Genomic DNA, 57,671 nt, shown 5'->3' on the forward strand with positions numbered 1-57,671 from the left:
ACGTTCGTGGAGTGTTCGCCGCATCCGGTGCTGACGATGGCCCTGCCCGACGACGTGGTCGCCGTGGGCTCGCTCAAACGCGACGAGGGCGGACTACAGCGGATGCTGCTGTCGTTGGGCGAGGCCGCCGTCAGCGGCATCACTCCCGACTGGGACGCGGTCATTCCCGGTGGGCGACGCGTCGACCTGCCCACCTACGCGTTCCAACGCACGCACTACTGGCCCGACCCCGAAGTCCCGGCCGAACCGCTCTCCGACCCGGTGGACGACGAGTTCTGGCGGGCCGTCACGACCCAGGACGTCGACGGTCTCGCCGACGCCCTCGACCTCGACCCCGCAGCACCGCTCAGCGACGTCGTGCCCGCACTGGCGGACCTGCGCCGCCGGGGCCGCGAGGCCGCCACCACCGCGAACTGGCGGTACCGGGTCGAATGGCGTCCGGTCGCCTCCGACCCGGCGCGCATCACCGGAACCTGGCTCCTGCTCGTACCGTCCTCATCGGACACCGGGCCGCATTCGCCGGAGCCCGCGTCGACCGGACCGTGGACGCGGGTGTCCGACGCACTCACCGCACGCGGTGCGACCGTCGTGACCGAGGAGTGCGACCCGGCGACGGCCGACCGGCAGGAGCTTTCCGCGCTGCTGGGCCGGTATCCGGAGGTCACCGGCGTGCTCAGCGCACTGGCCGCCGCTCCCGGCACCCACCCGGACCATCCGTCCGCGGTCGCCGGCCACACGGCCACGCTCGCACTCGTACAGGCGCAGGGCGACGCCGGACTGACCGCGCCGCTGTGGTGTCTCACCCGCGACGCCGTCACCACGGGTGGAGCCGGGGCGGTGGAGAATCCCGCGCCCGACCAGGCACTCGTGTGGGGACTCGGCCGGGTCGTCGCCCAGGAGTACCCCGAGCGTTGGGGCGGCCTCGTCGACCTGCCGTCCGACCCGGACGACCGGGACGCGGGTCTGCTCGCCACCGCGCTCGCGGGAGGGACGGGAGAAGACCAGCTCGCCCTGCGCGGCGGCAGACTGTTTGCTCGCCGGATCGTGCGGTCCGCGGCGGGGGACGACGGCGACTGGCGGCCGCACGGCACCGTCCTCGTCACCGGGGGCACCGGTGGTCTCGGCGCTCACACGGCGCGGTGGCTGGCCGCCGCCGGAGCCGAGCATCTCGTGCTGCTGAGCAGGCGCGGGCCCGACGCTCCCGGCGCGGCCGACCTGGCCGACGAGCTCGCCGCAGCGGGTGTCAGGGCCGACATCACGGCGTGCGACGTCACCGACCGGACCGACCTGGCCCGCGTCCTCGACGGGCTGCCGCTCACCGCCGTCGTGCACACCGCCGCCGTCCTGGACGACGGCGTGCTCGAGGCCATTACCCCCGAACGCATCGGGCGGGTCCTCGCCGTCAAACGGGACGCCACCCGGCACCTGCACGAGCTGACCCTGGACCGCGACCTCGACGCGTTCGTGCTGTTCTCGTCGATGTCCGGCACGTTCGGCGCCTCCGGACAGGGCAACTACGCGCCCGGCAACGCCTACCTCGACGCCTTCGCCGAGTACCGCCGAGCGCTCGGCCTTCCCGCGACCTCGCTGGCGTGGGGGCCGTGGGGCGGCGACGGCATGGCCGACGGTGCGGTCGGCGAGGTCGCGGAGCGGCACGGACTGCCCGCGATGGATCCCGACCTGGCCGTGCGGGCGATGGCCCGGGCCGTCGGCACCGACACCTGTGTCGCGCTGGCCGACATCGACTGGGAGCGGTTCTTCGTGGCCATGACCGCCACCCGCACGTCGCACGTCCTGCGCGAGGTGCCGGAGGTGCGGCGCCTTCTCGAGGCCGCGACGCCCGGCGCGTCCGGTCCCGCCCCTGTCGGGTCGACGTCGTCACGGGACGAGCTGGTGCATCTCGTGCGGTCCACGGTTGCGGCCGTACTGGGCTACCCGGGTCCGGACGCGGTGGAGCCCGACCGGTCGTTCCACGATCTGGGGTTCGATTCGGTGACGGCGGTGGAACTGCGGAACCGGCTGGCCGCGGTCACCGACCTGAAGTTGCCGGTGACGCTCGTGTTCGACCACCCGACGCCGGACGCGCTCGCGGCGCACCTCGCCGACCGTCTCGTACCCGAGCAGCGCGTCACCACCGTGAGCTCCGGACCTTCGCGCGCCACGGACGACGATCCGGTCGTCATCGTGGGCATGGCCTGCCGCTTCCCGGGCGGGGTCGCGACACCGGAGCGGTTCCGGGAGCTGCTCGACGGTGGCGTCGACGCCATCGGCCCCTTTCCGTCGGACCGCGGCTGGGATCTCGACGCCGTCTACGATGCCGCGGGATCCGACGCGGTCCGTACCTTCCTCGGCGGGTTCCTCGACGACGTGGCCGACTTCGACCCCGCGTTCTTCGGCATCTCACCGCGCGAGGCGCTGGCGATGGACCCGCAGCAGCGTCTGCTGCTCCAGACTTCCTGGGAGGCGATCGAGCGCGCAGGCATCGACCCCCGTGGGTTGCGCGGCAGCGCCGTCGGTGTGTTCGCGGGCACCAACGGGCAGGATTACACGTCCCTGTTGATGAGCCGTCCCGCCGACCTGGAGGGGCAGGTCGCCACCGGCAACACGGCCAGCGTGCTGTCCGGCCGGGTGTCCTACACCTTCGGCTTCGAGGGCCCCGCCGTCACCGTCGACACCGCATGCTCGTCGTCGCTGGTCGCATTGCATCTGGCGGCCCAGGCGCTGCGCGGTGGCGAGTGCGACCTGGCGCTCGCCGGCGGGGTGAGCGCCATGGCCACACCGGGCCTGTTCACCGAGTTCGCGCTGCAGGGCGGCCTCGCGGAGGACGGCCGCTGCAAGGCGTTCGGTGACGGCGCCGACGGCACCGGCTTCGCCGAGGGAGCAGGGCTGTTGCTGGTCGAACGCCTCTCCGACGCCCGCCGTCGTGGCCACCCGGTGCTGGCCGTCGTGCGCGGCAGTGCGGTCAACCAGGACGGTGCGTCCAACGGGCTGACGGCGCCCAACGGACCCTCGCAGCAGCGCGTCATCCGCGCCGCGCTCACCGACGCCCGGCTCGCACCGTCGGACGTGGCCTTCGTCGAGGCACACGGCACGGGCACCGCGCTGGGCGACCCGATCGAGGCGCAGGCCGTACTGGCGTCGTACGGCCAGGACCGGAGCGAACCACTGTGGCTCGGCTCGGTGAAGTCCAACATCGGTCACACGCAGGCCGCCGCGGGCGTCGCCGGCGTGATCAAAGCCGTGCTCGCGCTGCGGGGCGACCGCATTCCGCCCACGCTGCACGCCACGGAACCGAGCACGCACGTCGACTGGTCCGACGGCGACGTGCGCGTCGCCTCCGAACCCGTGCCCTGGCCGGACGGGCCGCGCCGCGCGGGAGTCTCGTCCTTCGGTATCAGCGGCACCAACGCCCACGTCATCCTCGAAGCGGGCGACGACGCACCCGCGCCCGTCGACGCGGCCAGGACCGTTCCCGCGGCCGTGCTCGTGCCGGTCTCCGCGCGCAGCTCCACGGCCTTGCGGCAGCAGGCGGCACAGTTGGCGGGCCTCGACGCCGAGCCGCTGAACCTGGCCTGGTCTCTGGCCCGCACCCGGTCGGCGTTCGAACACCGGGCCGCGGTCGTCGGCCGTACCGCGGAGGACGTCGCCGCGGGCCTTGCCGAGGTGGCGGCGGGCTCGCCCGCCGCGTCGACCGGCACGGCCGCACCCGTGGGCCGGACCGTGTTCGTCTTTCCCGGTCAAGGTGCGCAATGGTGCGGCATGGCCCGGCAACTGGCGGCCGAGTCACCGGTGTTCGCCGGGAAACTCGCCGAGTGCACCGCTGCGCTGGCGCCCCACGTCGAGTGGTCCCTCGTCGACGCCCTCACCGACGGCGAACTGCTCGAGCGCGTCGATGTCGTGCAGCCCGTGCTGTGGGCGGTGATGGTGTCACTGGCCGAACTGTGGCGGCACTGGGGCATCAGGCCGGACGCGGTGGTCGGCCACTCGCAGGGTGAGATCGCGGCCGCCGTGGTGGCCGGAGCGCTGTCGGTCGAGGACGGGGCGCGGATCGTGGCGTTGCGGTCGCGCGTGCTGTGCGACCTGGCGGGCAGCGGCGCGATGGCGTCGATCGCGCTACCGGAGGACACGGTGCGCGAGCGCATCGCCGACCACGGCGACCGCGTGGCGGTGGCGGCCGTCAACGGACCGGACGCCGTGGTCGTGTCCGGTGAGCCCGAGTCGGTCGACGCGCTGGTCGCGGAATGGACAGCCGACGGCGTCCGGGCGAAGATGCTGCCCGTCGACTACGCCTCCCACTCGGCGCAGGTCGACCGGCTGCGTGACGAACTCCTCGGTGTCCTCGCTCCGGTGACCCCCCGCGCGGGCGCCGTGCCGTTGTACTCCACGGCCACCGGCCGGATCGAGGACGGAACCACCCTCGACGCCGGGTACTGGGTGGCCAACCTGCGCTCGACCGTCGACTTCGCGGGAGCCACGACCAGGCTCGTGGGCGACGGGTTCGACGTGTTCGTCGAATGCTCGCCGCACCCGTCCCTGACCATGGCGGTGCAGGAGCAGGCCGACGCCGTGCGATCCGACGTCATCGCCGTCGGATCACTGCGCCGTGACGACGGCGGTCTCGACCAACTGCTCTCGTCGCTCGGTGAGCTCACCGTGCGCGGCGTGACGCCGGACTGGGACCGGGTCCTGGACGGCGGGCGGCGTATCGACCTGCCCACCTACCCGTTCCAGCAGCAACGGTATTGGCCGGACGTCGTCGCGGGCCCCGACGTCGCGTCGCAGCCCGGTTCGAGCACCGATGCGGAGTTCTGGACCGCTGTGGACTCCGGTGCGCTCACGGACGTGCTCGCGCTCGACCCCGGCACGTCGTTGCGCGACGCGCTGCCGGCACTGTCGGCATGGCGACGCGACCGGGACCGCGCGGCCGTCTGCGACTCCTGGCGGATGCGTGAGGCGTGGCAGCCGCTGGCACCGCGCCCGGCGACGTTGTCCGGAACCTGGCTCGTCCTGGTCCCGGACACTCCCGTCGAGGACGCGGCGTCGGACGGAGCACGGGGGGACGACTGGGCCGCGGCCGTCGTGGACTGTCTGCGCGGCCACGGTGCGACGCCGGTCGTGGTCGCCTGCGAGGCCGCAGGCGGTCGGTTCGCCGTCGCCGAGGCCGTGCGTGGGACCGGTGTCACCGCACCCACGGGGATCGTCTCGCTGCTCGCGCCGGCGCACCGCGGCGACGTCGCGGGCCCCGTCTCCGCAACCCTCACGGCCGTACAGGCGCTCGGGGACGCGGACGTCGTGGCCCCACTCTGGACACTCACAACGGGTGCGGTCGCCGTGGGCCGTACCGACACGGTCGAACCCGAACAACACGCCGTGTGGGGCTTCGGCCGCGCCGTCGCGCTCGAGGACCCCCAGCGCTGGGGTGGTCTCGTCGACGTGCCCGAGGCGCCCGAAGACAGGACCGGCGTGCACCTCGCCCGTGTCCTCGCGGGCGGACACGGTGAGGATCAGGTCGCCGTGCGCGGCTCCGGCGTGTTCGGACGCCGCCTCGAACGGGTCGACCCCGGCCCCGCCGCCGCGCCCGCCACGGGCCCCGCAGGCTGGTGCGGCGACGGCACCGTCGTGATCACCGGGGGGACCGGCGGCCTCGGCGCGGTCCTGGCCCGCCATCTGGTCTCCCACGGCGTCACCGACCTGCTGCTGCTGAGCCGCACCGGGGCCGAGGCCGCGCCCGGGCTGCTCGCCGAACTGCGGGAGTCCGGCGCGAACGTGGAATCGGTGGCCTGTGACGTCGCCGATCGTGACCGGCTGGCCGCCGTGCTCGACGGCAGGCGCGTCACCGCCGTCGTCCATGCCGCAGGTGTACTCGACGACGGTGTGGTCGACGCGGTCACCCCGGCCGGGCTCGACCGGGTGCTGCGTGCGAAGGCCCTGGGCGCGCTCAACCTCCACGAACTGACCCGCGGCACCGAACTCGCCGCGTTCGTCCTGTTCTCGTCGGCCGCCGGTGCGTTCGGCAGTGCCGGCCAGAGCACCTACGCCGCGGCCAACGCCCACCTCGACGCCCTCGCCGCACACCGCGTCTCGCTCGGACTGCCCGCCACGTCGATCGCCTGGGGAGCGTGGGGCGCCACCGGCCTGGCCGCGGACGGCGATCTCCGCGAGAACCGCCTGCGCGGCAGCGGGTTCCGACCCATGAAGCCGAACGATGCCCTCGCCGTGCTCGACCGGGTGGTCACCGCAGGCGGACCGGTCGAGGTCGTCGCCGACGTGGACTGGGCTGTGCTGCTGCCCGGTCTTCACGCCCTGCGGAGCACGCAGCTGTTCTCCCGGCTGCCCGAGGCCGCGTCCGCGCCGGAACCCGCAGCCGAGGAACACACGAACGGACTCACCGCGGTGCCCGCCGCCGACAGGGCGCGCGTCGCGGTGGACCTCGTGTGCACCCACGCGGCGGCTGTGCTGCGGCATCCGGACACCGAGGCGATCGAGCCCGGGAGCTCCTTCCGCGATCTCGGCTTCGACTCCCTGACCGCGGTCGAGTTCCGCAACACGCTCGCCGCGGCCACGGGAGTCCGGCTGCCCGCGACGGCCGTGTTCGATCACCCGACGCCGCTCGCCCTCGCCGACCGGTTGCTGGCCGAGGTCGCCGGAACCGGCGACGACACGGAAGCGCCCGTACCGGCGACGACCGCTGCGCGCACCACCGAGCCGATCGCCATCGTCGGTCTCGGCCTGCGGCTGCCCGGTGGGGCCGACGACCCCGAATCGCTGTGGCGGATGCTCGTCGACGGTGACGACGCGATCGGTGCCGTGCCCGCCGACCGTGGCTGGAGCCTGGATGCGCTCTACGACCCGGACCCCGACAAGCCCGGCTCCACTTACGTCCGTGAAGGCGGGTTCCTCCGCGCCGCGGGCGAGTTCGACGCCGCGTTCTTCGGGATCTCCCCGCGCGAGGCCGCGGCGATGGACCCGCAGCAGCGGCTGCTGCTGGAGACCTCCTGGGAGGCCGTCGAGCGTGCCGGGATCGACCCGCACAGCCTGCGCGGCAGCGCCACCGGGGTGTTCGCGGGCATCAACTACCAGGACTACGGGGCCGTCGCGGCGGGCCAGGAGGGCGCCGAGGGGCACCTGCTCACCGGCGGTGCCGGAAGTGTGTTGTCCGGCCGGGTGTCCTACGCACTCGGCCTCGAAGGCCCCGCCGTCACCGTGGACACCGCGTGCTCGGCCTCGCTGGTTGCACTGCACCTGGCGGCGCAAGCGCTACGAGGCGGCGAGTGCGACCTGGCGCTGGCGGGTGGCGCCACCGTGATGGCCACGCCGGGCATGTTCATCGGGTTCGCCCGCCAGCGAGGACTGGCCGTCGACGGCCGCTGCAAGGCGTTCGACGCGTCCGCCGACGGCACCGGCTGGGGTGAGGGCGCCGGGGTGGTCCTCGTCGAGCGGCTGTCCGACGCCGAGCGTCACGGCCACCCTGTCCTCGCGGTGCTGCGGGGGTCGGCGATGAACCAGGACGGGGCGTCCAACGGGCTTTCCGCGCCGAACGGTCCCGCGCAGCAGCGGGTGATCCGCTCCGCGCTCGCGGGAGCCGAGCTGCGTCCGTCCGAAGTAGACGTCGTCGAGGCGCATGGAACCGGGACGTCGCTGGGCGACCCGATCGAGGCGCAGGCCGTGCTGGCGACCTACGGCCGGGACAGGCAGAAGCCGCTGCTGCTCGGGTCGGTGAAGTCGAACATCGGCCACACCCAGGCGGCGGCGGGCGTCGCGGGTGTGATCAAGACGGTCCTCGCGCTGCGTCACGGGCGCGTCCCCAGGACGTTGCACGTCACCGAACCCACTACGCACGTCGACTGGGCCGCGGGGGACGTCCGCATCGCCACGGAAACGGTGGAGTGGCCGGAAACCGGACGGCCCCGACGCGCGGGCGTGTCCGCCTTCGGCATCAGCGGCACCAACGCGCACGTCGTGCTGGAACAGGCCCCCGCCACCGTCGAGACGCCCGAGCCCGTGCAGGCGACCGTGCCGTGGACCGTGTCGGGTGCCACGCCCGAGGCCCTGCGGGCACAGGCCGCCCGGCTCGCGGAGTACGTTGGTGAGCACGAGCCGCATCCGGTCGACGTCGCCCTCACCCTCGGCGCCGCCCGCGCGCACCTCGAGCACCGCGGCGCCGTCGTCGGCCGCGACGCCGACGAGCTGCGCGCCGGGCTGGACGCGTTGGCCCGGGGACGGGGCGCCACCGGGACGGCGCGTCCCGGCGTGGGCGGCACCGCGTTCCTGTTCCCCGGCCAGGGTTCGCAGCGGCCGGGCGCCGGACGTGATCTGTACGAGGCGTATCCCGTCTTCGCCGACGCGTTCGACGAGGTCTGCGCCCGAGTCGACACGCGGCTCGACCGGCCGCTGCGCGAGGTCGCGTTCGCCGACGAGGGAACGCCCGAGGCCGCGCTGCTCGATCGCACCGACTTCACCCAGGCCGCGCTGTTCGCCGTCGGGGTCGCGCTGTTCCGGCTGGTCGAGTCCTGGGGAGTGCGCGCGGACGCACTGCTCGGGCATTCCGTCGGCGAACTCGCCGCGGCGCACGTCGCCGGTGTTCTGGACCTCGACGACGCCTGTGCGCTCGTCGTGGCCCGCGGCGCACTGATGCGTGACCTCGAACCCGGCGGGGCGATGGTCGCGGTGGAGGCGGCCGAGGACGAGGTCCTGCTCGAACCGGGCGTGGAGATCGCCGCGGTCAACGGACCACGGTCGGTCGTGCTCTCCGGTGACGAGGCTGCGGTGCTGCGTGTCGCCGACGGGTTCTCCAGGACGCGGCGGCTGCCGGTCGGCGTGGCCTTCCACTCGGCGCGCGTGGAACCGATGCTCGACGACTTCCGCGCGGTCGCCGAGGGATTGTCGTTCCGTGCACCCGCGATCCCCGTCGTGTCCAATGTGACCGGCGCGGTCGCCGGTGACGACATCGCGACCGCCGACCACTGGGTCCGGCAGGCCCGCGCCGCGGTACGGTTCGCCGACGGCGTGGCGACGCTGAGCGCACGAGGTGTCGACCGGTTCGCCGAACTCGGCACCGGTGGTGTGCTGTCCGCGCTCACCGCGGGCTGTCTGCCCACCGAGTCCGCCGCGGCCGTGGTGCCGCTGCTGCGCGCCGACCGGCCGGAGCCGAACGCGGTGATCACCGGGGTGGCCGCGCTGCACTCGCACGGTGCGGACGTCGACTGGGACGCCTTCTTCGCCGGCACCGGCGCCAGGCGGGTCGAGCTGCCCACCTACGCGTTCCAGCGTGAGCACCACTGGGCCGCCGCTGCGGCTCCGGAACCCGCGGCGCAGCCGGCCGACGGCGCGTTCTGGGCCGAGATGGGCGGCGCCGACCCCGACCACCTGGCGGAGGAACTGGGGGTCGATCCCGAGCACCTGCGCGAGGTCCTGCCCGCCCTGACCGCCCTGCACCGTGACCGAGCAGACAGGAGCGCGGCCGAAGGGTGGCGGTACCGGGTCGCCTGGCACGACCGCGACGTGCCCGCGACGCCGCTCGGCGGACGGATCCTCGTCGCGATCCCTCCGACACGCGACGGGTGGATCGACGCCGTCACGACCGGTCTCGCGGCCGACGGTGCCGAGATCGACGAGCTCGAGGTCGACCCCTTCGGCGCACGCGGCCCACTGGCGGCGCGGCTGCTCGCGCACCCGCCGGTCGACGTCGTCGTGTCGCTGCTGGCGGCGGACGCCCGCGTCCGGGAGGGGCTCACCGGCTGCTTCGCGGGCACGTTGCTGCTGGCACAGGCGCTCGCCGACGCCGGGGTGGCCGCGCCGTTGTGGTGCCTGACCCGCGGCGGCACAGTCGAGCAGGCGCAGGTGTGGGGGCTCGGGCGCGTGCTGGGTCTGGAACGCCCCGAGGCCTGGGGCGGGCTCGTCGACACCACGGCCATCGACAACCGGGCCATCGATACCGCGGACGCCGACACCACGGACGCCACCGACGTGGCCGAGGCCACCGCGACCCTGCGCGGGGTCCTCGCCGCGGCCGACGAGGACCAGGTGCGCATGACGACCGGCGGGCGGGTACTGGTGCGCCGCGTGGAGCACGCGCCCGCGCCGCACGGTGGCGACTGGACCACCCGGGGTACCGCCCTGGTCACCGGAGGCACCGGCGCTCTCGGCGCCCGCGTCGCCGAAGCGTTGATCGCCCGCGGCGCCGAACGGGTCGTGCTCACCGGCAGGCGCGGGCGCGACGCGCCGGGCGCCGCCGAGCTGGTCGACACGCTGTCCGCGTCGGGGGCCGAGGTCGAGGTCGTGGCCTGTGACGCCGCAGATCGGGACCGCCTCGCCGAGGTGCTGGCCGGTGAGCCCGAGCTGCGCACCGTGGTCCATGCCGCGGGCGTCGGGCAGTTCCAGCCCACCGGAACCCTCACCTCCGGCGACGCCGCGGGAGTACTGCACGGCAAGGTTGCGGGCGCGGAGAACCTGCGCGACCTGCTGGCCGGGCGTGATCTCGACGCCGTCGTGCTGTTCTCCTCGATCTCGGCGACCTGGGGAAGCGCAGGTCAGGCCGCCTATGCCGCGGCCAACGCCCACCTCGACGCGCTCGCCGAACGTGCCAGGGCGGAAGGTCTGCCCGCCACGTCGGTCGCGTGGGGACCGTGGGCCGACGGCGGCATGGCGGGCGGGGACGCCACGGCCGTGCTCGACCACCAGGGCGTGCGTGCGATGGCGCCCGACGTCGCTGTCCACGCCCTGTTCACCGCGCTCGCCGCGGATGAGGCCACGATCGCGGTCGCCGACGTCGACTGGGCCCGGTTCGCCCCCGCGTTCACGGCGGCACGGCCCCGCCCGTTGCTGGACGAGTTGCCCGAGGCGCGTGCCGCGATCGAGCCGCCCACCGCCGCGGACGGCGGTGCCGACCTTCGGGCTCGTCTCGCCGGGCTCGACGAGGCGGGCGCCCGCGCCGAGGTGACCGCTCTGATCCGTGCCGAAGCAGCGGCGGTTCTCGGGCATCAGGGACCCGACGCCGTGGCGGCCGACCGGGCCTTCCGCGACGTCGGCTTCGACTCCCTGACCGCCGTCGAGCTGCGCAACCGCGTGGCCTCGGCGACCGGCGTCGGCCTCTCGGCGGCGGTGGTCTTCGACTACCCGACGCCCGACGACCTCGCCGCCTACCTGCTCGAGAACGTCCTCGGAACCCCGGAGAACACCGTGGACGAGCTGCTCACGGGGCTGGCCGACGTCGAGGAACGCGACCTGGGCGACGACGAGCGCGTCCGGCTGACCACGCGGCTGCGCCGCGCGCTCGCCGCGCTGGAGGCCGAACCCGCGGACGGGGCGGCCCCCGACCTGGCCGATGCCACCGACAGCGACCTGTTCGACATGGTCGACAAGGACTTGGGGCTGCTGTGACCGAACCCGCGACGACCGAACCGGACAAGCTGCGCGACTACCTGAAGAAGGTCATCGCCGAGCTGCATCGCACCCGTGCGCGGGTGAGGGAACTGGAGGAGGACCGGACCGACCGGGTGGCCGTGGTCGGCATGGGCTGTCGGTACCCCGGCGGCGTGGACACGCCGGAACAGCTGTGGGACCTGGTCCGCTCGGGCACCGACGCCGTCGGCGGTTTCCCCACCGACCGCGGCTGGGACCTCGAGGCGATGCGTGCGGCGGACGGCGTGACCGGCGAAGGTGGATTCCTCCACCACGTCGGCGAGTTCGACGCGGGCTTCTTCGGCATCTCCCCGCGTGAGGCGCTGGCGATGGATCCGCAGCAGCGGCTGCTGCTGGAGGTGTCGTGGGAGGCGCTGGAACGGTCGGGTATCGACCCGACGACGTTGCGCGGCAGCTCGACCGGCACCTTCGTCGGTGCGAGTGGGCAGGACTACAGCCCGCTGGTCGCCGCGTCCGGGGAACCCGTGGAAGGTCACCTCGCAACCGGCAACGCGGGCTCGGTCGTCTCGGGCCGCGTCGCCTACGCGCTCGGCCTGGAGGGGCCCGCGGTCACCGTCGACACGGCGTGTTCGTCGTCGCTCGTCGCGCTGCATCTTGCCGTCCGGTCGCTGCGCACGGGCGAGTGCGGACTCGCGCTCGCGGGCGGGGCGACCGTCATGGCCACGCCCGGTGCGTTCCTGGAGTTCTCGAAGCAGGGCGGCCTCGCACCGGACGGCCGGTGCCGGGCGTTCTCCGAAGACGCCGACGGCACCGGCTGGGCGGAGGGTGCCGGCGTCCTCGTACTGGAGCGGCTCTCCGACGCCGTGGCCCTCGGTCACCCGGTGCTCGCGGTTCTCGGGGGCACCGCGGTCAACTCCGACGGCGCATCCAACGGGCTCACCGCCCCCAACGGTCCCGCCCAGCGGCGCGTGATCCAGCAGGCGCTGGCCGACGCGGGGCTCGAACCCTCCGATGTGGACGCCGTGGAGGCGCACGGCACCGGAACCCGGCTGGGAGACCCGATCGAGGCCCAGGCGATTCTGGAGAGCTACGGCCGGGTTCGAGGCGGCCGTGGCCCGCTGCGGCTGGGATCGCTGAAATCCAACATCGGCCACAGCCAGGCCGCGTCCGGCGTGGGAGGTGTGATCAAGACCGTGCTCGCGCTGCAGCACGAGCTGCTGCCGCCGACGCTGCACGCCGAGCGGCCGACGTCGCACGTCGACTGGTCCAGTGGTGATGTCGCACTCCTGACCGAGCCGCAACCGTGGGAGCCGGGGGAGCGGGTGCGCCGGGCGGGGGTGTCCTCGTTCGGCATCAGCGGGACGAACGCACACGTGATCGTCGAGGAGCCACGACCGTCGCCGGACGCCGACGTCGACGACGTGCCCGAGGGAGGTCGCGACCGCGGTCTGCCCGACGGTGCCGTGCCGTGGGTGGTCTCCGCGCAGACCCCGGAAGCCCTGCGTGCACAGGTGTCCCGCCTCGCGGCCCGGCTGCGGGACGGCGACGCCGGTGACGCCGACGTCGCGTTCTCGCTCGCCACGACACGTGCGCTGTTGCGGCACCGCGCGGTCGTCGTGGGCCGCGGCGCGCTGGAGGCCTGGGACGGCCGGGAACTCCGCGCCGTCGCGGGCCGCACCGCGTTCCTCTGCAGCGGTCAGGGTGCGCAGCGTGCCGGGATGGGGGTCGCTCTGGCCGCCGCGATTCCCGCCTTCGCCGCGGTGTGGCACGACGTGCTGGGCCGCTTCCCCGACGACGTACGGCAGGTGCTGGCCGAGGGAGGCCCGGTCGAGCGGACGCGGTACGCCCAGCCCGGGTTGTTCGCCGTCGCGGTGTCCGTCGCGCGCACGTTGCAGGGCTGGGGTGTGGACCCGGACGTGCTGGTCGGGCACTCGGTCGGCGAGATCGCCGCGGCACACCTCGCGGGAGTGCTGACGCTGGACGACGCGTGCTCGCTCGTCGTGGCCAGGGGTGCGCTGATGGACGCGCTTCCCGAGACCGGCACGATGCTCGCCGTCACTGCGTCGGAGGCCGAGGTCGACGGCCTGCTCGGCGACGACGTGTCGCTGGCCGCCGTCAACGGTGCGGACTCGGTGGTGCTGTCCGGCGACGCGACTGCCGTGCGGGCGGCGGCGGAGGGGTTCCGTGCCAAGGAGCTCGTCGTCAGCCACGCGTTCCACTCCGCGCTCGTCGACCCGGTACTCGACGATTTCCGTGCGATCGTGGCTTCCGTCGACCTCCGCAGGCCCGTCACGACCCTGGTGTCCACCGTGACGGGCGGTCCCGTGACGACCGAGGTCACCGATCCCGAGTACTGGGTCCGCAACGTGCGGGACACGGTGCGGTACGCCGATGCCGCGCGCCGGCTGCCGGAACTGGGAGTCGGCCGCGCCGTCGAGGTCGGTCCGGACGCCGTGCTGACGGCCCTGACCCGCACCGGCGAGTTGCCGTGTTTCCCGGCGTTGCGGGCCGGCGCGGACGAGGCGAGCACGCTGGCGGCGGCGCTCGGTTCGCTGTACGCGTCCGGCGCGGAGGTCGACTGGCAGGCCGCACTCCCGGGGGCGCGGCGGGTTCCCCTGCCCACGTACGCGTTCCAGCGGCTACGGTACTGGCCGCGACCGGCCGTCGCGCAGGACGAACCGGCGACGAGTGAGGGCCGGGACTCGGACCTGTGGGCCGCCGTTCGTACCGGCGATACCGGCGCGGTCGCCGACCTCCTCGGCGCCGACGCCGATGCCGTCGCCGCGGTACTTCCCGCGCTCTCGTCGTGGCGTGCGGGGCGCGAGCACCGCGCGCGCCTCGAGGACGTGCGGTACCGAGCTGTGTGGTCCCCCTTCGAGCCGGGTACGGCGGCCGAGCCCGTCGAGGGCCTGGTGTTGGCACCGGAGGGCGGCGAGGACCACCCGTGGGTCGACGCCGCGGCCCGGCGGCTCGGCAGGCGGATCGTCACGTCCGTTGCGCCGGAGGAAACCCGTCCGGTGCTGTCGTTCCTGCCGATCGGCGACGATCCGATCGGTGCGACGCTGCGCTTCGTCGCCACCCATCCGGAGTGTCGCGTGTGGACGGCCACCGTCGGGGCGGACCCGGAACTCGCGGCCATCGGCCGCACCGCGGCGGTCGAACACCCCCGGACGTGGGCAGGTGCCGTCCGGCTTCCGGAGGAGCCCGACGACCTCACGGTCGACCGGCTCGCGCGGGTCGTCACCGGCGACCACGGGCAGGACCAGGTTCTCGTCGCGCGCGGCGGCGTCGAGGCCCGGCGCCTCGTCCGCGCGCCGCTGCCGGACACCGTGACTCCGTGGACTCCCCGGGGCCGGGTACTGGTCACCGAGGACGCCTCCCCACGGGGACGGGCCGTGGTCCGCTGGCTCACCGATCAGGGCGCCACGCCCGTCCTACTCGGTCCCGGTCCCGTGGCCGATGCGCTCGCCGCAGCCGAACGGGACGGGGAGATCACCGCCGTCGTCCACATCGTCGACGAGGGTGCCCTCGCCCCGCTCACCGAACTCGATCCGGACCCCGCTCCGGTCGCCACGGCGCGTGAACTCGACCGGGTGCTGGGGGAGCGGAGCCTCGACGCGTTCGTGCTGTTCTCGTCCGCAGCCACCACGTGGGGAGCCGTCGGGCAGGGCGCACACGGGCTGACGTGCACGGGCCTGGAGGAGCTCGCACGCGGACGGCGAGAGCGCGGGCTCGCCGGCACCGCGATCGCCTGGGGCCCGTGGCCGTCGGTCGACGCGGAGTCGGACGCCACCCTGCTGGAACGGGGCCTGCGTCCGATGACGGCCGACACCGCCGTGTCGGCGATGGCGGCCGCCGTCGCGGCGGGGGAGGACGGCGTCGTCGTCGCCGACGTGGACTGGCCGCGGTTGGTGGAACGCTGGGCCGCGCTGCGACCGCCGTCGTTCTTCCGCGAGCTGCACGACCCCGGGTCCGCAGTGGACACCGGGGACGGGGATGCGGCACGGGCCTTCCGTGACCGGCTCGGCGCGGTCACAGCGGCGCAGCGGCCCGCGCTGGTGCTCGACCTGGTGCGTGTGCACGCCGCCGCCGTTCTGGGCCACGCCGGACCAGGCGACGTCGACCCCGACGTGCCGTTCCTCGAAGCCGGGTTCGACTCGCTCACCGCGATGGACCTGCGCGGACGGCTGCGTGATGTGACCGGTCTCGACCTGCCCGCCACGCTGCTGTTCAACCATCCGACACCTGCGGACCTCGCGGACCGGCTGAGTTCCGAGTTCGCCGGTGCAGCGCCCATCGAAGGCTCCGGTCCGGGCGTGCTCGCCGAGCTCTACGTGTCGGCCGTCGCCGACGGCAGGCTCGACGACTTCCTCCCCCTGGTCAACGACATCGCGGGTTTCCGTCCCGTCACGGCCGACCCCGCTGCGCTCGCCCCGCAGGCTCCGGTACAGCTGAGCAGCGGCGACACGCGCCCGACCCTGGTGTGCGTGGCGGGCATGTCGCCGATCTCCGGTCCGCACGAGTTCGCGAGGATGGCGCGCGCGATGCGCGACGTGCGTGACGTCGTCGCCCTCCCACTGCCCGGCTTCGTGGCCGGCGAGCTGGTCCCCGCGGAGTCGGCGACGATCCTGGAGTTCCTCGCGTCGACCGTCGCCGAGCACGTCGAGGGAGACGTCGTCCTCGTGGGTCATTCGGCGGGAGCGATGGCCGCGCACGCGCTGGCGCAACACCTGGAGCACCGGGGACGTCCGGCGGCCGGACTGGTCCTGCTCGACCTGTACGCGTGGGAGGACTCCGCGCCGATGATCGAATGGCGCGGAGAACTGGTCGCAGGCGTGCTCGACCGGCAGGAGACCTACGTCCCGGTGGACGACACCCGGCTGACCGCGTCGTCGGCGTACTACGAACGGTTCCTGGACTGGAAGCCGGCGCCGCTGGACACACCCACACTGCTGGTGCGGGCGTCCGAACCACTGGGGGACTGGCCCGACGACACCTGGCGCACGTCCTGGCCGTTCGAGCACACCTGTGTGGACGTCCCCGGCAACCACTTCACCATGGTCGGCGACCACGCCGCACACGTCGCGGACGCTGTGGAGCGCTGGATCGCCGACCACGTCGAGAAGGAGTTTCGATGAACGACGCGCACGCGGTGGTCCTCGGCGGAGGACTGGCGGGAACGTTCGCGGCGGCGGCGCTGGCACCGCACGTCGGCGGGGTCACCGTCGTCGAGCGTGACGCGCTTCCCGACGGTCCGCGGCCTCGTCGTGGGGTGCCGCAGGCGCAGCACCTCCATGTGCTCATGTCCGGTGGGGCCAGGGCGATGGACACCCTCCTGCCCGGTACCACCGACCGGCTGTGCGCACGCGGCGCGCACCGGCACGGCGTGCCGGAGGACGTCGTCACGTTGTCCGCGGACGGGTGGCAACACCGGTTTCCCGCCACCGAGTACATGCTCACCTGCAGCCGCGACCTCATCGACTGGACCGTGCGAGAGGCCGTGCTGGCGTTGCCCGAGGTCTCGGTCCGGTACGGGCAGGTCGACGGGCTCGTCGGCACCGCGCAGCGAATCGGCGGTGTCGTGGTGGACGGCGAGACGGTGACGGCGGACCTCGTCGTGGACTGCACCGGCCGAGGCTCACGCGTCCGGCAGTGGCTCGACCTGCTCGGTGCGGCCGTGCCGGAGGAGGAGGTCGTCGATTCCGGCCTGGCCTACAGCACGCGGGTCTTCGCCGCGCCGCGCGGCGCCGAGACGGGTTTTCCCGTCGTCAACCTGTTCGCCGACTACCGCAGCGGGGAACCGGGCCGGTCGGCGAGTCTCGTTCCCGTTGAGCACGGTCGTTGGATCATCAGCCTCACCGGAACCCGTGGTGCCACCCCGCCCGTCGATGCGCAGTGTTTCGCCGAGTACGCGGAGTCCCTGCGCGATCCCCTGATCGCGCGGCTCATGCGCGCGGCCGAGCCGCTGACCGCGCCCCAGGGCTCACGCAGTGCGGCGAACCGAAGACTCCACTGCGGACGCGACGATTCCTGGCCCGAGGGGCTCGTCGTCCTGGGGGACGCCCTGGTGGCGTTCAATCCGGTGTACGGCCAGGGGATGAGCACCGCGGCCCGCGGAGCGCTCGCGTTGTCGCGGGTGCTGGCCGACGGGGCGGGCGCCACTGTGTCGGCGCAGGCCGTCCAGCGCGCCGTGGACGACGTCGTCGAGGCGCCGTGGACGACGGCGACGTCCCAGGACGTGCGGTACCCCCACTGCCGCACCTCGCTCGTGGATCCCGCCGCGCTTGCCCCCACGGCGGAGGGTGATCGGCTGTCACGGTGGGTCGGAGAGCTGGCCCTACGGGATCCGGTGGTCAGCGAGGCGATGACCGAGGTCATCACGGTCAACTCGACCCTGGCGGTGCTGGAGCGTCCCCGGGTCGCGGCCGCGATGACCGGTGCGGGTGCCCGGCCGCCGCTGCACGAGGCCCCGCTGAGGGAGCCGGAGCTGCGGATCCTGGACGCCGCACCGGTGGCACGCTGACACCGGTGGCACGCTGCCGGTGGGTGGGCTGCAGGTGCCCGGTGCCCGGCGTGTCGGCTGCCGCTGCTCCGTTCGAGGGTGGGGCAACCCCCACCTGCCCGGGGGTTTACACGGATGTCGGACGTCTCGGGCGCGCCCTAGCCTAGGGGCACGATCATGAACTGGAAGGATTCGACGGCTATGCCGATCATCGAAGTGGAAGGCCTCGCCAAGAGCTACGGCGACCACGTCGCGCTGCGGGATGTGACGTTCTCCGTGGAGGAGGGCGAGATCTTCGGCATTCTGGGCCGCAACGGAGCGGGCAAGACCACCACGGTCGAGTGCCTCGAAGGCCTGCGACAGGCGGACTCCGGACGGATCAGCGTGCTCGGCATGGACCCGTCCGAGCAGTCGTCCGAGCTGCGTGGGCAACTGGGAGTGCAGCTGCAGGAGAGCGCCCTGCCCGACAACATGAAGGTCTGGGAGGCGCTGGACCTCTACAGCTCGTTCCACAAGCATCCGGCCGACTGGAACTCGTTGCTGGATGAGTGGGGGCTGGCGGAGAAGCGTGGCGCCCGGTTCGGCAAGTTGTCGGGCGGGCAGAAGCAGCGGCTGTTCATCGCGCTCGCGCTCGTCGGGAATCCGCGGGTGGCCATCCTTGACGAGCTGACCACCGGTCTGGACCCGCAGGCACGTCGTGACACGTGGCAGCTGGTGGAGCGTATCCGCGACAAGGGCGTCACCGTCCTGCTGGTCACGCACTTCATGGACGAGGCGGAGCGCCTGTGCGATCGCGTGGCCGTCTTCCACGACGGCCGGGTCGCCGCTGTCGACAGTCCCGGGGCGATCGTGGCCGGGCGGGGGAGCGGACAGCGGGTCAGCTTCACCCCGTCCGAACCGGTGGGCGACGACGAGCTGCTCGGGCTGCCGGACGTCACCGGTGTCGAACGCAAGGGCGAGCTGATCACCGTGTCCGGCACGGGCGACCTGCTGCAGGTGGTGACCACCGCGCTGGCGCGCAAGGAGGTCGTTCCGAAGGGACTGCAGGTCCACCAGGCGGGTCTCGAGGACGCGTTCCTCGCACTGACCGGCGCAGCCACCACCGACGAGACCGAGGAGTCCGCCCGATGAGCGCCCTGGGCAAGATGACCTTCACCGAGACCAAACTGATGTTGCGGGACCCCGCCACGGCCATCATGACGCTGGCCTTCCCGCTGTTCCTCATGACGATCTTCGGGATCATTCCCGGGTTCAGCGAGCCGTACGAGGGTTTCAACGGTGCCGCCGTGATCGACACGTTCATCCCCGGTGTCACGGTGCTGGTGGTGCTGGCCGTACTCGGCCTGAGTGTCATGCCGGTCTACCTGGCGACCTACCGGGAGCGCGGAGTGCTGCGCCGGTTGGCCGCCTCACCGGCTTCGCCGACCCTGTTGCTGGTCGCCCAGATCCTGGTGAACGTCCTGCTCGCGATCGCCGCCGTCGTGCTCCTGATCCTGTTCGCGCGATTCGCCTTCGGCGTCGAGCCGCCCGCGAATCCGGCCGGGTTCGTACTGGCGTTCGTGTTGAGCACCACCACGGTGCTGTCGTTGGGGCTGCTGATCGGGGCGGTCGTCAAGAGCAGCAAGTCGGCCACCGCCATCGGCCTCGCCGTGATGTTCCCGCTGCTGTTCCTCGCCGGGGTGTGGACGCCGGTCGAGCTCCTGCCGGGGGCGCTGTCCACGATCGGCACGGTGACCCCGATGGGCGCAGCACTGGAGGCGATTCGCGACTCGTGGGGCGGTGCCTTCCCCGACCCGCTCCAGTTGGGCCTCATGGCCGGTTACACGGTGGTCCTCAGCGCCGTCGCCGCGCGCACGTTCCGCTGGGAGTGACGCGCGGGCTGGGCGGGTGGCGGTCCGGACGGGCCGCCATCCCTCCCGCGCCTGCAGGCCCGGCCGCCGCCGGGAGGGCGCGGTCGGACCGCGTCGCCCAGCGGCCCGCCTGCTCCGCCCCGCCGGCGGTTCGACCTGCCGGGGCGGCCGGGCGGGGCTAGCGTTGCCGCCATGGGCGAGGGGCATGCGCTGGTCGCGGACCTGCTGTCGGTGTGGTGGATCGCGCTCGTCGCGGCGTTGGGGCCCGTGCTGGCGCTGATCACCCGGCGCACGATTCCCGACGTGGTGTGGCTGCTGGTGTTCGGCGCGCTCATCGGCCCGCACGCACTGGGGCTGGCGGCCGAGACCGACGCCGTCGGGTTCCTGCGCGAGCTGGGGCTCGGGTTCCTCTTCCTGCTGGCCGGGTTCGAGGTGCGGGCCGAGGACCTCCACGGCAGGCAGGGCAGGCACGCGGCGGTGACGTGGCTCGGGTGTGCGCTCCTCGGCGCGGGCGCCGGCCTGCTGGTGGTGCAGGGTGACATCGAGGTGGCGATCGTGCTCGCGATCGCGTCGACGTCGACCGCGCTCGGCACGCTGCTGCCGATTCTCAAGGACTCCGGTGCGCTGGCGACGCCGCTGGGCAGGGCGGTGATGACGCACGGCGCGTACGGCGAGTTGTTGCCGATCGTGGCGATGTCGGTGCTGCTGTCGACGCGCGCCACCTGGCAGGCGGCCGTGGTACTGCTGGCGTTCGCGGCGGCCGCGGTGGTCGTCGTCGCGCTGCCGGGTCGCATTCTGCGCCGGGTGCCGCTGCTGGGCCGTGCGGTGATGAGTGCGGCGAACACGACCATGCAGACCACGGCCCGCATCACCGTCCTCGTGCTCGTGACGTTGATGTTGTTGACGGCCGTGCTGGAACTTGACGTCGCGCTCGGAGCGTTCTCCGCTGGCCTGTTGTCGAACGCGATGTTGCGCGCGGTCGCGCCCGGCCACGCGGAGGAGATCGCGCACAAACTGGAGATCGTGGGGTTCAGTCTGCTCATCCCGGTGTTCTTCGTGACGAGCGGGATGACGATCGACCCGGGCGCGGTCGCGGCGGAGTGGCCGCTGCTCCTGGCGTTCGTCGTGGTGATCCTCCTGGTGCGCGGGCTGCCCGTGTTCGCGCGCGAGATGTGGACGCCGACCGGTTCGGACGTCACGGCGACCCGCGACCGCCTGGCCCTCGGCCTCTATGCCGCCACCGGGTTGCCGATCATCGTGGCGGTGACACAGGTGGCCGTGTCGACGCAGCTGATCACCGCGGCGACGGCGTCGATCATGGTCACCGCCGGTGCCGTCACCGTGCTGGTCTTCCCGATGGCGGCGAGCAGGATCGCCGGGAGCGGGAGCGGGAGCGGGAGCGGGAGCGGGAGCGGGAGACGGAGCGCAGGGCGGTGAGCCGGAGGGGCGGTCGTCGGAGCGGTCCTGACGGCCCGAGGCGTTGTTGCCGCCTCGGCCCGCACGCCGGCGGACGCGGCCGGGTCCGGAATGCCCGTGGTGACCGATTGTGCAGGCTGCCGCCCCTTCGGCGGCTTGACTGTGCCGCAACAGCCGTCAAAATCAGCGCCCATGGTCGGAGCCTGTCGCCGTCGCGTGCTGCTCAGTGACCACAGCAAGTACGGCGACGACCAGTTCGCCCGGTTCGCCACGCTCGGCGGGGTCGACGTCGTGGTGACCCACGGCGGTCTGGACGAACGGGCCGTCGTCGAACCCCACGAGGCCGCGATCGAGGTGGTGCTCGCACAGGGTACCCACTGACCGTCCACGCCGGACCAGAACCAGGCGTCCCCGTATCCTTCAACGAGGAAGGTTTGCGACATGCAGAACGTACCGACCCGGATGGGAAATCCCGGGAATCGACTGGCTCTGCGGAGCGCCGTCATCGCCGCGCTCGGCGGACTGCTGTTCGGTTTCGACACCGCCGTGATCTCCGGTACCACCGACGCGCTGCAGGACGTGTTCTCCCTGTCGTCGGGTGGACTCGGCTTCACTGTCGCGACCGCGTTGATCGGCACGATCACCGGTGCCGCCGTGACCGGGATCTGGAAACCGGCCGACGTGTTCGGGCGCAAGAAGATCCTCTACGCGATCGGCCTCCTGTACCTCGTGTCCGCGGTCGGTTCGGCCCTCGCGCCCGACTGGGTGAGTTTCATGGTGCTTCGCTTTGTCGGTGGAATCGGGGTCGGTGCGGCGGCCGCCGTCGCTCCGATCTACAACGCCGAGGTGTCCCCGCCCCGGCTCCGCGGTCGCATGGTGGGGCTGTTCCAGTTCAACATCGTGCTCGGCATCCTGCTGGCGTACTTGTCGAACTACGTCACCCTGCAGCTGGCGCCGGAGGCGACGGCGTGGCGGTGGATGTTCGGTGTCGAGGCGCTGCCCGCGTTCGCGTTCGTGCTCCTGCTGGTTCTCGTGCCCGAGAGTCCACGCTGGTTGATGAAGGTGGGCCGGTCGACCGAGGCCGGTCGCGTGATCGAGGCGCTCGCTCCGGACCCGGACGAGGCACGCCGCGTGCACACGGAGGTCGCCGAGGCACTCGCGACCGACGGCACCCAGCAGCGCGTTCCGTTCTTCGCCCGTCGGCATCGGAAGATCATCCTGCTGGCGCTCGCGATCGCGGCGTTCAATCAGCTGTCCGGGATCAACGCGGTGCTGTACTACGCTCCCTCGATCTTCTCGTCGGCGGGAATGGGCGAGAGCGCGTCGTTCCTCAGCAGCACCGGTGTCGGGTTGATCAACCTGGTTTCGACGATGCTCGCCCTGGTGGTGATCGACCGGCTCGGGCGGCGCAGGCTGATGCTCGTCGGGTCGATCGGCTACCTGGTCACGCTCGGCCTGCTCGCGGGCACGTTCTTCAGCCAGGGGTCGGATTTCTCCGGTGCGGCGAGCCTGCTGGTGGTCGTCCTCGTGATGCTGTTCGTGGCCGCACACGCCTTCGGTCAGGGAGCGGTGATCTGGGTCTTCATCTCGGAGATCTTCCCGACCTCGATCCGGGCCAGGGGGCAGGCGTTCGGTTCTCTGGTCCACTGGGCGTTCGCGGCGGCCGTCTCCTGGGTCTTCCCGTTGCTGGCCGACGTCGTCGGCGGTGGGACGGCGTTCGCGTTCTTCTTCGTGTGCATGGTCGGCCAGCTCGTCTGGGTGCTCGTACTGATGCCGGAGACCAAGGGTGTCCCGCTGGAGAAGCTGCAACGCGTGCTCGGTGTCGCCGACGACCGGCGTGCCGGATCGGACTCCGCCCGGTAGAACCGAAGAGTCCTCATCGGACGGTCATGCGATCACGCCAGTAGCGTTTGCGCACGTCGAGCAGTACCGACACGTCGAACGTCGCCACCCCGGGCAGGGCGCCGAGGTCGGTGGTCAGGAACTCGGCGAGGCCGTCCTCGTCGCGGAACACGCCCTGGTGGATCACCGACGAGTTGCCGGCGACGAGGGAGACGTAGCGCGCCGACGGGTGGTGGGCGAGCGATGCGCTGACGGTGCGGATGGAACCGGGCGTCACGGTCAGTGCGATCACCGCTTCGAGGCCGTAGCCCAGCAGCCGGGGTTCGATCTCGACGCGTGGCCGTACGATGCCCCGTTCCAGCACTGTACGCAGCAGGCGGTAGGCGGTGGACTGGGTGCTGCCGAGCTCCCTCGCCACCTGGGCCGCGGTGAGCCTGCCGTGCTCGCGCAGCAATCGCGCGACGCGGAGCGCGTCCCCTGCCGGTTCGGCCTGCGCCGCGGCAGGAGGTTGCTCCGGCTCGGCGTGTGAGCGCAGCAGATCGAGCTGCTCGCCGGACAGCCGGGGCAGCCGCCACGAGTCGGCCAGCGCCACGCCGCGCAGCACCAACTCGCTGTGCGCCGACTCCACGCCGGGGATCGTGGAGATCCGCTCGCCGAGCAGGTCCTGCAGCGTGCTGTGCTCCGTGGCCTGCACGGCGCAGTAGACGTCCGCGCGGCCCGCCGTGGTGGCCACCAGCTGAGACTCCGGGAGCTCCGCGATGGTGGTGGCCACCTGGCGAGCACGGCCCGGGCTCGCGCTGATCCACACGTGCCACGGATTGCCGTGCCCGGTGACCGACCAGTCGAGCTGCCCGATGACACGGAGCGCGCCGTCGGACTCCAGCCGTGCCATCCGCCTGCTGACGGTGCTGGACGAGACGCCGAGTGCCGAGGCGATCGCGGCGAGCGGGGCCCGCGGGGCGACCTGCAGCGCGGCGACGAGGTCGAGATCGCCGGGCTCCAACTCCGCTGTGTTCGCAGGCACTCCGTTGGCAGGGGTTTCGTTGGCAGGCACTCCGCTGCCCGCAGGCCACTCCGTGTTCATCGACCGCCCCTGCGCATCAACCGTCCCCGCTCGTCGACCGATGTCGACCGCATGAATCTAGCATCCTGCACGGACTCAGCGAGCAAAGCATGCGAAACGAACTCGTAACTTGACCGAACCGTTCGTTAGGATCTCTAATCAAGCAACTTGTCACCTACGGCGAACGGGGGCCTTCGTGACTTCCACGGAGACGAACGCGGTGCCGCCCGCGGCCTCGCGACCGATGCGGGTGCTGTTGCGGCTGCTCGGTGTCATCGAACGCGTCGGCAACAAGCTGCCGCATCCCTTCTGGCTGTTCGTGCTGATGGCGGGCGTCGTCATCGTGGCCAGCGCCGTCCTGGACGCCCTCGGCGCCTTCGCGGTCTCGCCCGCCGACGGCGAGCGGGTCGAGATCACGAGCCTGCTGTCCCAGGCGGGCCTGCACATGATGCTCGGCGACGCCGTCGACAACTTCGCGTCGTTCCCGCCGCTGGCGCTGATCGTCGTGGTGATGCTCGGCGTCGCGGTCGCCGAACGCAGCGGCATGCTCACGGCGTTGCTGCGGCGCACGGTCACCCGGGTGCAGCCGAAATACCTGACCTTCGCGCTGTCGCTCGCCGGCATCTCCGCGAGCGTGGCCTCGGACGCCGCCTACGTCGTGCTGGTGCCGCTGGGCGCGCTCGTGTTCAAGGCGGCCGGACGCAGCCCGATCCTCGGCCTCGTCGTGGCTTACGCGTCGATCGCCGCCGGGTACGACGCCTCGGTGTTCATCACCGCGGGCGACGTGCTCTTCGCCGGGATCACGACCAGCGCCGCCGAACTCGTCTCGCCGGGCCACGTCGTCAGCCCGCTGGCGAACTACTTCTTCACCGCGTCCTCGGCGATCGTGCTCGCGCTGGTGATCACCGCCGTGACCGAGTTCGTGCTCACCCGGCGCGCGCAGAGCATCGAGGTCGACGGCGACGGGCTCGACGAGGAGCTCGGCTCGATGACACTGTCCGACGCCGAGCGCAAGGGCCTGCGCAACGCGGGCTGGATGCTGCTGGGCATCGCCGTCGTGGTGGCAGGCGCACTGATCCCTCCGGGCTCGCCCGCGCGTGGTGACGACGGTGGGCTGCTCGACTCGGCCGTGGTGACGGGCATCGCCGTCGTGCTCGGACTGACGTTCCTGCTCACGGGATACGTCTACGGCCGCACCACCGGCAGCCTGACGAGCGCCCGTGAGGTACCGGCCGCGATGGGACAGGGAGTGCGCGACCTGGCGCCGGTGATCGTGCTGTTCTTCGCGGCGAGCCAGTTCATCGCCTACTTCAAGTGGACGAACATGGGCGAGGTCGTGGCGATCCGCGGTGCGGAGCTGCTCGACCACGCCGACGTGCCGACGATCGTGATGTTCCTCGGGATGCTCGTCGCGGCGTGTGTCATGGGTGTGCTGCTCACCAGCGGCTCCGCGCTGTGGACGCTGATCGCACCCGTGTTCGTGCCGATGTTCCTGCTGCTGAACGTTCCCGCCGAGACGACGCTCGCGCTGTACCGCATCGCCGACTCGGGCACGAACCTGATCAGCCCGATGAGCCCGTACTTCGCGATGGCGCTCGGCTTCCTGCAGCGGTACCGCAAGCAGGCGGGCATCGGGACGTTGATGTCGCTGACGCTGCCGATCGCGCTGAGCGTGATCACGGCGTGGACGGCGTTGTTCCTGATCTGGTGGGGCATCGGTATCCCGCTCGGCCCCGGCGCGCCCGTGCGCTGACGAGGGAACACCGCGTGCCGACGCGAGGAATCCGTGTCGAGGACAAGGGGAGAGAACATGTCGGAGTTGACCGTGCACAGCTGGGCCGAGCGCGCCCTGCCGGAGATGACCGCCGATCTACGCAGGCTCGTCGAACTGGAAACCCCCAGCGACGACACGACGTTGCTGCGTGCGGGGATCGCGGAGATCGAGCGGTGGCTCACCGAACGGCTCGGCGAACCGGGCGAGCGGCGCCTGCACGACGGCGGCAAGTACGGCGACGCGCTGGAGGTCGCCTATCCCGGCACCGCACCCGGGACCGTGCTGGTGCTGTGCCACTACGACACCGTCTGGCCGGAGGGAACGCTGACGGACTGGCCGTTCACGGTCGACGGTGACCGCGCGAGCGGGCCCGGTGCGTTCGACATGAAGCTCGGTCTCGTGCAGGCGGTGTGGGCGCTGCGATGCCTCGCCGAGCTGGGCCTGCCGCGCCCGACGATGCGCCTGCTGCTCAACGGTGACGAGGAGATCGGCAGCCCGGTCGCACGGCCGATCATCGAACGACTCAGCGAGGACACGCTGGCGACGCTGGTGTGTGAGGCCTCGGCGGACGGTGCGCTGAAAACCGTGCGCAAGGGGGTCGGGTTGTTCGACGTCACGGTCACCGGCGTCGAATCGCACGCGGGTCTCGATCCCGACGCGGGCGCCAGCGCCGTCCACGAGCTCGCACGGCTGGTGGGACGGATCGCGGAACTCGGCGACCGTGAACGGGGCACCACCGTCAACGTCGGTCTCGTCCACGGCGGCACGGGTCGCAACGTCGTCGCCGGGCATGCGACGTGCGGCATCGACGTGCGGGTGTCCGAACCCGCCGAGATGGCCAGGATCGACGCGGCGTTCGCGGAGCTGCGGACGTCCGACGCCCGGGCGAACGTGACGGTCGAGGGTGAGTGGAACCGGCCGCCGATGGTCCGCAACGCCCGTTCCGACGAGCTGTTCGGCATCGCCGAGCGCATCGCCGCCGACGCGGGCTGGGAACTCGGGCAGGTGAGCGTCGGCGGCGCCAGCGACGGCAACTTCGTGGCGGCGCTGGGCAGGCCCGTGCTGGACGGGCTCGGCGCGGTCGGCGGCGGTGCCCACGCCCGGCACGAGCACGTGCTGCTCAGCCACGTCCCCGGCCGGACCGCGCTGATCGCGGGACTGCTGATGGCGCTGGGCGACATGAGCGCGTAGGACCGGACCAGTCGGCTCCGCCCGTGCACGCGGCGGAGTCGACCGTGCGCACCGGCGGCCCGCCTCGGCGCGGTGGGGTGTCGGCGCGGGGTGTGCTGCGGCCGGTACCGGGTATCCGGAGAGCATGGCCGGAAACATCTTCGTGCTCGGACTCGACGAGCAGAACATGCGCACGCTGCGCGACGTGGCGGGTTTCGCGGACTACCGGTTCCGACCGTTGCTGTCGGTCGAGGAGCTGGTGGAAGCCGACCGCCTGCCGATGCGGTCGCTGCTCGACAAAGCGCGGCGACAGCTGTCCGAGTTCGACGGCGCGGTCGACGCGATCGTGGGCTACTGGGACTTCCCGGTGAGCTCGATGGTGCCGATCCTGTGCCAGGAGCGCGGCCTGCGCTCGGCCTCGCTAGAGTCGGTACTGAAGTGCGAACACAAGTACTGGAGCCGCGTGGTCCAGTCCGAGGTGATCGACGAACATCCGCGGTTCGCCGCCGTGCGATTGGACGCTGCCGAGCCACCCGCCGATCTCGGGTTCCCGTTCTGGCTCAAACCGGTGAAGGCTTTCTCGTCCCAGCTGGCCTTCCGGATCGAGGACACCGCCGGCTTCACCGATGCGCTGGCCCGTATCCGTGACGGTATCGACCGGGTCGGTGAGCCGTTCGACTTCGTCCTCGAACACGCCGAGCTGCCCGAGGACATCGGCAGGCTCGGTGGGCAGACGTGCCTGGCGGAGGAGGCGGTCGGGGGCAGGCAGGTCACCGTCGAAGGCTACGACGCGGGCGACGGTGTGCACGTGTACGGCATCGTCGACTCGCACGATTACCCCGGCACGCCGAGTTTTCAGCGCTACCAGTACCCGTCGTCGTTGCCGGAGCACGTGCAGGCGCATCTGGCCGACCTCTCGCGGCGCGTGATCGAGCACATCGGGCTGCGCTCGGTGCCGTTCAACATCGAGTACTTCTGGGACCCCGACACCGGCGCGGTCACCCTGCTGGAGATCAACCCGCGGCACTCGCAGTCGCACGCCATCCTCTTCGACCTGGTCGACGGCGTGCCGAACCACCAGTGCGTGCTGCGTCTCGCGATCGGTGCCGATCCCGATCTGCCCTATCGGCAGGGTCCGTACCGGGTGGCGGCGAAATGGTTCGTCCGGCGGTTCGAGGACGGGGTGGCACGGCGGGTGCCGACCCCGGAGGAACTCGCCACGGTGGAGCGTGAGCTGCCCGGTTGCCAGGCCGAGCTGCTGGTGAGCGAAGGCGAACGGCTCTCGGACCTGCGCGAGCAGGACAGCTACAGCTACGCCTACGCCACCGTCCACGTCGGTGCCGCCGACGAAGGGGAGTTGAAGGCCAAGTACGAGCGCTGCCTCGAGCTCCTCCCGTTCGACTTCACCGACTGACGCGCCGTGCCCGGGAAGCGACGGTCCGCCTCGCCGGCAAGGACCGGCCTCACCCGGCCGACGCGCACCCGATCGACGAGCACCCGAGCGAAAGGGAGCGCCTTGCGATGCGTGAAGTGACCAGCCTGCCCCACGCGGTGACCGAGGAGGAGCACTTCTGGATCCCGGTCTCGGACGGGACGCGGCTGGCGGGGCGACTGTGGCGGCCGTTGTCCTCGGACGACGCCCCGGTCCCCGCGATCCTGGAGTTCATCCCGTACCGCAAGCGGGACGGAACGGCCAAACGCGACTCGATCCACCACCCCTACCTGGCGGGCCACGGCTACGCCGCCGTGCGCGTGGACCTGCGTGGCAGCGGCGACTCCGAGGGCGTACTCACCGGCGAGTACCTGGAACAGGAACTCGCCGACGCGGAGGACGTGCTGGCCTGGTTGGCGGCGCAGCCCTGGTGTGACGGGAACACCGGCATGATGGGCATCTCCTGGGGAGGCTTCAACGCGCTGCAGGTCGCCGCGCGCAGGCCCGAGAGCCTCGGTGCCGTCGTCACGGTGTGCTCGACCGACGACCGCTACGCCGACGACGTCCACTACATGGGTGGCTGCCTGCTCGGGGACAACCTGTCGTGGGCGTCGACGATGTTCGCGCAGACCTCCACGCCGCCGGATCCGAAGCTGGTGGGGGACGGCTGGTTCGACATGTGGCAGCAGCGCCTCCACGGCAGTGGCCTGTGGCTCGAGGACTGGATGCGCCATCAGCGGCGGGACGAGTTCTGGCGTCACGGCTCCATCTGCGAGGACCCCGGCTCACTGCGGTGCCCGGTACTGGCCGTCAGCGGGTGGGCCGACGGCTATTCGAACGCGGTCTTCCGGCTGATGGAGCACCTCGACGTGCCTCGCAAGGGACTGATTGGCCCCTGGTCGCACAAGTATCCGCACCTCGGCGACCCGGGTCCGGCTATCGGGTTCCTGCAGGAGCTGGTCCGCTGGTGGGACCACTGGCTCAAAGGTGAGGACAACGCGGTGATGGACGAGCCGATGCTGCGCGTGTGGATGCAGGACAGCGTGCCGCCGTCGACCGCGTACGAGGAGCGGCCCGGCAGGTGGGTCGGCGAACCGTCGTGGCCGTCGACGCACGTGCGACCGCAACGGCTTCCGCTGCGCCGCCACAGGATTCTCACCGACGACGACAGCGGCGGGCCGACGTCGCCGGACGGTCTGGTCCTGCAGTCGCCGCTGTCGGTCGGTCAGTTCGCGGGGAAGTGGTGCTCCTACAGCGCGCCGCCGGACCTGCCGTACGACCAGCGCGAGGAGGACGGCGGTTCGCTGGTGTTCGACACCGAGACGCTGAGCCGGCCGTGGGAGATCCTCGGCGCCGCCGAGGTGGAGCTCGACATCTCCGTGGACCGTCCGGTGGCGATGCTCGCGGCGCGGCTGTCCGACGTGGCCGAGGACGGCAGGGCGACCCGGGTCACGTACGGGCTGCTGAACCTCACCCACCGGAATTCGCACGCCCGGCCGGAAGAGCTCGAGCCCGGGAAGCGGTATCGGGTGTCGCTGGCGCTCAACGGTGTGGCCCAGACGTTCCCCGCGGGGCACCGCATTCGACTGTCACTGTCCACATCGTACTGGCCGTTGGCCTGGCCGCCGCCGAAACCGGTGCAGCTGACGGTGTACCCCGACACCAGCACGGTGACCCTGCCGACCCGTCCTGTCGAGGAGCCCGACGAGGTGGCGCTCCGGCCGTTCGACCCGCCGGAAGGGACGCCCCGGCTCGACACGACGACGCTGCAACCTGGCGACCATCGGTGGCAGGTGTCGCGGGACCTCGTCGACTACGCGTCGCAACTGGAGGTCGTCAAGGACTCGGGCACGGAACGGTACGAGGACATCGACCTGGAGGTCTCGCAACGCGGCGAGGAACGCTATCGGTGGGTCGGTGACGACTTCTCCTCGGTGCGCGGCGAGACCGTCTGGCGGGTCGACTTCGCCAGGGACGGCTGGCACGTGCACACCGACACGCGCACGGTACTGACCTCCACGCCGGAGCACTTCGTGCTGCACGCCCAACTCGACGCCTATCACAACGGGGAGCGGGTCACGTCGCTCAACTGGAGTTCGACGATCCCACGGGACCACGTGTGAGCGTGTCGTCCGGTCGACGCGGCGGGTCCCGCGCCGACCGGACGTCGGAGTGTCATTCTCTGCGCAGTTTGTCCTGCGCCGTACCCGCGGCCTTCTCGACCGCGTCGGGCACGTTGGTGGTCCCGTACAGGCGGGCGTCGGGATGCGTCGGCGGCGGCATGGGTGCGCTCGTGGTCGGGCCGTCGTGGTAGCTGAACGTTCCGTTGCCGTCGGGCTTCGGTCCCGAGGCCCACGGGCCGTCACTCGCGGCGTCGCCGTCGCTGAAGTTCTGGTACTGGTACGACACCGGGGTGTGTTCGGAATTCTGCGGGAAGTTGCTCGGTACCGGCAGCTCCTCGGTTCCCTGCTCCCTGAGTTCCGCGGCTGCGGCCAGCCATTGGTTCTGATGCATGGTGTCACGCGCCAGCAGGAACGACAGCAGTTCGCGCACGCCCGCGTCGTCGGTCATGTGGTACAGGCGCGACACCTGGGTCCGTCCCTGCATCTCGGCGTTCGCGTTGGACGTGAAGTCGGCCAGCAGGTTGCCGCTCGCGGTGACGTAGTTGCCCTGCCACGGGTTTCCCATGCTGTCGACCGGGCGCGCGCCCGCACCGGCGACGATCGCATGCTGGACGTCGGTCCCGCCGACGACGGCGGCCACGGTCGGATCCGCCTGGACGGCGTCCTCGGTCACTCCCAACGGCGCCTTCTCCAACAGCTGCGCGATCATCGTCGCGAGCATCTCCACGTGACCGAACTCCTCGGATCCGATGCCGAAAACCAGGTCGCGGTATTTGCCGGGGACATGCATGTTCCACCCTTGGAACATGTACTGCATCGCCACGGTGATCTCGCCGTACTGGCCGCCGAGAACCTCCTGGAGTTTCCGGCCGTACACGGCGTCGGGCTGGTCCGGGGTGGCCTGGAACTGCAGTTCCTGCTTGTGAAAGAACATCGGCTCGCTCCTCAATGGATCGTGCGTTCGAACGGGCGTGACCGGCCCGGCACCGCGCTGCCTTCGGCGGGACGAGAGACCGGCGCCCGAAGAGAATCGTCGGCCTCCGGCCGGGCGGATTGCGGCGCCGGACGCGTGGCCGCCCGACCGCGGTCGCGGGACCGCGCCGCTGCCTCCCGGGAGGGGTGAGGCCTCGCCGGGGGCACGGACCGGCTACCCCTCGGCGCGCCACGGATAACCCGCCGGGGCGCCGCATGGCGACGAGTCCGGGTGGCGCGAGCCTCCGTCACTCCGGGCGAGCGGAATGGGGCACGGCGTCCGGTGGTCGTTTCGGGTGCAGCGGTTTCGGGTGCAGCGGCCGGGTCGCCGGGCCTTCGAGAACACGTCCGTCGGCGGCGAATCGCGAACCGTGCAGCGGACAGTCCCACGACGACTCCGTGTCGTTCCACTCGAGAACTCCGCCGAGGTGTGTACACACCGGACGAACCGGGCAGGGTGTCGCCTCGTTTCGGCGGAGCTTACTCATGGCCAGCCGCGTCCAGCCCGAGGCCATCCGATAGGAGACGGCCGCGTTGAGCGACGCCGCCGAGGGCAGGGACGTCAGCTCCGACGGCCGCCACGTACGAAGCGGACGCGCCCACGGTTGGTGACCGCCGAGGAGGCGCCCCGCCATGGCGAGTGCCGCGGCGGTGCCGTTGGTCAGGCCCCACTTCGCGAAGCCGGTGGCGACGAGGACCCGGTCGTCGCCGGGTAGCAGGGGGCCGACGTAGGGCAGCCGGTCGATCGAGTCGTAGTCCTGTGCGGACCAGCGTTCGCGTGGCACCGCGGACGGGAAGTGCGTCGTGGCCCAGTCGACGAGGGAGTCGACGTGGGCCTGTTCGGATCCGGCCCGGCCGACGTCGTGCCCGAATCCGCCGACGAGCAGTACCCGCTGCCGGTCGCGCCAGGCGTAGCGCAAGGACACGGTCGGGTCTCCGGCTCGCAGGTACATCGAGCGCGGAACCGGTTCGGAGAGCTCGAACGCCACGGAGTACGACCTGCGCGCGTGCAGGCGGCCGAAGAAGCCGCCCCGATCGAGGAGTGGTGTTCCGGTCGCAAGGACCACGCTGCCGGCCTCGAGCGTCGCGTCGTCGTCGAGACACACCCGGAGGGGGCCACGGCCGCCGAGGGTCGCTTTCGGACGCACGTCACGCACCCGTGTGCCCGAATAGAGCTCCCCGCCGTGTTCCCGGAGGTCGGAGATCAGCGTGGTCAGCAGCAGAATCGGGTCGAGTTGCGCTTGTTCGGGCAGCTCGACGGCGTCGGCCGTGCGGAACGGCAGTTCGGTCGGCGTCGCTTTGCGGACCGGGAGCCCGGCCGCCCGGCAGGCGCGGAACTCGGCATCGACGGCGCCGGTGTCCCCGCGCTCGGTGGCGATCGTGACGGCTGATTCGCGGTCGACGTGAAGCCCGTGGTCCTGGCAGTACCGCAGCAGCCAGGACTGGCCTTCCCGGTTCGCGTCGACGTAGGCGCGCAGCGTCTCCCGCCCGTGGCGGGCCGCGATGGCCGAGGCGCGCGTGCCCTGCAGCAGGCTCAGTTTCCCGGTTGTGTTGCCCGTGGCCACGGCGCCGGGGTGGCGGGCTTCCAGCACCGCCGTGGACCCACCGGCCCGGGCGAGCAGCAGGGCGGTGACCAGGCCGGTGAGTCCCGCCCCCACGACGACGTGGTCGTACTGCTCGCCGGGACGCGGTGACGAGGCCGGTTCGGGCCGGTGGTCACGCAGCCACAGCGAGGTCATCGGGCCGCTCCCACGCCGGTCATCGCGACGTGAGTGCGTCGCGGAGCCGGTCGATCAGGCCCGCGCCAGGATCCATGATCCGGTTCGCGGGCGGAGTGTCCGGTGCGGAGGGGTGCGGCCGGGTCGGCGCGGTCCTCTTCGCTTCCAGCACGCGCTGTCCGAGCTCGCGGAGCTGCTCGTCCGAGCACGCGTTGCGCAGCTTGGGCAGCAGGTCGTTCTCCTCGTCCTCGACGTGGTGCCGGATGTCGTCCATCAGCTGGCCCACGAGCGCGTCGAACTGCGGGTCGGTCGGCTCGACGTCCTCGAGATCCTTCATGAGCCGTTCCGCGCCGGCGTGTTCCTCGATCTCGTGGTCGGCGATCTCGTCACCGTTGTCGAGGTGTTCCCGCGCCGCCGGGTACATCCACTGTTCCTCGGCCACCGAGTGCCGCACCAGCTCGGTGATGACGTGGTCGACGAGCTGCCTGCGATGGTCGGGCGAGCCCTCGTGCGACTCCAGCTCGCGGAAGACCGATTCCACGGCCCGGTGGTCGGCGGTGATGACCTCGATCAGGTCGGATTGCTGCGTGGTGGTCATGGATGCCTCCGTCGACGGTCGTCAAGTCCGGTCGTCGGCGGCATACCCACAGAACCGAGTGTTTAACGATCCGCCGGGAGGCGCCGGTGGGTCCGTGTCCGACCGGACGTGCCGCGCCGGCTCCGGCGCCGCGACCGGGCGACTACTTGCCGAATCCGGCGGTGAGACCGCTCACCAGGTGACGCCTGCCCAGGATGTACAGCGCCAGCACCGGAAGCGTGGACAGCACCACGGCGGCGAGCACGGCCGGGATGTTCACCGTGAACTGTCCCTGGAAGCTCCACAACGCCAGCGGCAGCACCCGCTGGTCCGGGCTCTGCGTGAGGATCAGCGGGAACAGGAAGCCGTTCCACACCTGCAGTCCGTCGTAGACGGCGACGGTGACCAGCGCGGGTCGCATCAACGGCAGCACCAGGCTCACCAGCATCCGCCAGTGTCCCGCACCGTCCACACGCATGGATTCGAACAGTTCGTTCGGCACGTCGCGCAGGAAGTTGGAGAGGATGACGACGGTCAGGGGGATGGCGAACGCCGCGGAGGGCAGGATGATCGCCAACAGCGTGTCGTACATCCGGGCTTCGGTGATCAAGTAGTAGACGGGAATGATCGTGGCCTGCAGCGGGATCGCCAGTCCCAGCAGGAACACCTTGTGGGTCATGCCCGACAGCCGGCCGGTGCCGCGAACCACGAAGTAGGAGGCCATCAGCGACAGCGACACCGTGATCAGCACCGCGCCCAGCGTGACGACGATGCTGTTGACCAGATACAGCAGGAAGTCGCTCTCGAGTACCAGGCGGTAGCTGTCCAAGGACGGGTCCGACGGTGGCACCAGCGGATTGTCCGAGAAGAAGCCCTCCTGGGTGCGCAGGCTGGTGATCACCACGTAGTACACGGGCACCAGCGCCACGAGCAGCCAGAGGAAACCCGCCACGCCCGCAGGGACGTTCGGGCGCATCCGGGTTGTCCGCGCCATCACATACCCTCCATCTGGCTTCCCTTGCGGAAGCTGGCCAGTCCGGACAGGCCGAGTGCCAGCACCAGTCCGGTGAACACCAGCAGCACCGCGAGTACGCTGCCCTCGCCCATCTCGTTCGCGGAGAATCCGGTGAGGTACATGTGCAGCGGCAGCATCCGGGTCGCATCGCCGGGACCGCCGCCGGTCAGCACGAAGACCAGGTCGAAGTAGGTCAGCGAACCGACCAGCATCAACGTGGACGACGTGATGAACGTGTACCGCAGCTGGGGCAGCGTGACGTGGAAGAACTGGCGCACCGTGCCCGCCCCGTCGATCGTGGCCGCCTCGTACAGCGCGGCCGGGATCTGCCGGGCGCCCGCCTGGTACAGCAGCGTGTGGAACGGGATGAACTGCCAGGCGACCACGCCGATCACCACGTAGAGCGCGAGGTCCGGGTCACCGAGCCAGTCCTGGGACAGGGCTTCGATACCGAACGCCAGGCTCATGCCGAAGTTGGGATCCAGCAATGCCTTGAAGGCGATCGCGATCGCCGCGGCGGACAGCAGCATCGGCACGAAGTACAGCACGCCGAGCACCGCACGATAGCGGCTCCGACCCGCCAGGAACACGCCGAGCAACAGCGAGATCGGCGTCTGCACCAGCCAGCAGACCACCATGAACTCGATGCTGAGCCAGATCGCGTGGTACGTGGCCGGCTCGGTGAGTACGGTGGCCCAGTTGGCCAGGCCCGCCCAGCTCATCTCGCCGATGCCGTCCCAGTTCACCAGGCTCAACGCCACCACGCCGCCCAGCGGCACCAGGCCGAAGATGCCGAAGAAGACCAACGCGGGCATGGCCATCCACACGCTGGGACCGGAGCGATGGGCCGGACGCGTGGTGCGGTCCCGGTCCGAGGCCGGGACCGCACGTTCTTCGCGTTGCGTGATACTCACGGACTACGGCCTCACCGTTCGATCGTCCGGTTCATCTTCGTGGAGAACTGTTCGGGGGTCATCCGCCCGCTGAACACCTGCTGCAGGTTGTTCAACATCTCGTCGGCCTGGCCGGGGGTCAGCGCCTGGTCCCAGGACAACTGGAAGTTCGGCGCGTTCTTCGCCGAGTCGTAGACGTACGACAGGTACTCCGGGTTGTCCGTGCGGCTGAGCTTGCCCTCGATGCCGGTGATCGGTGGGACGGAACCACCGGCGAGCAGGTCGTCGACGTACCGGTCGTTCAACAGCCCGTCGCGCAGGTACTTCAACGCGGCTTGCCGCTCCTGGTCGCCGGCGTCCGCGGAGACCGACCAGAAGTTCGCCGGGTTGCCGACGATGTTCTCGGGGTTGCCGCGGCCGCCTTCGACAGTGGGGAAGCTGGTGTAGCCGAGCTTGCCGCTGGATATGAAGTCCGGCGCCGCGTCCTTGATCGTGGGGAACGCCCACGAGCCCATCAGATACATCGCGGCCTTGTCGGTGTACAGCAGGGCGGAGTCGGCGCCGCTGTCCGAGGCGATGGAGTTGAACCCTTCCACGAAGGCACCGGCCTCCACCAGGTCCTGGATCATCCGGTTCGCCTTCAGCACGGCCGGATGTGACCAGGCATCCGGCTCGTTGTTCGCGATCGCCTCGAACACCTCGGGCCCGCCGATCCGGTCCACCAGGTATTCCAGCCACATGAGCTGGGGCCACTTGCTCTGCCCGCCGATGGCCAGCGGCGCGACGCCCGCGTCCTTGAACTTCGGCACCAGGTCCATCAGGTCCTGCCAGGTCTTCGGAGGCTGCGCCCCGACCTGGTCGAACAGATCCTTGTTGTAGTAGAGCAGTACCGGCTGCATGCCGTTGTTCGGGACGGCGTAGGTCTTGCCGTCGACCACGCCGGTGTCACGGACGGACGGGAGGAACCGGTCCTGCAGCTCTTGCGGCGTCTCCTCCACCGCGGAACTGAGGTCGGCGACCTTGCCGGCCTGGACCCAGTTGCGGAGGTTTCCGCCGCCCCATCCGAAGATCAGCGTCGGCGCATCACCCGCTCCGATCGCGGTCTGGATTTTCTGCTTGTAGGCGTCGTTGGCGAAGAACTGCGCGTTCAGTTGCGCATCCTGGTTGCTCTCGTTCCAGTTCTCGAAAGACGTTCGGAGCGTCTGTTCGTCACCGCCGGTCAGAGCCCAGGCGCCGGCGCCCGAGGCGTCCGCCGGTCCGCCGGAACCGCAGGCGGTGGTGAACGCGAGGAGTGCGGCCGCGCCGGTGGACAGGAGCGCCCGACGGCGGTTGCGGTGCCGGGTGCGGGGAGCGTGACGGCGTGTTGCCGTCCGTTGCGGTGGCATCGAATCGTTAGCCATGGTGAGCCTTCCTCGTCGAAGGTCCGAAAGTTTTCGGAAAGTCTATGGCGATGGCGGAAACCATAGAATCGGCCTTTGCGCCCGTCAATACACGAACTACACTCCAGCTTCGGGTTTCAGCGAATCGAAAATTTTCGAAACGATCAGGAGGTCGACGTGCCGACTGTGTCCGACTCCTCGGGGCGCGCGACGCTGCGCATGGTCGCCGAGGCTGCCGGGGTGTCACTCCCGACGGCGTCCAAGGCGCTCAACGGGCGGGACGACATCGCGGCGGCCACCCGGCAGCGGGTCGAGGACGCCGTCCGGGAACTCGGCTACCGGCCGCCGGCCGCACGTCGTAGCGGTCCGGGCCGGGTCGTCGACCTGGTCTTCGACGATCTGGTCAGTCCGTACTCGCTCGAGGTGCTTCGGGGCGTGACCACTGCGGGTGCCGAGTCCGGTGTGGACGTCGTCGTCGGTCGTGTCCCGGATGCAGCGGGCACCGGCGAATCCGCCGCACAGAACGGGAAACACTGGGCGAACCGGCTCAAGGCGAGCGGGCGCGAGGGGATCATCGTGGTCACCTCCGCGCTGAGTGAGTCCCAGGTGGACGCTTTCGACAGGGCGGGGCTGCCGCTGGTGGTGATCGACCCGCTGAACACGCCGCGAGCGGAGGTGACCAGTGTCGGGGCCACCAATTGGTCCGGCGGGATGGCCGCGACGGAGCACCTGCTGTCGTGGGGGCACCGCCGGATCGCGTTCGCGGGAGGTCCCACGACGGCCTCGTGCGGTCAGGCGCGCCAGCACGGCTACCGCGCTGCGCTGGAGCAGGCAGGCATCGTGGTGGATCCGCGGCTGGTCATGCACGGCGCCTTCGGATATCCGGACGGGCTGGAGATGGGTGAGCGGCTGCTGGCCCTCGAGGAGCGTCCGACCGCGGTGTTCGCCGCCAGTGATGCCACCGCGCTCGGCGTGGTGGAGGCGGCCAGGCGGGCCGGACTGCGGGTGCCCGAGGACCTCAGCGTGGTGGGGTTCGACGACACGGTGCTCGCCACGTTGGCCACTCCCGCGCTGACCGTCGTCCGTCAGCCACTCCCGGACATGGGCCGTGTCGCGATGCGGACACTGCTGCGCCTGATCGCCGGGGAAACCCTCGATTCCCACCACGTCGAGCTTGCGACCAACCTGGTCGTCCGCGACTCGACCGGTCCGACAGGAGAACGATGACTGATCCGATCTGGCAGGACACGACCGTCGACGCGGAATCGCGTGCCGAGGCACTGCTGCGCGCGATGACCCTGGAGGAGAAGCTCGCGCAACTGGGCAGCGCCTGGCCCGGTAACGAGGACACCTCCGGCAACAACGTCGCGCCGATGCAGGACGTGTTCTCCGGCGGTTCGTTGGAACAGGCACGCGAGCACGGCACCGGCCAGCTCACGCGGGTGTTCGGCACCGCGCCCGTCGGGGTGGCCGACGGTACGGCCAGGGTGAGGGAGCTCCAGCGGGATGTCACCGGGGAGAGCAGACTGGGCATCCCGGCGATCGTGCACGAGGAATGTCTCACCGGTTTCACCACGTACGGGGCGACGGTGTACCCCGCGCCGCTGGCATGCGCGGCGACGTTCGATCCGGTGCGCGTCGAGCGCATGGCCCACGCCATCGGCACCGATATGCGTGCGGTCGGCGTGCACCAGGGGCTGGCGCCGGTGCTGGACGTCGTGCGGGACTACCGCTGGGGTCGCGTCGAGGAAACTCTGGGCGAGGACCCGTATCTGGTCGGCGTAGTGGGAACCGCGTACGTGCGGGGGCTGGAGACCGCCGGGATCATTGCGACGCTCAAGCATTTCGCCGGGTACTCCGCGTCGCGGGCTGCGCGCAACCATGCCCCGGTCTCCATCGGACGCCGCGAGCTGCGCGAGGTGATCCTGCCGCCGTTCGAGATGGCCGTGCGCGACGGTGGTGCGCGGTCGGTGATGAACGCCTACGTCGACCTGGACGGCACGCCGGCCGCGGCCGATCCGACGTTGCTGACCACGGTGCTGCGGGACGAGTGGGGTTTCGACGGAACCGTGGTCTCGGACTACTGGTCGATCGCGTTCCTGCGCAGTATGCACCGGATCGCCGGAAGCGCGGGGGAAGCGGGCGCGCTGGCACTGGCCGCGGGCACGGACGTGGAGTTGCCGGAGAGCCTGTGCTACGGCAAGGAACTGGCCGAGCTGATCCGTTCGGGTGCGGTACCGGAGGAACTCGTCGACCGGTCGGTGCGCCGGGTGCTCCGGCAGAAGGCCGAACTCGGCCTGCTCGACCCGCAGTGGTCCGCGGAGTCCGAAATGGACGAATCGGTCGACCTGGATTCTCCGCGGAACCGGGAACTCTCGCGGGAGATCGCGGAGCGGTCCGTGGTGCTGCTGGCCAACGACGGTGGCCTGCCGTTGCCCGAGACCGCTTCGAGTGTCGCGCTCGTCGGTCCCGGCGCCGACGAGGCGCGCAACTTCTTGGGTTGCTACTCGTATCCGAACCACGTGCTGCCGCGGTATCCGGACCTCGGCGACGGCGTCGCCGTGCCGACACTGGCGGAGGCGCTGCGGGAGGACCTCGCGTCGACGGGCGTATCGGTACGGGTGCAGCCGGGCTGTCCGGTGCGGGAGGCCGACCGGTCGGGGTTCGCCGACGCCGTGACGGCCGCGCAGGAGTCGGACGTGTGTGTCGCGGTCGTGGGGGACCGGGCGGGCATGTTCGGCGAGGGAACCTCCGGTGAGGGGTGCGATGCCGCCGACCTGCAGCTGCCCGGCGTGCAGGGTGAGTTGCTGACCGAGTTGCTCGCGACGGGCACCCCGGTGGTGCTGGTGGTGCTCTCCGGGCGGCCGTACGCGCTCGGCGAGTACGCGGATCGGGCCGCTGCGGTGGTGCAGGCGTTCATGCCGGGCGAAGAGGGCGCCGCGGCGCTGGCCGGAGTGCTGACCGGATGGATCGTCCCGAGCGGCAGGCTCCCGGTGCAGGTGCCGCGCGATCCGGGCGGGCAGCCCGGCACGTATCTGCAGCCGCCGCTCGGTGGGAACAGCGAGGGCATCAGCAATCTGGACCCGACGCCGCTGTTCCCGTTCGGCCACGGACTGTCCTACACCGACTTCGAATACGGCGGCATGACGCTCAGCGCGAGCGAGACCGGCACCGACGGCGAGTTCACCGTGTCGACGGAGGTCCGCAACGCGGGTGAGCGTTCGGGCGAGGAGGTCGTGCAGCTGTACCTGCGGGACGTGCAGGCACGTGTCGCGCGCCCGGTGCTGCAGCTGACGGGTTTCGCCCGCGTCGCGCTCGATCCGGGGCAGCGGGCGGTGGTCACCTTCCGGGTGCACGCGGACCTCGTCAGTTACCCGGACGCAGACCTCCGGCGCATCGTGGAGCCCGGCACGGTCGAGGTGTTCGTCGGCCGTTCGGCCACGGACTTGCCCTGTACGGACACGGTCGAGCTGACCGGTCCGGTCCGGGAGGTCGGCCACGACCGCGTCATGACCGCCCCGGCGGAGGTGGTCCACGTCTAGGGGCTGTAGCAGGAACGAGGGGCGTCGTGGGTATGAGGACGAGGTCTCCGGTAGAGGGATCAACGACCAAGAAGATCAACTACCGGAGTCCTCGAGGGGCAGCTGCTCGGCCGTGACGCGTGACGGCCTCACGGCGCTCGCGTCGAGTCCGGTCACCGGCGGTGCGCGGTAAGTGGTCAACACGTCCGTACGGCTGGAACGATGAGGCAATGGGGGTTGTCGTCGCCGAGCACGGGCGCGGCGTGTTCGTCCGCCGTCCTGCCCGGATTCGCCGCCTTGCCCGCACGCGCTTGTCCCACACCGCCCGCGCGCAGAACAAGGGCGCGTTCCTCGCCGACGCCGCCGAGCAGGGATTCACCCCGTCGTCGGTCGTCACGGTGCGGTTCGAATCGGCCGACGAGCGGGTTGCCGGAATTCTGGCGATCGGGGCCGGCGCCGAGGTGACCGTGCGCGACCGCGTCATGCGCGCCGACGGGCAGGTCGTTCAGCTCGCCGTGTCGCGCCTGCCGCGCAAGTTCACCCGAGGGACGGCCGCCGAGCAGGAAGACACGGGCGCCGGCGGCGTGTACGCCCGACTGGACGAGGCCGGCCACACGATCGGGACGTACGCCGAGCACGTTGGGTCGCGGATGCCCACACCCGACGAGCTGTCGACGCTGCAACTGCAATCCGGTACGCCCGTGATTACCGTTACGCGCGTCGCGTACCGCGAGGACGGAACACCACTCGAGGTCAATGACATGACATTGCCGGCTGATCGGTACGAACTGGCCTACGAGTGGGCCGCCGACTAGTCGGACGGCGAGGCGTGCAAGGCCGGCGGAGGCCGTGGCGCCGAGGAGGTGCCGCACTCGTGTCCTGCAGCGAGCCCGTGTCCTGCAGAGAACCTGCAGGTGGGAGAGGGTGCCCCCGGCAGGACTCGAACCTGCGACCTAGAGATTAGAAGGCTCTTGCTCTATCCAGCTGAGCTACGGAGGCTCGGCGCGACCTCGCCGGCCGCGGTGAGCCAGCTTAGTCATCGCCGTGTATGTGATCGCGCGATGTGCCCGATTCGTTTCACTCGTGTCTCATGGTGCTACGTGGATCACATCTGCACCGTGGGTGGGGCACTCGTGTCCGCATCGCGGTCGCCGGTGAACTCCGGGCCGCCGGACGTGGGACCAGGATACGGCGGCGGCCGTCGCCGGTGAGCGTCACCCGTGGACGGGGAGGGGCCGTGGGGGCGCCGGGCGCGGGACGGAGCGCGGGGAGCACGCTCCTGTGTACGGCACCCCCACGGCGGCGCGGTCACGGTCGGGGCGTCGTGACCGCGTCCTGACCGGTCTTCGCGGCATCACGGGTTCCCCATCCGTGACGCTCGCGCGGACCGGCCGGGTCCGGAATCGGCGGAGGCGTCACTCCCAGATCTGGATGGCCCGCACGACGTACGGCGCCTGCGGAACGAACGTTCCCGGCCCCGGGTAGGTGCTGAAATCCGCATGGGTCGCACATTCCCGGTCCTGATAGACCGTCACGTGCCGTTCCATTCTGGTGGCGAACGCATGTGCCTCCATCGCATTGTCGAGCGCGACGCATTGTTCCGTGTGCGTGTTACGAAGGTCGAAGCGCTGGAGCTTCCCGCCGTAGAACTCCTCCTGCCAGGCACAGAACTCTCCCGAGTTGCAGGCGAACTCCGGATGCTGGGGCTGCGGCGGCTCGTCGGAACCCGGGCCCGCAGTCGCGGTCGACGCTGCGGACGAGGACGTGCGGTGCGGCGAAGCTCCGTCCGGAGTTCCCGCAGCGGCCGGCGCCGCGAGACCGGCAACGGTGGCGACGGTGCTGAGCAGGACGGCCGGCAGGGCCGTGCGGAAGGTGACGTGGCGTCGGGTCATCGGTTTTCTCCCCCATGTGTGAATCGTCGTGATCGGGTCTGGGGTAACCATGGCGAACGTCGAGCGGAATGTCAGCACGAAAACGGGATTCTGTGGACAACTCGCCCAGAACGACTCGTTCGAGTTACGGGTACCTACTCACGTTCGGCGGTTGTCCACAGTTTTCGGAGAACGCCTTGTGGTGGGCGGCGGTCGCTGCTATCGCAGCGTGCCCGGGGTCACGTTCCGACCGGCGGACCCCGGCGCAGGCGGTCGGCCTACCCTCGTAGGCGTGTCCACCGAAGTCGACCCAGAGCCCGGCGTCCGCACCTCACGCGGGGCGGGAATCGCACCCCTGCTGACCGTCGGTGCACTCCTCGGCATCGTCGTCGCCGTCGGACTGGTCGCCTTGACGGGCGGGCTCGGCGCGGTCGCCGGCATCTCCGACCCCGGGCCGCTCACCACCTACGGCATCACCGTCGTGCGGGTCGCCGCCGACCTCGCCTCGGCGGTCTGCATCGGCTCGTTGCTGCTCGCCGCATTCCTCGTGCCGCCACAGCGGTCCGGCACGCTTGCCGTCGACGGCTACGCCGCCGTCCGCACGGCCGGCCGCGCCGCATGGGCCTGGTTCGTCCTCGCCCTGACCTCGGTGTTCTTCGTGGCCGCCGACGGTGCGGGCCGTCCGGTCACCGAGCTGCTCGACCCCGACGTCCTGATCAACTTCGTCGGCGCCATCGAACAGCCGAAGGCCTGGCTCATCACCTCGGGTATCGCGCTGCTGCTGGTCGTCGGCTGCCGGCTGGTTCTCACCTGGGGCTGGACGACGGTGCTGTTCTTCGTGTCGGTCTTCGGCCTCGTACCGGTCGCGGTGACGGGGCATTCGGCCAGCGGTGGCTCCCACGACATGGCCACGAACAGCCTGCTGTACCACCTGCTCGGCGCAGCACTGTGGGTCGGCGGCCTGATCGCGTTGCTCGCGCACGGGCGCAGGCGCGGGGCCCACCTGACACTCGCCGCCACCCGGTTCTCGAAGATCGCGCTGGTCGCCTGGATCGTCATGGCCCTGTCCGGGGTCGTCAACGCACTCGTGCGGGTCACACCGGGGGACCTGCTCACCACCGACTACGGGCTGCTCGTCCTGGCGAAGGTGGTCCTGTTGCTGATGCTGGGGGTGTTCGGGCAGCAACAGCGGAGCCGCAGCATCACGGGCCTGCGGGACGGCGCGGGCGGCGGCCAACTGCTGCGACTCGCGGGCGTCGAAGTGCTGATCATGCTCGCCACCATCGGGCTGGCGGCCGCGCTCGCACGGACTCCACCTCCCGCGGAGATCGCCGCGCAACCCTCCACCGTGGAGCTCCTGCTCGGCTACGAGCTCTCCGGCGCACCGACGTTCTGGACGCTGCTCACCGCCTGGCGTTTCGACCTCGTCTACGGCACCGCGGCGATCGTCCTCGCGGGCCTTTACCTGGCGGGCGTACTGCGGCTGCGGCGGCGCGGCGACCCGTGGCCCGTCGGCCGCACGTGGGCGTGGGTGCTCGGCTGCGCCATGCTGCTCGTGGCGACGTCGTCCGGGATCGGGCGCTATTCGCCGTCGATGTTCAGCATGCACATGGTCAGCCACATGTTCCTGTCGATGGGCGTGCCGGTGCTGCTCGTCCTCGGCGGGCCGGTCACGCTCGCGCTGCGGGCGCTGCCGACCGCGGGCAGGAACGCTCCTCCGGGGCCGCGGGAGTGGCTGCTGGCCCTGGTCCATTCGCCCGTGACCCGCGCGCTCACCAACCCGGTGGTCGCGACGCTGCTGTTCGTGGGGTCGTTCTACGGCCTCTACTACTCGGGAATGTTCGACGCGGCGCTGAACTACCACTGGGCGCACCTGGCGATGAAGGCCCACTTCCTGCTGGCGGGCTACGTCTTCTACTGGCCGGTGATCGGAATCGATCCGTCGCCGCGCAAGCTGCCGCACCTGGCCAAACTCGGCATGGTGTTCGCGTCGATGCCGTTCCACGCGTTCTTCGGCGTGACCCTGATGAACATGCAGACCGTGATCGGTGCACCGTTCTACCGGGGACTCGGCCTGCCGTGGGTGGAAGACCTGCTCCTGGACCAGCGGACCGGCGGTGGCATCGCGTGGGCGACGGGCGAGATTCCCGTGGTGGTCGTGATGGTCGCCCTGCTCGTGCAGTGGGCCAGAGCCGACGACCGCGAGGCGCGCCGCCGTGACCGGCGCGAGGACGCCACCGGCGACCAGGACCTCGCCGCCTACAACGCCATGCTCAAGGAGCTCGCGGCCGGGAATCGGCGCGAATAGCACGACCCACCGACAATGTCCGCGTGATGCCGTCTTCTCGGCGCCGTTCGTCCACAGCGCCACCGGCTGTCCACAGATTCGCCGCGTCGGCGCTGTGGTCCGCTCTCGCAGGGCACGGTGGAACTCACCGAAACATCCCGCGAGAAAGGAACGGCAATGGCGATCGGTGAGACCACGGTGACCGTGGTGGGCAACATCTCCAGCGACGTGGTCGTGAAGGACACCCACAGCGGATCGGTGGCCGGATTCTGGCTGCGCAGCAACGAACGGCGGTACGACAAGGAGTCGGGGGAGTGGTGCAACGGCCGGTCCCTCGCCGTGCGGGTGTCGTGCTGGCGGCGGCTCGCCGAGAACGTGCGGGACTCGCTCGGCAAGGGCGATCCCGTCGTCGTGAGCGGTCGGTTGTACACGACCGAGTTCGTCACGGACGGACAATCACGCACGGTCACCGAGCTCGACGCGCAGGCCGTGGGGCCGAACCTGTCGTGGTGCACCAGCAGTGTCCGGCGGCATTCCCGCGGCAGGAACACTCCCGAGGCCGGTCACAGCGCCGGGGACACGGCGGAGCCGGTGGTCGCGGCCGCCTCGGCGGCGTGACCGCGCCGCCGCGGCGGAGTGTCGGGCCGCGGACCGTCAACCACGCTTCGGCTCGCCGCGGGCGACGCGTCGCCCGCCACAAGGCGAGGCGCCGTCAGGCGGTTCGCGGCTCGGCTCTACGATCGCGGTATGGCCGAGTTCATCTACACCATGAAGAAGGTGCGCAAGACCGTCGGGGACAAGGTGATTCTCGACGATGTCAGCACCGCGTTCTTCCCGGGCGCGAAGATCGGCGTCGTGGGCCCGAACGGTGCGGGCAAGTCGACGGTCCTGAAGATCATGGCGGGACTCGACCAGCCCAGCAACGGCGAGGCGTTCATCCAGCCCGGCGCCAGTGTCGGCATCCTCCAGCAGGAGCCGCCGCTGAACGAGGAGAAGACGGTGCGCGGCAACGTCGAGGAGGGCCTCGGCGAGATCAAGATCAAGCTCGATCGGTTCAACGAGATCGCCGAACAGCTCGCGACCGACTACACCGACGAGCTCATGGCCGAGATGGGGAAACTGCAGGAGGACCTCGACCACGCCGACGCGTGGGAGCTCGACTCGCAGCTCGAACAGGCCATGGACGCGCTCCGCTGCCCGCCCGGCGACGAGCCGGTGGAACACCTGTCCGGTGGTGAGCGGCGCCGTGTCGCGCTGTGCAAGCTGCTGCTGTCCAAGCCCGACCTGCTGCTGCTCGACGAGCCCACCAACCACCTGGACGCCGAGAGTGTGCTGTGGCTCGAGCAGTTCCTCGCGAACTACCCCGGCGCCGTCCTCGCGGTGACGCACGACAGGTACTTCCTGGACAACGTCGCCGAGTGGATCATGGAGCTCGACCGCGGCAGCGTCGAAGGCTACGAGGGCAACTACTCGACGTACCTCGAGAAGAAGCGGGAGCGTCTCGAGGTGCAGGGCAAGAAGGACGCCAAGCTCGCCAAGCGGCTCAAGTCCGAGCTGGAATGGGTGCGCTCCAACGCCAAGGCGCGGCAGACCAAGTCCCGCTCGCGTCTCGAGCGCTACGAGCAGATGGCCGAGGAGGCGGAGAAGAGCAAGAAGCTCGACTTCGAGGAGATCCAGATTCCGCCGGGCCCGCGGCTGGGCAACACGGTGGTCGAGGTCGAGCACCTCAAAAAGGGCTTCGACGACCGCCTGCTGATCGACGACCTGTCGTTCATGCTGCCGCGCAACGGCATCGTCGGCGTCATCGGGCCCAACGGTGTCGGTAAGACGACCCTGTTCAAGACGATCGTCGGGCTCGAGGAGCCGGACGAGGGCAACGTCAAGATCGGTGACACCGTGAAGCTGGCCTACGTGGACCAGACGCGGGCCGGCATCGACCCGAACAAGTCCGTGTTCGAGGTCGTCTCCGACGGGCTCGACCACATCAACGTCGGCCAGGTCGAAATGCCGTCGCGCGCCTACGTGAGCGCGTTCGGATTCAAGGGCCCCGACCAGCAGAAGAAGGCGGGCGTGCTCTCCGGTGGTGAGCGCAACCGCCTCAACCTGGCGTTGACCCTCAAGCAGGGCGGCAACCTGCTCCTGCTGGACGAGCCGACCAACGACCTGGACGTCGAGACCCTCGGGTCGCTGGAGAACGCGCTCGAACAGTTCCCGGGCTGCGCCGTGGTCATCTCCCACGACCGGTGGTTCCTCGACCGCATCGCAACCCACATCCTGGCGTGGGAAGGCGACGAGGAGAACCCGGCGAAGTGGTTCTGGTTCGAGGGCAACTTCGAGGGCTACGAGAAGAACAAGATCGAGCGCATGGGGCCGGATGCGGCGCGCCCGCACCGGGTGACCCACCGCAAGCTCACCCGGGACTGATCACCCCGACCAGGGACCGCTGCAACGTTGGATAGGGTCGGTCTCTCACGAGTCGGCGGCCGGGTCGCGTCACCCGCGCACGGGTGCTCGGCCCGGGACCGCCGGCTCGTCGGCACGCCCGTCTGCAGGAATGGAAGGCCTCACAGAGCGGAGTCCCCGTGGTTGCCACTGAGTCGGCCGGCACGCACGCGGTCAACGGCCGCGACACTGCGGTTCCTCGTGGTGTGCACCGAGACGACCTCACCTCGGGTGTCGGCGACCTGTCCGCGGTGGAACAGCTCCTGGACCGTGCCGACACGATGGAATGGCGTGCGCCGGAACTCGCCGCGATCCTCGGGGAGCGGGCCGCAAGCCTGGCCGAGGCTGCGGGCGCCAACGCGCTGTGGGTCCGCGCCGAGGCCACCGTCGTCCACGCGCACGTCCTGCTCGGCCACCGGGCATCGACCGTCGGCCGCGCGGTGGCCGCGTTACGGGCCGCGGAGGACGCCGAGCTGCCGGTGATCGCCGCGCAGGTCCGCACCGACCTGGCGGTGTGCGCGCGCAGCGTCGGCGCTCCGCTCACCGGACTGGCGATCCTGCGCCCCGTGCTCACCGTCAGCGGCCTGTCGACCGTGCGCCGCGCGACCGCGCTGTGCCACCTCGTCGGCTGTCTCGGCACGTTGGGACGCAAGGCCGAGCTCGACCGGGTGCTCCTCGAGGGCGACCGGCTCGTGGCCGGGGACGCCACGCTCCACGACGACGACAAGCTCATGGCGCGCGGCATGATCCGCCTCAGCGTGTCCGCGCACCGCAGACGGCACGGCGACACGATGGGTGCCGCCGACGCCGCCAGGACCGGCATCGGCTTTCTCGACCGCATGACGGACCCCTCGCGCGACGGCGGCGTCGCCCGGGTCCGGCTCGTCCTCGAACTGGTGTGCTCACTACTGGACCGTGGCGACGGCGAACCCGCACTGGAAGCCGCGCAGCCGCTGTTCGACGAGCCCGAACGGGCCGCCGCCGTCGCCCCGACGGCATGGCTGCGCACCGCGCTGGCCACCCGGGTCCTGCTGACCAACGGTGCCGCCGAATCCGCCGCCACCATGCTGCGCGACGCGCTGTACAGCGTCGTACGCCACGACCTCGACGCGGTGGTGTCGCGCCTCTGGCTCGAACTGGCCAACGTCGAAGAACGCATCGGAAACCCCTCCGAGGCCGTGACGTGCCTGCACAACGCACGTGCCGCCGAACAGCGATACGCGCGCGCACGCAGTCAGGCGAGCGCCGTGCTGCACGGTGAGTTCGGCTCCGGCGAACAGGCGCCGGTCGATCTGGCGGAGATCGTGACCTCGGCACGCCCACAGCAGAACGCTCAGGCCGCCGCGGAGACGACCGCAGTCAACGGCGCCGCGCGCCATGCGGGCGCGCCGTCGGCAGGCGGTGAGCGGTCCGCGTCTGCCGACGCTGCGCCGGTCAACGGAGCACCGGTCAACGGAGCACCGGTCAACGGAGCACCGGTCAACGGAGCACCGGCCGATTCTGCGCCGGTCGACTTCGCGCCGGTCAACGGAGCCTCCGGCCGCAGCGCGGCGGGAGCAGACCCGGCCGGGGTCAACGGCAGTGCTCACGGAACCGCCGTCGTGAACGGCCATCCACCGGTCAACGGCCACGGGGCCATGCGAAACGGAGCGACCGCGCCGGGTCCTGCGGCTTCGGGAGCCGATACCGACCGTGCGCGCGCGGATGGGCAGGGACGCGCCGCGACGGACACGTCGACGACCGAACCGGCCGAAGCCGCGGCCGAGTCGACGATGGTCATGCCCGCGATCCCGCGGTTCGACGACCAGGCAGGCACGCGGTCCGCGGCGGCGCAGGCGAGTGCTCGGGGGGAGGCAGACGACACCGCGACCGCCGGCACCTCCGACGCTGCGGGACACGCCGCCACGGAAGCCGGTATCAGGGAACCCGGTACCAGGGCGCCTGCCGTCCCGGAACCCACCGCGTCCGAACCCACCGCGTCCGAACCCACGGAGTCGGGATCGGCTGCATCCGAACCCACTGCATCCGAACCCACTGCATCCGGTCCCACCGTGTCCCCACACCTGGTCTCCGAGCCCGCCGTCGCCGAACACGCCGGGTCCGGATCCGTTGCGGAGGCGGCGGCCGCACCTGCGGACGAGAACTCATCCGGACGCGACGACAACGCAGCCTCCGAACAGTCCGCTCCGCGGAAGCGCCGACGCCACGACGTGGAACACGGCTCCGTCACCGCCCGCTCCGTGCTCGACCGTCTGGGCATCTCCCCGTCGCGCAGCGGTGGCCGGCGGCACGCCTCCGGCGCCGATACGGCCGACGTCGGGGACGGCGGCGAATCGGCACCGCAGTCGGCGCAAACTACGTCCTCCGGGGCATCACCGGCGCCGGAACCGTCGCCGACCGAGCCCGCGTCGTCCGACGTGCTCGATTCGGGGACCGCCGGGGCGAGTGTCGAACCGATCCTGGCGGCCGCGGCGTCCGCGCCGCACAACGACGCGACGGCGATCCTGCCCGCCATCACCGACGCCACCCCGGACCCGTCGGCGACCGACGTCGCCGCCGCCGGTTCCGACAGCGGCGGGCCCGGTGACGACTCGGGCGTATCGGACGGCGAATCCGTGGCCGATCCCTGGCTGCCGAGAGTGAAGCTGCCCCCGCCGTTGCTGCCCGTCGACGGGTTCACCGCCGACGGCGACCCGGTCGGCGGTGGCCACACCCGCACGGAGGAGTCGGCACCGGCCGACCCGGAGCCCGCGTCGCCGGAACCGACGGTGTCCGAACCCGCCACACCGCGTCCCGCGATCGGGGAGGCGGGCGTCGCAGAGTCCGCGCACGCCGCGGATTCCCCGGGAACCGAACCCGCGGACGCCCCGCCTGCCGACGCGCAGCCCGCGGGCGGTGTGTCCGACCTGCCGCGGCACGAACTCCCGCTCGACGATCCGCCGGAGGACGCCGGGCTGGCGGAACTGCTCGCCCGCGCGCTCGCGGAACACCAGGTCGCCTCCGGTGCCGCCCTCGCGTCGACACCGAGTGGGGACGGTCGGGAGGGCCACACCGTCGGCAGCGGCGCGGGCGTGAACGGCAGCCGCCGCAACGGCAGCGCGCACACCCACACCCGCGGTGGACGCCACGATCGATAAGACCGGCGACCCGTAGGGCAGCGTCCCGATACAGTGGCGACGACCGAACGGCACGTCCGCGCTGTCATCGCCAGAGTTGGAGAGTTGCGTTGCCCGACATGAGCTCGACCGGTGTCCAGGCCCGTCCGCAGGACGCGGGCCGGGAAGGCCCCACGCCCAGCCGGCGTAGCCCGGAACAACTCCGGGACGACCTCGTTGCCAGCGCGGCGGCGCAGGCCCCTGACATCGCCGATCTCATCGGTCACTACTACCGCCTGATCCCCGCCGAGGAGATCATCGGTGAGAGCCCCGGCGATCTCGTCGGCGCCGTGCGGTCGCACCTGGAGCTGGCGCGCAACCGGGTACCGGGCAGGCCGGCGCTCCGGCTGTTCAACCCGACGACCGCGGAGGACGGCTGGTCCAGCGAATCGACCGTCATCCAGGTCGTCACCGACGACATGCCCTACCTGGTCGACTCGGTCGTGGCCGAGCTGGCGCGCGGCGGCGTGCAGGTCCAGCGCATCGTCCACCCGATCATGCTGGTCGAGCGCGACATGTCCGGCGACCTGCAGCAGCTCCACCCGGGCGGTGACGTCGAGCGGCCGCCCGCGGGCGCGACGGTCGAGTCGTGGATGTACCTCGAGATCGACTCGATCACGGACGTGGACCGAGCGCGCGACTGTGAGCACCGGCTGCTGGCGGTGCTCGAGGACGTGCGCGAAGTCGTCGAGGACACCGATCGCATGGCCGCGGCCGCGTTGTCGCTCGCCGGCGAACTCGACAACACACCTCCGCCGCTGCCCGAACAGGAGGTGCGTGACGGTGCGCAGCTGCTGCGCTGGCTGGCGGACGGCCACCTGACGTTCCTCGGCTACCGGCACTACGAGGTGATCGACGACCGCGGCGAACCCGCGCTGCGCGCCGTGCTGGCGTCCGGCCTCGGGGTGCTGAGGCAGGACAGCCTCGCCGCACGCAACCTCACCGCGGGGCCGGATTCGACGGCACAGGTGCTGAAACCGGAACTGCTCGTGCTCACGCAGGCGGGCGCACCGTCCACAGTGCACCGTCCGATCTACCCGTACTACGTGGGTGTCAAGACGTTCGACGCCGACGGCAACGTCACCGGTGAGCACCGGTTCCTCGGCATGTTCACCACGACGGCTCTGCACGAGGACGTGCTCGACATCCCGGTCGTCGAACGCCGTGTCCGCGAGGTCATCCACCGCGCCGGGTTCCCGATGCAGTCCTACTCCGGTCAGCGGATGCTCGAGGTGCTGCAGAACTGGCCGCGCGCGGACCTGTTCTCGGCGGACCCGGACTCGCTGTACGCCACGGCCACGGGTGCGATCACGTTGGCCGACCGGCGCAGGCTGCGGTTGTTCCTCCGGCGTGACACGTACGGCCGGTTCTACTCGTGCCTGGTGTTCCTGCCGCGTGACCGGTACACGACCCGCTCGCGGCTGGCGATGCAGCAGGTGCTGCTCGACGAGCTCGAGGGCACCCACCTGGAGTACGCGACACGGCTGGGGGAGACGCAGCTCGCGCAGGTGCACTTCACCGTCCACACCGACCCGGCCGCGACCGTCGAGCCCGACACGCTGCGCATCCAGGAGCGGCTCTCCGAGGCCATGCGCAGCTGGGACGACCTGATGGTCGAGGCGATCCTCGCCGAACGGCGGGAACGCGCGGGCGACGGCAAGGCCGTGACGTTCGCGGGCGAGGAGTCGGCGACCGAGCAGGCGCAGCGCTACGCCACGGTGTTCCCGGAGGCGTACAAGGAGGACTTCGACGCCGAGTCGGCGTTGCGCGACCTTCGCATGCTGGAGTCGCTCGACGGGCGCGGCGACGTGCGGATGTCGTTCTACCTGCCGCCGGACGCGGCGCCGGGTGAGCGCCGGTTCAAGCTCTACACCCAGGGCGACGGGGTGACCCTGTCGACGATGCTGCCGTTGTTGCAGCGCATGGGTGTCGAGGTGGTCGACGAGCGGCCGTACGAACTCTCGCGCGAGGACGGCGCGCGGCTGTGGATCTACGACTTCGGCCTGCGCATCGACCCGGACGTGCTCGCGGCGGTCGAGTCCGAGGACGACCTGCAGGTGCGGTTCCAGGACGCGTTCGCGGCCGAATGGCGCGGCGACGCCGAGGTCGACGGGTTCAACGCCCTCGTGCTGCGTGCCGGGCTCGACTGGCGCCAGGTCGCGGTGCTGCGCGCGTACGCCCGGTATCTGCGGCAGGCGGGTTCGCCGTACTCGCAGGACTACATCGAGACGACGGTGCTGGCGCACACCGACATCGCCACGGCGCTGGTGCGGCTGTTCGAAACCCGGTTCGGCCCGGACGACGCGCACCGCGAGGACCGGGCCGGCGACCAGGTCGACGAGATCAACGCGATGATCGACGAGGTCACGAGCCTCGACCAGGACCGGATCCTGCGCAGGCTGTTGTCGGTGATCGTGGCGACGCTGCGCACGAACTACCGCGTCACCGACGCCGACGGCAACCCGCGTCCGTACCTCGCGTTCAAGCTCGACCCGCAGCAGGTTCCCGACCTGCCCGAACCGCGCCCGGAGTACGAGATCTTCGTCTGCTCGCCGCGGGTCGAAGGTGTCCACCTGCGCTTCGGTTCGGTGGCCCGGGGCGGGTTGCGCTGGTCGGACCGGCGAGAGGACTTCCGTACCGAGGTGCTGGGCCTGGTCAAGGCGCAGGCGGTCAAGAACGCGGTCATCGTGCCGGTCGGCGCGAAGGGCGGGTTCGTCGTCAAGCGGCCGCCGGTCGCGACGGGCGATCCGGGCCTCGACCGGGAGGCACACCACTCGGAGGGGGTCGCCTGCTACCGCATGTTCATCTCCGGCCTGCTGGACCTCACCGACAACCTCGTCGACGGCGAGACGGTGCCCGCGCGTGACGTCGTCCGGTACGACGGCGACGACAACTACCTCGTCGTCGCGGCGGACAAGGGCACGGCGACGTTCTCCGACATCGCCAACGAGGTCGCGAAGAGCTACGGCTTCTGGCTGGGAGACGCCTTCGCCTCCGGCGGGTCCGTCGGTTATGACCACAAGGCCATGGGCATCACGGCGAAGGGTGCGTGGGAGAGCGTCAAGCGGCACTTCCGCGAACTCGACGTGGACACGCAGAGCCAGGACTTCACGGTCGTCGGCATCGGCGACATGGGCGGCGACGTGTTCGGCAACGGCATGCTGCTGTCCGAACACATCCGCCTCGTGGCCGCGTTCAACCACCTGCACGTCTTCCTCGACCCGAACCCCGACGCGGCGAGCGCGTTCGCCGAGCGCAGGCGGTTGTTCGACCTGCCGCGGTCGACCTGGGACGACTACGACCGGTCACTCATCAGCGAGGGCGGAGGGATCTACCCGCGCAGTGCGAAGACCGTTCCGATCACGCCGCAGGTGGCTCAGGGGCTCGGGCTGCAGCCCGGCGTCGAGAGCATGTCGCCCGCCGAGCTGGTTCACGCGATCCTGCAGGCACCGGTCGACCTGCTGTGGAACGGCGGTATCGGCACGTACGTGAAGGCGTCCGAGGAACGGCACGCCGACGCGGGTGACAAGGCCAATGACGCCGTCCGCGTCAACGGCTCGCAGGTGCGCGCCAAGGTCATCGGTGAGGGCGGCAACCTCGGGCTGACCCAGCGTGGGCGGATCGAGTTCGCCCGTGCCGGCGGCAAGGTCAACACCGACGCGCTCGACAACTCGGCGGGCGTCGACTGCTCCGACCACGAGGTCAACATCAAGATCCTGCTCGACAAGCTCGTCGAGACGGGGGAACTGGACGTCTCCGAGCGCAACGAACTGCTCGAGGTCATGACCGACGAGGTCGGCGAACTCGTGCTCCGGGACAACTACACGCAGAACGGAGTGCTCGGCGTCGCCCGCCATCACACCGACGCGATGGTGTCGGTGCACCGCAGGCTCGTGGGCGCGCTCGAAGCGAAGGGAGCGCTGGACCGCGACCTGGAGGCGTTGCCCACCGACGCCGGGTTCAGCGAGCTCGAACAGGCCGAGGAGGGGCTGACCTCGCCGGAACTGGCCACGGTGCTGGCGCACGTCAAGCTGGATCTGAAGGACGAGATCCTCGCCAGCGAGCTGCCCGACGCCGAGGTGTTCAGCCGCCGCGCCGCCGAGTACTTCCCGTCGGCGCTGCGCAACCGGTTCGGCGCCTCGGTGGCCAAGCATCCGCTGCTGCGGCAGATCACGACGACCTGGCTGGTCAACGAGGTCGTCGACGGCGCGGGGCTGACGTACGCGTTCCGCCTGGCCGAGGAGCTCAACGCGACGGCGACCGACGCGGTGCGGGCCTACTCGGTGGTCACGAACGTCTACGGCCTGCCCGAGGTGTGGCACGCGATCGCCGAGCTCGACAACGTCGTGGCGACCGAGATCGCCGACGAGATGACCCTGGAGACCCGCAGGCTGCTCGACCGGGCGTCGCGCTGGTTCCTGACGAACCGGCCGCAGCCGCTGGCCGTCGGGGCCGAGATCAACCGGTTCGGGGAGCCGGTGCGTGCACTGACGGGTGAGCTGGGCAAGCTCGTGCGCGGCCGCGAAGCCGAGCAGGTCCGCGCCGAGGTCGGCAGGTTGACCGCGGCAGGCGTGCCCACCGAGCTCGCCGAGCGCGTGAGTGAGCTGCTGCTCGGCTACGCCCTGCTGGACATCACGGAGGTCGCCGAGCTCGCCGAGCCGGACGGGGACGGCACGCCCGTGGACGTCGCCGAGCTGTACCTCGCCCTGTCGGACCACCTGGGTTTCGACCACATGCTGGCGTCGGTGAACCAGCTCGAGCGCGACAACCGTTGGCACGCGCTGGCCAGGCTCGCCCTGCGCGACGACCTGTACGGCTCCCTGCGCGCGATCACCCTGGATGCGCTGCGGCACAGCGATCCCGGCGACTCGGTCGACGACAAGATCGCCAAGTGGGAGGAGGCCAACGCCTCCCGGCTGGCGCGGTCGCGGGTCACGCTCGACGAGATCTCGCGGTCCGGGCGGATCGATCTCGCGACGCTGTCGGTCGCCGCACGGCAGATCCGGAGCACCGTCGGATGAGCGCCGTGGAATACGTGACACATGTGCGGCCGCGCTGGTCCGACATGGACGCCTTCGGCCACGTGAACCATGCGCGCATGGTGACGCTCCTCGAGGAGGCGCGGGTGCCGTTGTTGTTCGACGACGCGACCGCGCGAGGCCTGGGCGAGTTCGCCAAGGGCACGGTCGTGGTCAAGCTCGGTGTCGACTACAAGGAGCCGGTGATCGTCGACGGAAAACAGCTGCGCGTCGGCATCACGATGACGCGGCTGCGGCAGGCATCGTTCACCCTGGCGTACCGTGTCCACAACGGACCGTCCGAATCCGATCCCGTTGCGGTGACGGCGTGGACCTTGCTGGCGCCCTACGACGTCGGCGCGGCCCGGCCGCGCAGGCTCGCCCCGCAGGAACGCGACTTCCTGACGGAACACATCCCGGAGGCCGACGGTGCCTGAGTTGCGAATCCCCGATCCCGCCGACCGTGAGTCGCTGGGTGCGTTCATCGCCAGGGCGGTGCGGCTCGACGCGCAGGCGGCCGTGCGGCTGCGCATGCGCGCTCCCGGGGTGCTCGAGGCCTGGGCGAGCACCCCGTTCGAGGTGCTCGTCACGCGGGCGGTGGAGGGCGAGATCGAGCCGGGCGACGTGACCGTCTCCGGATCGGAACTGCTCGCGGCGCTGACCGTCGCACCCGGGGAACGGATGGACCCGGGGCCGTCCCGGGACCTGCTGTGGCGGTCCGAGCTGCCCGCGGGCAAGGGGTGGCGGCAGGTCGACACGTTGCCCGCGGCCGTCGTCGCCGAGCTGGCCGACCGCGGAGTCGCGCTCGCCAGGGAGAACGTCGGCCCGCAGGGAACCCCGCCCGCGTCGTTGATGGATCAGACCGTGCTCACCGTGTCCGGCGACGACACCGAACTCGAGGTGCCGATGCGGTGCCTGTTCGCGATGTCCGGCATGGGATTCGTCGACTCGTCGGTCTCCGGTGACGTCGTGCGCGTGACGGCCACCGACGCGTGGCTGCGGCTCGACGGCCGCTACGGCGCGGTCGTCCGCCGCAGGCACGCCCTGTTGCCGCTGCTGTTCTGAACGCGCTCGCCGGCCGGGTGACCTGCGGTGAATCGGTGACACGAACCGGCTGCCGGTGTCATGGTTGGCGGATGAGCGACGAGTCGCGACGCGCGGAGGGGGAGCGGGCCGACGAGCCCGCCGACCCGACCGCCGAGTTCCTGGCAGAGGTCCGCCCCGAGGAGACGCCGTGGCGGACGGAACGGCCACCCGCCGAGCAGGCCGGATCACCGGTCCCCGACGCGAACGAACGCACCCGGTTCCAACGGGTCGCGGGCGCCCTCGGCGGCGCGGCGCCCTACCTGGCCGCGGGCAGTGCGGCCGGCTGGGTCGGCGCACAGGCCTACGACGAGTACGCCGACCAGTCCTTCGACCCCGGCGGGATCGGCGACATGGGCATGGGCGCGGAAGGCTGACCGGCGGGTGTCGTGGCATGAGGACACGGGCACCCGGAGGGCGCCGCGGTCACGGTGACCACGGCGCCCCTCCCGTGACGTCGGCGAGTGCTCAGACCCAGCTGTTCATCATCGACTGGGCCGCCATCTCGAGGTAGTCCCACAGCTGCGTGCGGTACGGCTCGGCGATGCCGGTCTCGTCGACCGCGACGCGCATCGCCCGCAGCCACGCGTCACGTTCGATGGGGCCGATCTTGTACGGAGCGTGCCGCATCCGCAGGCGCGGGTGGCCGCGCTGCTCGGAATAGGTCTGCGGCCCACCCCAGTACTGCATGAGGAACAGCCGCAACCGGTCCTCGGCCGGGCCGAGGTCCTCCTCGGGGTACAGCGGGCGCAGCACCTCGTCGTCGGCGACCTCGGCGTAGAACCGCGCCACGAGCTTCCGGAACGTCTCCTCACCGCCCACCGCGTCGTAGAACGTGCGGGGGTCGGCGGATCCGCCGCTGGCCTCAGACACTTCGGAATACCTCGGCTTTTCGAACGTTGGGGCTGGTCGAACTCGGGGGCGTCTCGGACGATGGCAGGGCTGGGGTCCATTGTCCCCGTCGGTCAGGCGCCCGTGCCGCCGCCGCTCTGGAACAGTCGTTTCAACGGCGGTTGGAAGCCGGCACGCTCGAAGGCGGCCATCGCGTCGGCACGCAGCGCGCGCTGGATGGCCCACTGCTTGCCGGGGCGCACCTTCACGGTCAGGCGCAGCAGCACCGCCTCGGGCGTCACGCTCTCGACACCCAGAACCGTCGGAGGTTCGAGGATGTCCGGCGCGAGATCCTCCCGCTCGGCCGACGTGGCGA

General features: G+C 71.1%; 32 protein-coding genes, 1 tRNA gene and 1 pseudogene (1 of these 34 running past the window's edge). 23 read left to right on the forward strand and 11 right to left on the reverse strand.

Features of this window, described 5'->3' with window-relative positions:
* The first annotated feature begins 36 nt into the window (after positions 1 to 36).
* The 8 genes and pseudogenes from LY13_RS10125 (at position 37) to LY13_RS10160 (ending at position 22,992) form a co-directional block, all read left to right on the forward strand.
* Positions 37 to 11,379 (forward strand): type I polyketide synthase, encoded by an 11,343-nt coding sequence (locus LY13_RS10125; protein ID WP_253828082.1) that lies wholly within the window; start codon positions 37 to 39, stop codon positions 11,377 to 11,379.
* Between the two features lie 20 nt (positions 11,380 to 11,399).
* Positions 11,400 to 16,499, forward strand: a pseudogene (locus LY13_RS10130) (beta-ketoacyl synthase N-terminal-like domain-containing protein); the annotation flags it as partial.
* On the forward strand, positions 16,496 to 17,884 hold the full coding sequence (locus LY13_RS10135) for an FAD-dependent oxidoreductase (protein ID WP_253828084.1): 1,389 nt from the start codon (positions 16,496 to 16,498) through the stop codon (positions 17,882 to 17,884). The pseudogene LY13_RS10130 and the gene LY13_RS10135, both read left to right, overlap by 4 nt.
* A 180-nt stretch (positions 17,885 to 18,064) precedes the next feature.
* Positions 18,065 to 18,994: an ABC transporter ATP-binding protein gene (locus LY13_RS10140; RefSeq protein ID WP_253828085.1), complete on the forward strand. Its 930-nt coding sequence runs from the start codon at positions 18,065 to 18,067 to the stop codon at positions 18,992 to 18,994.
* Positions 18,991 to 19,734 (forward strand): ABC transporter permease, encoded by a 744-nt coding sequence (locus LY13_RS10145; RefSeq protein WP_253828086.1) that lies wholly within the window; start codon positions 18,991 to 18,993, stop codon positions 19,732 to 19,734. The genes LY13_RS10140 and LY13_RS10145 overlap by 4 nt, the downstream gene beginning before the upstream one ends.
* 171 nt (positions 19,735 to 19,905) lie before the next feature.
* Positions 19,906 to 21,150 (forward strand): cation:proton antiporter, encoded by a 1,245-nt coding sequence (locus LY13_RS10150; protein ID WP_253828087.1) that lies wholly within the window; start codon positions 19,906 to 19,908, stop codon positions 21,148 to 21,150.
* 171 nt (positions 21,151 to 21,321) lie between these two features.
* Positions 21,322 to 21,510, forward strand: coding sequence for a DeoR/GlpR family DNA-binding transcription regulator (locus LY13_RS10155; RefSeq protein WP_253828088.1), 189 nt, complete (start codon positions 21,322 to 21,324; stop codon positions 21,508 to 21,510).
* A 60-nt stretch (positions 21,511 to 21,570) separates the two neighbouring features.
* Entirely contained in the window at positions 21,571 to 22,992 is a 1,422-nt protein-coding gene (locus LY13_RS10160) for a sugar porter family MFS transporter (RefSeq protein WP_253828089.1), read from the forward strand.
* Positions 22,993 to 23,005: 13 nt separating this feature from the next.
* Here the strand turns inward: LY13_RS10160 and LY13_RS10165 are convergent, their stop codons facing one another.
* Positions 23,006 to 24,055 (reverse strand): Lrp/AsnC family transcriptional regulator, encoded by a 1,050-nt coding sequence (locus LY13_RS10165; RefSeq protein WP_253828090.1) that lies wholly within the window; start codon positions 24,053 to 24,055, stop codon positions 23,006 to 23,008.
* Between the two features lie 223 nt (positions 24,056 to 24,278).
* Between LY13_RS10165 and LY13_RS10170 the strand changes: the two genes are divergently transcribed.
* From LY13_RS10170 to LY13_RS10185, 4 genes are all read left to right on the forward strand, one after another.
* Positions 24,279 to 25,787, forward strand: coding sequence for an AbgT family transporter (locus tag LY13_RS10170; RefSeq protein ID WP_253828236.1), 1,509 nt, complete (start codon positions 24,279 to 24,281; stop codon positions 25,785 to 25,787).
* 57 nt (positions 25,788 to 25,844) lie between these two features.
* Positions 25,845 to 26,999 carry a M20 family metallopeptidase gene (locus tag LY13_RS10175; protein WP_253828091.1) on the forward strand — a complete coding sequence of 385 codons (1,155 nt, stop codon included), beginning with the start codon at positions 25,845 to 25,847 and terminating at the stop codon, positions 26,997 to 26,999.
* Between the two features lie 124 nt (positions 27,000 to 27,123).
* Positions 27,124 to 28,392, forward strand: coding sequence for an ATP-grasp domain-containing protein (locus LY13_RS10180; protein WP_253828092.1), 1,269 nt, complete (start codon positions 27,124 to 27,126; stop codon positions 28,390 to 28,392).
* Between the two features lie 107 nt (positions 28,393 to 28,499).
* The gene (locus tag LY13_RS10185) at positions 28,500 to 30,533 is read left to right on the forward strand and encodes a CocE/NonD family hydrolase (protein WP_253828093.1); all 2,034 of its coding nucleotides are present in this window, start codon (positions 28,500 to 28,502) and stop codon (positions 30,531 to 30,533) included.
* 52 nt (positions 30,534 to 30,585) lie between these two features.
* On the opposite strand, the gene LY13_RS10190 is transcribed toward LY13_RS10185, so the two are convergent.
* The 6 genes from LY13_RS10190 to LY13_RS10215 form a co-directional block, all read right to left on the reverse strand.
* Entirely contained in the window at positions 30,586 to 31,467 is an 882-nt protein-coding gene (locus LY13_RS10190; protein WP_253828094.1) for a manganese catalase, read from the reverse strand.
* 286 nt (positions 31,468 to 31,753) lie between these two features.
* On the reverse strand, positions 31,754 to 33,244 hold the full coding sequence (locus LY13_RS10195) for an FAD-dependent oxidoreductase (protein WP_253828095.1): 1,491 nt from the start codon (positions 33,242 to 33,244) through the stop codon (positions 31,754 to 31,756).
* A gap of 19 nt (positions 33,245 to 33,263) precedes the next feature.
* On the reverse strand, positions 33,264 to 33,821 hold the full coding sequence (locus LY13_RS10200) for a hemerythrin domain-containing protein (RefSeq protein ID WP_253828096.1): 558 nt from the start codon (positions 33,819 to 33,821) through the stop codon (positions 33,264 to 33,266).
* 142 nt (positions 33,822 to 33,963) lie between these two features.
* Complete coding sequence (locus LY13_RS10205; RefSeq protein ID WP_253828097.1) at positions 33,964 to 34,794, reverse strand: carbohydrate ABC transporter permease; 831 nt, start codon at positions 34,792 to 34,794, stop codon at positions 33,964 to 33,966.
* A complete protein-coding gene (locus LY13_RS10210; protein WP_308216303.1) occupies positions 34,794 to 35,642 on the reverse strand; it encodes a carbohydrate ABC transporter permease in 849 nt (282 codons plus the stop codon). Before LY13_RS10210 ends, LY13_RS10205 begins: the two co-directional genes overlap by 1 nt.
* A gap of 98 nt (positions 35,643 to 35,740) precedes the next feature.
* The gene (locus tag LY13_RS10215) at positions 35,741 to 37,093 is read right to left on the reverse strand and encodes an extracellular solute-binding protein (RefSeq protein WP_253828238.1); all 1,353 of its coding nucleotides are present in this window, start codon (positions 37,091 to 37,093) and stop codon (positions 35,741 to 35,743) included.
* A gap of 213 nt (positions 37,094 to 37,306) precedes the next feature.
* On the opposite strand from LY13_RS10215, the gene LY13_RS10220 reads away from it, so the two are divergent.
* The 3 genes from LY13_RS10220 to LY13_RS10230 all read left to right on the forward strand — a co-directional run bounded on the left by LY13_RS10220 (position 37,307) and on the right by LY13_RS10230 (position 41,423).
* Positions 37,307 to 38,314 (forward strand): LacI family DNA-binding transcriptional regulator, encoded by a 1,008-nt coding sequence (locus LY13_RS10220; RefSeq protein ID WP_301298771.1) that lies wholly within the window; start codon positions 37,307 to 37,309, stop codon positions 38,312 to 38,314.
* On the forward strand, positions 38,311 to 40,629 hold the full coding sequence (locus tag LY13_RS10225; protein WP_253828100.1) for a beta-xylosidase/alpha-l-arabinosidase: 2,319 nt from the start codon (positions 38,311 to 38,313) through the stop codon (positions 40,627 to 40,629). Before LY13_RS10220 ends, LY13_RS10225 begins: the two co-directional genes overlap by 4 nt.
* Before the next feature lie 209 nt (positions 40,630 to 40,838).
* Entirely contained in the window at positions 40,839 to 41,423 is a 585-nt protein-coding gene (locus tag LY13_RS10230; protein ID WP_253828240.1) for a GntR family transcriptional regulator, read from the forward strand.
* Positions 41,424 to 41,533: 110 nt separating this feature from the next.
* Here the strand turns inward: LY13_RS10230 and LY13_RS10235 are convergent.
* Positions 41,534 to 41,607 (reverse strand) — tRNA-Arg (locus LY13_RS10235).
* Between the two features lie 416 nt (positions 41,608 to 42,023).
* Positions 42,024 to 42,500, reverse strand: a complete 477-nt coding sequence (locus LY13_RS10240; RefSeq protein WP_253828101.1) for a peptidase inhibitor family I36 protein — start codon at positions 42,498 to 42,500, stop codon at positions 42,024 to 42,026.
* A 325-nt stretch (positions 42,501 to 42,825) separates the two neighbouring features.
* On the opposite strand from LY13_RS10240, the gene LY13_RS10245 reads away from it, so the two are divergent.
* The 8 genes from LY13_RS10245 to LY13_RS10280 all read left to right on the forward strand — a co-directional run bounded on the left by LY13_RS10245 (position 42,826) and on the right by LY13_RS10280 (position 56,841).
* Positions 42,826 to 44,787, forward strand: a complete 1,962-nt coding sequence (locus LY13_RS10245; protein WP_253828242.1) for a bifunctional copper resistance protein CopD/cytochrome c oxidase assembly protein — start codon at positions 42,826 to 42,828, stop codon at positions 44,785 to 44,787.
* A 156-nt stretch (positions 44,788 to 44,943) separates the two neighbouring features.
* Positions 44,944 to 45,384: a single-stranded DNA-binding protein gene (gene ssb / locus LY13_RS10250; RefSeq protein WP_253828102.1), complete on the forward strand. Its 441-nt coding sequence runs from the start codon at positions 44,944 to 44,946 to the stop codon at positions 45,382 to 45,384.
* Between the two features lie 129 nt (positions 45,385 to 45,513).
* Positions 45,514 to 47,190 (forward strand): energy-dependent translational throttle protein EttA, encoded by a 1,677-nt coding sequence (ettA, locus tag LY13_RS10255; RefSeq protein WP_253828103.1) that lies wholly within the window; start codon positions 45,514 to 45,516, stop codon positions 47,188 to 47,190.
* A gap of 299 nt (positions 47,191 to 47,489) precedes the next feature.
* Positions 47,490 to 50,345 (forward strand): hypothetical protein, encoded by a 2,856-nt coding sequence (locus tag LY13_RS10260; protein WP_443678906.1) that lies wholly within the window; start codon positions 47,490 to 47,492, stop codon positions 50,343 to 50,345.
* A 98-nt stretch (positions 50,346 to 50,443) separates the two neighbouring features.
* Positions 50,444 to 55,384: an NAD-glutamate dehydrogenase gene (locus LY13_RS10265; protein WP_253828105.1), complete on the forward strand. Its 4,941-nt coding sequence runs from the start codon at positions 50,444 to 50,446 to the stop codon at positions 55,382 to 55,384.
* A complete protein-coding gene (locus LY13_RS10270) occupies positions 55,381 to 55,818 on the forward strand; it encodes an acyl-CoA thioesterase (RefSeq protein WP_253828106.1) in 438 nt (145 codons plus the stop codon). The genes LY13_RS10265 and LY13_RS10270 overlap by 4 nt, the downstream gene beginning before the upstream one ends.
* A complete protein-coding gene (locus tag LY13_RS10275) occupies positions 55,811 to 56,446 on the forward strand; it encodes a DUF8010 domain-containing protein (RefSeq protein ID WP_253828107.1) in 636 nt (211 codons plus the stop codon). The genes LY13_RS10270 and LY13_RS10275 overlap by 8 nt, the downstream gene beginning before the upstream one ends.
* Positions 56,447 to 56,517: 71 nt before the next feature.
* Entirely contained in the window at positions 56,518 to 56,841 is a 324-nt protein-coding gene (locus LY13_RS10280; protein ID WP_253828108.1) for a hypothetical protein, read from the forward strand.
* A gap of 91 nt (positions 56,842 to 56,932) precedes the next feature.
* Here LY13_RS10280 and LY13_RS10285 read toward each other — a convergent pair whose 3' ends face one another.
* The gene (locus tag LY13_RS10285; protein WP_253828109.1) at positions 56,933 to 57,337 is read right to left on the reverse strand and encodes a globin; all 405 of its coding nucleotides are present in this window, start codon (positions 57,335 to 57,337) and stop codon (positions 56,933 to 56,935) included.
* Between the two features lie 92 nt (positions 57,338 to 57,429).
* A protein-coding gene (locus tag LY13_RS10290) for a mechanosensitive ion channel family protein (RefSeq protein WP_253828110.1) crosses the window boundary here: on the reverse strand, positions 57,430 to 57,671 show its 3' end. It continues 751 nt past the right edge of the window; 242 of the gene's 993 nt are visible here — the last part of the coding sequence; the start codon falls outside the window, past its right edge — the gene reads right to left on this strand; it ends in the stop codon at positions 57,430 to 57,432.

This window comes from Prauserella aidingensis, from assembly GCF_024171865.1.
Classification (GTDB): domain Bacteria; phylum Actinomycetota; class Actinomycetes; order Mycobacteriales; family Pseudonocardiaceae; genus Prauserella; species Prauserella aidingensis.

What these genes read in the sequence shown, in the direction of transcription:
- LY13_RS10270 (WP_253828106.1), top strand. Translation starts at nt 55,381, where the DNA reads ATGAGCGCCGTGGAATACGTGACACATGTGCGGCCGCGCTGGTCCGAC.
- LY13_RS10205 (WP_253828097.1), bottom strand. Translation starts at nt 34,794, where the DNA reads ATGGCGCGGACAACCCGGATGCGCCCGAACGTCCCTGCGGGCGTGGCG.
- LY13_RS10180 (WP_253828092.1), top strand. Translation starts at nt 27,124, where the DNA reads ATGGCCGGAAACATCTTCGTGCTCGGACTCGACGAGCAGAACATGCGC.
- LY13_RS10165 (WP_253828090.1), bottom strand. Translation starts at nt 24,055, where the DNA reads ATGAACACGGAGTGGCCTGCGGGCAGCGGAGTGCCTGCCAACGAAACC.
- LY13_RS10280 (WP_253828108.1), top strand. Translation starts at nt 56,518, where the DNA reads ATGAGCGACGAGTCGCGACGCGCGGAGGGGGAGCGGGCCGACGAGCCC.
- ettA (WP_253828103.1), top strand. Translation starts at nt 45,514, where the DNA reads ATGGCCGAGTTCATCTACACCATGAAGAAGGTGCGCAAGACCGTCGGG.
- LY13_RS10135 (WP_253828084.1), top strand. Translation starts at nt 16,496, where the DNA reads ATGAACGACGCGCACGCGGTGGTCCTCGGCGGAGGACTGGCGGGAACG.
- LY13_RS10230 (WP_253828240.1), top strand. Translation starts at nt 40,839, where the DNA reads ATGGGGGTTGTCGTCGCCGAGCACGGGCGCGGCGTGTTCGTCCGCCGT.
- LY13_RS10240 (WP_253828101.1), bottom strand. Translation starts at nt 42,500, where the DNA reads ATGACCCGACGCCACGTCACCTTCCGCACGGCCCTGCCGGCCGTCCTG.
- LY13_RS10160 (WP_253828089.1), top strand. Translation starts at nt 21,571, where the DNA reads ATGCAGAACGTACCGACCCGGATGGGAAATCCCGGGAATCGACTGGCT.
- LY13_RS10200 (WP_253828096.1), bottom strand. Translation starts at nt 33,821, where the DNA reads ATGACCACCACGCAGCAATCCGACCTGATCGAGGTCATCACCGCCGAC.
- LY13_RS10215 (WP_253828238.1), bottom strand. Translation starts at nt 37,093, where the DNA reads ATGCCACCGCAACGGACGGCAACACGCCGTCACGCTCCCCGCACCCGG.
- LY13_RS10220 (WP_301298771.1), top strand. Translation starts at nt 37,307, where the DNA reads ATGGTCGCCGAGGCTGCCGGGGTGTCACTCCCGACGGCGTCCAAGGCG.
- LY13_RS10150 (WP_253828087.1), top strand. Translation starts at nt 19,906, where the DNA reads ATGGGCGAGGGGCATGCGCTGGTCGCGGACCTGCTGTCGGTGTGGTGG.
- LY13_RS10265 (WP_253828105.1), top strand. Translation starts at nt 50,444, where the DNA reads ATGAGCTCGACCGGTGTCCAGGCCCGTCCGCAGGACGCGGGCCGGGAA.
- LY13_RS10190 (WP_253828094.1), bottom strand. Translation starts at nt 31,467, where the DNA reads ATGTTCTTTCACAAGCAGGAACTGCAGTTCCAGGCCACCCCGGACCAG.
- LY13_RS10225 (WP_253828100.1), top strand. Translation starts at nt 38,311, where the DNA reads ATGACTGATCCGATCTGGCAGGACACGACCGTCGACGCGGAATCGCGT.
- LY13_RS10175 (WP_253828091.1), top strand. Translation starts at nt 25,845, where the DNA reads ATGTCGGAGTTGACCGTGCACAGCTGGGCCGAGCGCGCCCTGCCGGAG.
- LY13_RS10125 (WP_253828082.1), top strand. Translation starts at nt 37, where the DNA reads ATGGCCCTGCCCGACGACGTGGTCGCCGTGGGCTCGCTCAAACGCGAC.
- LY13_RS10145 (WP_253828086.1), top strand. Translation starts at nt 18,991, where the DNA reads ATGAGCGCCCTGGGCAAGATGACCTTCACCGAGACCAAACTGATGTTG.
- LY13_RS10140 (WP_253828085.1), top strand. Translation starts at nt 18,065, where the DNA reads ATGCCGATCATCGAAGTGGAAGGCCTCGCCAAGAGCTACGGCGACCAC.
- LY13_RS10260 (WP_443678906.1), top strand. Translation starts at nt 47,490, where the DNA reads ATGGAATGGCGTGCGCCGGAACTCGCCGCGATCCTCGGGGAGCGGGCC.
- ssb (WP_253828102.1), top strand. Translation starts at nt 44,944, where the DNA reads ATGGCGATCGGTGAGACCACGGTGACCGTGGTGGGCAACATCTCCAGC.
- LY13_RS10170 (WP_253828236.1), top strand. Translation starts at nt 24,279, where the DNA reads ATGCGGGTGCTGTTGCGGCTGCTCGGTGTCATCGAACGCGTCGGCAAC.
- LY13_RS10195 (WP_253828095.1), bottom strand. Translation starts at nt 33,244, where the DNA reads ATGACCTCGCTGTGGCTGCGTGACCACCGGCCCGAACCGGCCTCGTCA.
- LY13_RS10155 (WP_253828088.1), top strand. Translation starts at nt 21,322, where the DNA reads ATGGTCGGAGCCTGTCGCCGTCGCGTGCTGCTCAGTGACCACAGCAAG.
- LY13_RS10185 (WP_253828093.1), top strand. Translation starts at nt 28,500, where the DNA reads ATGCGTGAAGTGACCAGCCTGCCCCACGCGGTGACCGAGGAGGAGCAC.